Source organism: Hydrococcus rivularis NIES-593 (genome assembly GCF_001904635.1).
Lineage (GTDB): Bacteria > Cyanobacteriota > Cyanobacteriia > Cyanobacteriales > Microcystaceae > Hydrococcus > Hydrococcus rivularis.
Map to the genome: position 1 here is coordinate 56173 of NZ_MRCB01000007.1, position 57671 is coordinate 113843.

At 45.5% G+C, this 57671-nt stretch carries 51 protein-coding genes and 4 pseudogenes (2 of these 55 only partly in view); 32 read left to right on the forward strand and 23 right to left on the reverse strand.

Annotated features, from left to right (window positions below):
• The 4 genes and pseudogenes from atpA to rppA all read left to right on the forward strand — a co-directional run.
• On the forward strand, window positions 1-1419 hold the 3' portion of the coding sequence (gene atpA / locus NIES593_RS08110; protein ID WP_073599098.1) for a F0F1 ATP synthase subunit alpha. 93 nt of this gene lie to the left of the window's left edge; 1419 of the gene's 1512 nt are visible here — the last part of the coding sequence; its start codon lies off the left edge, out of view; the stop codon is at window positions 1417-1419.
• 121 nt (window positions 1420-1540) lie between these two features.
• Window positions 1541-2488, forward strand: coding sequence for a F0F1 ATP synthase subunit gamma (locus NIES593_RS08115; protein ID WP_073599099.1), 948 nt, complete (start codon window positions 1541-1543; stop codon window positions 2486-2488).
• A 36-nt stretch (window positions 2489-2524) separates the two neighbouring features.
• Window positions 2525-2917: pseudogene (locus NIES593_RS08120) on the forward strand (amino acid permease); the annotation flags it as partial.
• A gap of 334 nt (window positions 2918-3251) precedes the next feature.
• Entirely contained in the window at window positions 3252-3929 is a 678-nt protein-coding gene (gene rppA, locus NIES593_RS08125; RefSeq protein ID WP_073599100.1) for a two-component system response regulator RppA, read from the forward strand.
• 318 nt (window positions 3930-4247) lie between these two features.
• Here the strand turns inward: rppA and NIES593_RS24535 are convergent, their stop codons facing one another.
• Window positions 4248-5072, reverse strand: coding sequence for a sensor histidine kinase (locus tag NIES593_RS24535; RefSeq protein ID WP_217651848.1), 825 nt, complete (start codon window positions 5070-5072; stop codon window positions 4248-4250).
• A 63-nt stretch (window positions 5073-5135) separates the two neighbouring features.
• On the reverse strand, window positions 5136-5621 hold the full coding sequence (locus tag NIES593_RS24540; RefSeq protein ID WP_217651849.1) for a CHASE3 domain-containing protein: 486 nt from the start codon (window positions 5619-5621) through the stop codon (window positions 5136-5138).
• Between the two features lie 90 nt (window positions 5622-5711).
• Between NIES593_RS24540 and NIES593_RS08135 the strand changes: the two are divergent.
• From NIES593_RS08135 to NIES593_RS08145, 3 genes and pseudogenes are all read left to right on the forward strand, one after another.
• Window positions 5712-6014, forward strand: a pseudogene (locus tag NIES593_RS08135) (response regulator); the annotation flags it as partial.
• Between the two features lie 193 nt (window positions 6015-6207).
• Window positions 6208-7461, forward strand: a complete 1254-nt coding sequence (locus NIES593_RS08140) for a glycosyltransferase (protein ID WP_073599101.1) — start codon at window positions 6208-6210, stop codon at window positions 7459-7461.
• Window positions 7462-7624: 163 nt separating this feature from the next.
• Entirely contained in the window at window positions 7625-10357 is a 2733-nt protein-coding gene (locus NIES593_RS08145) for a cation-transporting P-type ATPase (protein WP_073599102.1), read from the forward strand.
• 369 nt (window positions 10358-10726) lie between these two features.
• Here the strand turns inward: NIES593_RS08145 and NIES593_RS08150 are convergent, their stop codons facing one another.
• Window positions 10727-11515 (reverse strand): sulfite exporter TauE/SafE family protein, encoded by a 789-nt coding sequence (locus NIES593_RS08150; RefSeq protein ID WP_175561075.1) that lies wholly within the window; start codon window positions 11513-11515, stop codon window positions 10727-10729.
• A gap of 162 nt (window positions 11516-11677) precedes the next feature.
• Here NIES593_RS08150 and mgtE point away from each other — a divergent pair, with 162 nt between their 5' ends.
• The 5 genes and pseudogenes from mgtE (at window position 11678) to NIES593_RS08175 (ending at window position 17323) form a co-directional block, all read left to right on the forward strand.
• A complete protein-coding gene (gene mgtE / locus NIES593_RS08155; protein ID WP_073599104.1) occupies window positions 11678-13072 on the forward strand; it encodes a magnesium transporter in 1395 nt (464 codons plus the stop codon).
• A 26-nt stretch (window positions 13073-13098) separates the two neighbouring features.
• A pseudogene (locus tag NIES593_RS08160) lies at window positions 13099-13617 on the forward strand (cation:proton antiporter domain-containing protein); the annotation flags it as partial.
• Between the two features lie 294 nt (window positions 13618-13911).
• On the forward strand, window positions 13912-14928 hold the full coding sequence (locus NIES593_RS08165) for a DUF389 domain-containing protein (protein WP_073599105.1): 1017 nt from the start codon (window positions 13912-13914) through the stop codon (window positions 14926-14928).
• Window positions 14929-15112: 184 nt separating this feature from the next.
• Entirely contained in the window at window positions 15113-16456 is a 1344-nt protein-coding gene (locus NIES593_RS08170; protein ID WP_175561076.1) for a ferric reductase-like transmembrane domain-containing protein, read from the forward strand.
• Between the two features lie 99 nt (window positions 16457-16555).
• On the forward strand, window positions 16556-17323 hold the full coding sequence (locus NIES593_RS08175; protein ID WP_073599107.1) for a sulfite exporter TauE/SafE family protein: 768 nt from the start codon (window positions 16556-16558) through the stop codon (window positions 17321-17323).
• Window positions 17324-17338: 15 nt separating this feature from the next.
• Here NIES593_RS08175 and NIES593_RS25140 read toward each other — a convergent pair whose 3' ends face one another.
• A complete protein-coding gene (locus NIES593_RS25140; protein ID WP_281250712.1) occupies window positions 17339-17473 on the reverse strand; it encodes a hypothetical protein in 135 nt (44 codons plus the stop codon).
• Window positions 17474-17847: 374 nt separating this feature from the next.
• Between NIES593_RS25140 and NIES593_RS08180 the strand changes: the two genes are divergently transcribed.
• From NIES593_RS08180 to NIES593_RS08205, 6 genes are all read left to right on the forward strand, one after another.
• The gene (locus tag NIES593_RS08180) at window positions 17848-20370 is read left to right on the forward strand and encodes a hybrid sensor histidine kinase/response regulator (RefSeq protein ID WP_073599108.1); all 2523 of its coding nucleotides are present in this window, start codon (window positions 17848-17850) and stop codon (window positions 20368-20370) included.
• 196 nt (window positions 20371-20566) lie between these two features.
• Window positions 20567-20764 carry a hypothetical protein gene (locus NIES593_RS08185; RefSeq protein WP_073599109.1) on the forward strand — a complete coding sequence of 66 codons (198 nt, stop codon included), beginning with the start codon at window positions 20567-20569 and terminating at the stop codon, window positions 20762-20764.
• Window positions 20761-21843 carry a DUF3326 domain-containing protein gene (locus NIES593_RS08190; RefSeq protein ID WP_073599110.1) on the forward strand — a complete coding sequence of 361 codons (1083 nt, stop codon included), beginning with the start codon at window positions 20761-20763 and terminating at the stop codon, window positions 21841-21843. The genes NIES593_RS08185 and NIES593_RS08190 overlap by 4 nt, the downstream gene beginning before the upstream one ends.
• A 46-nt stretch (window positions 21844-21889) precedes the next feature.
• Window positions 21890-22426, forward strand: coding sequence for a CPBP family intramembrane glutamic endopeptidase (locus tag NIES593_RS08195; protein WP_425432533.1), 537 nt, complete (start codon window positions 21890-21892; stop codon window positions 22424-22426).
• A 28-nt stretch (window positions 22427-22454) separates the two neighbouring features.
• On the forward strand, window positions 22455-22901 hold the full coding sequence (locus NIES593_RS08200; protein ID WP_073599112.1) for a DUF3531 family protein: 447 nt from the start codon (window positions 22455-22457) through the stop codon (window positions 22899-22901).
• Between the two features lie 21 nt (window positions 22902-22922).
• Complete coding sequence (locus NIES593_RS08205; RefSeq protein WP_073599113.1) at window positions 22923-23120, forward strand: hypothetical protein; 198 nt, start codon at window positions 22923-22925, stop codon at window positions 23118-23120.
• Window positions 23121-23291: 171 nt separating this feature from the next.
• Here the strand turns inward: NIES593_RS08205 and NIES593_RS08210 are convergent, their stop codons facing one another.
• A complete protein-coding gene (locus NIES593_RS08210; RefSeq protein ID WP_073599114.1) occupies window positions 23292-24290 on the reverse strand; it encodes a GntR family transcriptional regulator in 999 nt (332 codons plus the stop codon).
• Between the two features lie 51 nt (window positions 24291-24341).
• Here NIES593_RS08210 and fmt point away from each other — a divergent pair, with 51 nt between their 5' ends.
• Window positions 24342-25340: a methionyl-tRNA formyltransferase gene (gene fmt, locus NIES593_RS08215; protein WP_073599115.1), complete on the forward strand. Its 999-nt coding sequence runs from the start codon at window positions 24342-24344 to the stop codon at window positions 25338-25340.
• A gap of 31 nt (window positions 25341-25371) precedes the next feature.
• On the opposite strand, the gene NIES593_RS08220 is transcribed toward fmt, so the two are convergent.
• Together NIES593_RS08220 and tnpA are read right to left on the reverse strand one after the other, a co-directional pair.
• The gene (locus NIES593_RS08220) at window positions 25372-26547 is read right to left on the reverse strand and encodes an RNA-guided endonuclease InsQ/TnpB family protein (protein WP_073599116.1); all 1176 of its coding nucleotides are present in this window, start codon (window positions 26545-26547) and stop codon (window positions 25372-25374) included.
• A gap of 289 nt (window positions 26548-26836) precedes the next feature.
• The gene (tnpA, locus tag NIES593_RS08225; RefSeq protein ID WP_073599117.1) at window positions 26837-27235 is read right to left on the reverse strand and encodes an IS200/IS605 family transposase; all 399 of its coding nucleotides are present in this window, start codon (window positions 27233-27235) and stop codon (window positions 26837-26839) included.
• Between the two features lie 122 nt (window positions 27236-27357).
• Between tnpA and NIES593_RS08230 the strand changes: the two genes are divergently transcribed.
• Window positions 27358-27702, forward strand: coding sequence for a transposase (locus NIES593_RS08230; protein ID WP_073599118.1), 345 nt, complete (start codon window positions 27358-27360; stop codon window positions 27700-27702).
• 15 nt (window positions 27703-27717) lie between these two features.
• On the opposite strand, the gene NIES593_RS08235 is transcribed toward NIES593_RS08230, so the two are convergent.
• Window positions 27718-28170 carry an LpqB family beta-propeller domain-containing protein gene (locus NIES593_RS08235; RefSeq protein WP_175561080.1) on the reverse strand — a complete coding sequence of 151 codons (453 nt, stop codon included), beginning with the start codon at window positions 28168-28170 and terminating at the stop codon, window positions 27718-27720.
• A gap of 197 nt (window positions 28171-28367) precedes the next feature.
• On the opposite strand from NIES593_RS08235, the gene NIES593_RS08240 reads away from it, so the two are divergent.
• Window positions 28368-29081, forward strand: a complete 714-nt coding sequence (locus NIES593_RS08240) for an SDR family oxidoreductase (protein WP_073599120.1) — start codon at window positions 28368-28370, stop codon at window positions 29079-29081.
• A gap of 11 nt (window positions 29082-29092) precedes the next feature.
• On the opposite strand, the gene NIES593_RS08245 is transcribed toward NIES593_RS08240, so the two are convergent.
• The 3 genes from NIES593_RS08245 to NIES593_RS08255 form a co-directional block, all read right to left on the reverse strand.
• Window positions 29093-31339, reverse strand: coding sequence for a PBP1A family penicillin-binding protein (locus NIES593_RS08245; RefSeq protein ID WP_073599121.1), 2247 nt, complete (start codon window positions 31337-31339; stop codon window positions 29093-29095).
• A gap of 181 nt (window positions 31340-31520) precedes the next feature.
• Window positions 31521-31919: an adenosylmethionine decarboxylase gene (gene speD / locus NIES593_RS08250; protein ID WP_073599197.1), complete on the reverse strand. Its 399-nt coding sequence runs from the start codon at window positions 31917-31919 to the stop codon at window positions 31521-31523.
• Window positions 31920-32094: 175 nt separating this feature from the next.
• Window positions 32095-33099: a pentapeptide repeat-containing protein gene (locus NIES593_RS08255; protein ID WP_073599122.1), complete on the reverse strand. Its 1005-nt coding sequence runs from the start codon at window positions 33097-33099 to the stop codon at window positions 32095-32097.
• 938 nt (window positions 33100-34037) lie between these two features.
• Between NIES593_RS08255 and NIES593_RS25145 the strand changes: the two genes are divergently transcribed.
• Both NIES593_RS25145 and sds read left to right on the forward strand, forming a co-directional pair.
• Window positions 34038-36305, forward strand: coding sequence for a calcium-binding protein (locus NIES593_RS25145; RefSeq protein WP_073599123.1), 2268 nt, complete (start codon window positions 34038-34040; stop codon window positions 36303-36305).
• An 850-nt stretch (window positions 36306-37155) separates the two neighbouring features.
• A complete protein-coding gene (gene sds, locus NIES593_RS08270) occupies window positions 37156-38127 on the forward strand; it encodes a solanesyl diphosphate synthase (RefSeq protein WP_073599125.1) in 972 nt (323 codons plus the stop codon).
• Between the two features lie 79 nt (window positions 38128-38206).
• On the opposite strand, the gene NIES593_RS08275 is transcribed toward sds, so the two are convergent.
• Both NIES593_RS08275 and NIES593_RS08285 read right to left on the reverse strand, forming a co-directional pair.
• Entirely contained in the window at window positions 38207-39937 is a 1731-nt protein-coding gene (locus NIES593_RS08275; protein ID WP_073599126.1) for a diflavin flavoprotein, read from the reverse strand.
• Between the two features lie 524 nt (window positions 39938-40461).
• Window positions 40462-42189 (reverse strand): diflavin flavoprotein, encoded by a 1728-nt coding sequence (locus tag NIES593_RS08285; protein ID WP_073599128.1) that lies wholly within the window; start codon window positions 42187-42189, stop codon window positions 40462-40464.
• 297 nt (window positions 42190-42486) lie between these two features.
• Here NIES593_RS08285 and NIES593_RS08290 point away from each other — a divergent pair, with 297 nt between their 5' ends.
• Both NIES593_RS08290 and NIES593_RS08295 read left to right on the forward strand, forming a co-directional pair.
• Window positions 42487-42732 carry a hypothetical protein gene (locus NIES593_RS08290; RefSeq protein ID WP_073599129.1) on the forward strand — a complete coding sequence of 82 codons (246 nt, stop codon included), beginning with the start codon at window positions 42487-42489 and terminating at the stop codon, window positions 42730-42732.
• 168 nt (window positions 42733-42900) lie between these two features.
• Window positions 42901-43176: pseudogene (locus tag NIES593_RS08295) on the forward strand (DUF29 domain-containing protein); the annotation flags it as partial.
• Window positions 43177-43386: 210 nt separating this feature from the next.
• On the opposite strand, the gene NIES593_RS08300 reads toward NIES593_RS08295, so the two are convergent.
• The 7 genes from NIES593_RS08300 to NIES593_RS08325 all read right to left on the reverse strand — a co-directional run bounded on the left by NIES593_RS08300 (window position 43387) and on the right by NIES593_RS08325 (window position 48118).
• A complete protein-coding gene (locus tag NIES593_RS08300) occupies window positions 43387-43734 on the reverse strand; it encodes a hypothetical protein (protein WP_073599130.1) in 348 nt (115 codons plus the stop codon).
• 10 nt (window positions 43735-43744) lie between these two features.
• On the reverse strand, window positions 43745-44356 hold the full coding sequence (locus NIES593_RS08305) for a hypothetical protein (protein ID WP_073599131.1): 612 nt from the start codon (window positions 44354-44356) through the stop codon (window positions 43745-43747).
• Between the two features lie 6 nt (window positions 44357-44362).
• On the reverse strand, window positions 44363-44782 hold the full coding sequence (locus NIES593_RS08310) for a strawberry notch-like NTP hydrolase domain-containing protein (RefSeq protein ID WP_073599132.1): 420 nt from the start codon (window positions 44780-44782) through the stop codon (window positions 44363-44365).
• A 33-nt stretch (window positions 44783-44815) separates the two neighbouring features.
• The gene (locus tag NIES593_RS23490) at window positions 44816-45061 is read right to left on the reverse strand and encodes a hypothetical protein (protein WP_139253656.1); all 246 of its coding nucleotides are present in this window, start codon (window positions 45059-45061) and stop codon (window positions 44816-44818) included.
• Entirely contained in the window at window positions 45045-45968 is a 924-nt protein-coding gene (locus NIES593_RS08315) for a hypothetical protein (RefSeq protein ID WP_073599133.1), read from the reverse strand. Before NIES593_RS08315 ends, NIES593_RS23490 begins: the two co-directional genes overlap by 17 nt.
• A 128-nt stretch (window positions 45969-46096) precedes the next feature.
• Entirely contained in the window at window positions 46097-46783 is a 687-nt protein-coding gene (locus NIES593_RS08320) for a response regulator transcription factor (RefSeq protein WP_073599134.1), read from the reverse strand.
• A 126-nt stretch (window positions 46784-46909) separates the two neighbouring features.
• The gene (locus tag NIES593_RS08325; protein ID WP_073599135.1) at window positions 46910-48118 is read right to left on the reverse strand and encodes a sensor histidine kinase; all 1209 of its coding nucleotides are present in this window, start codon (window positions 48116-48118) and stop codon (window positions 46910-46912) included.
• A gap of 180 nt (window positions 48119-48298) precedes the next feature.
• On the opposite strand from NIES593_RS08325, the gene NIES593_RS08330 reads away from it, so the two are divergent.
• Window positions 48299-49600 (forward strand): serine hydrolase domain-containing protein, encoded by a 1302-nt coding sequence (locus NIES593_RS08330; protein WP_073599136.1) that lies wholly within the window; start codon window positions 48299-48301, stop codon window positions 49598-49600.
• A gap of 284 nt (window positions 49601-49884) precedes the next feature.
• Here the strand turns inward: NIES593_RS08330 and trpB are convergent, their stop codons facing one another.
• Both trpB and NIES593_RS08340 read right to left on the reverse strand, forming a co-directional pair.
• Window positions 49885-51138 (reverse strand): tryptophan synthase subunit beta, encoded by a 1254-nt coding sequence (trpB, locus tag NIES593_RS08335; RefSeq protein ID WP_073599137.1) that lies wholly within the window; start codon window positions 51136-51138, stop codon window positions 49885-49887.
• A 182-nt stretch (window positions 51139-51320) separates the two neighbouring features.
• Entirely contained in the window at window positions 51321-52706 is a 1386-nt protein-coding gene (locus tag NIES593_RS08340) for a DUF3747 domain-containing protein (RefSeq protein WP_073599138.1), read from the reverse strand.
• A gap of 161 nt (window positions 52707-52867) precedes the next feature.
• On the opposite strand from NIES593_RS08340, the gene NIES593_RS08345 reads away from it, so the two are divergent.
• The 4 genes from NIES593_RS08345 (at window position 52868) to NIES593_RS08360 (ending at window position 55305) form a co-directional block, all read left to right on the forward strand.
• Complete coding sequence (locus NIES593_RS08345) at window positions 52868-53596, forward strand: 2-phosphosulfolactate phosphatase family protein (RefSeq protein WP_073599139.1); 729 nt, start codon at window positions 52868-52870, stop codon at window positions 53594-53596.
• A gap of 67 nt (window positions 53597-53663) precedes the next feature.
• Window positions 53664-54179, forward strand: a complete 516-nt coding sequence (locus tag NIES593_RS08350) for a hypothetical protein (RefSeq protein ID WP_073599140.1) — start codon at window positions 53664-53666, stop codon at window positions 54177-54179.
• 57 nt (window positions 54180-54236) lie between these two features.
• Entirely contained in the window at window positions 54237-54662 is a 426-nt protein-coding gene (locus NIES593_RS08355) for an EVE domain-containing protein (protein ID WP_073599141.1), read from the forward strand.
• Between the two features lie 112 nt (window positions 54663-54774).
• A complete protein-coding gene (locus NIES593_RS08360; RefSeq protein WP_073599142.1) occupies window positions 54775-55305 on the forward strand; it encodes an O-acetyl-ADP-ribose deacetylase in 531 nt (176 codons plus the stop codon).
• A gap of 83 nt (window positions 55306-55388) precedes the next feature.
• Here NIES593_RS08360 and NIES593_RS08365 read toward each other — a convergent pair whose 3' ends face one another.
• Complete coding sequence (locus NIES593_RS08365; RefSeq protein ID WP_015142556.1) at window positions 55389-55985, reverse strand: peroxiredoxin; 597 nt, start codon at window positions 55983-55985, stop codon at window positions 55389-55391.
• Window positions 55986-56136: 151 nt separating this feature from the next.
• On the opposite strand from NIES593_RS08365, the gene NIES593_RS08370 reads away from it, so the two are divergent.
• Window positions 56137-56598: a tRNA (cytidine(34)-2'-O)-methyltransferase gene (locus NIES593_RS08370; RefSeq protein WP_073599143.1), complete on the forward strand. Its 462-nt coding sequence runs from the start codon at window positions 56137-56139 to the stop codon at window positions 56596-56598.
• Window positions 56599-57017: 419 nt separating this feature from the next.
• On the forward strand, window positions 57018-57671 hold the 5' portion of the coding sequence (locus tag NIES593_RS23215) for a M23 family metallopeptidase (protein WP_217651850.1). It continues 924 nt past the right edge of the window; the window shows 654 of its 1578 coding nt (coding positions 1-654); its start codon is at window positions 57018-57020; its stop codon lies off the right edge, out of view.

Sequence of the window (57671 nt, forward strand, 5' to 3'; positions counted from 1 at the left end):
GTTCTTCAGGTAGGAGACGGTACGGCTCGCATTTACGGGCTAGAACAAGCAATGGCCGGAGAACTGTTAGAGTTTGAAGACGGGACGGTCGGCATCGCCCTCAACCTAGAAGAAGACAATGTAGGTGCGGTGTTGATGGGAGAAGGCTTCGGAATCCAAGAAGGTAGCACGGTAAAAGCGACTGGAAAAATCGCTCAGGTGCCCGTGGGCGAAGCCCTGATAGGACGAGTAGTAGACGCTTTAGGTCGTCCGATTGACGGCAAGGGCGCGATTAACACCAGCGAAACTCGGCTGATAGAATCGCCCGCTCCTGGGATCGTAGCTCGTAAATCCGTTTGCGAACCCTTACAGACGGGAATTACCGCCATTGACGCGATGATTCCCATCGGACGCGGACAGCGCGAATTAATCATCGGCGATCGCCAGACTGGAAAAACATCTGTAGCCGTAGATACCATCATTAACCAGAAGAGCGAAGATGTCATTTGCGTCTACGTCGCGATCGGACAAAAAGCTTCTACTGTTGCCCAGGTCGTCGATACCCTAGCATCTAAAGGCGCAATGGACTATACCATCGTCGTTGCTGCTAACGCCAACGACCCCGCCACCTTACAATATCTCGCGCCTTACACGGGGGCTTCGATGGCAGAATACTTCATGTACAAGGGCAAGCATACCCTAGTGATTTATGACGACCTCACCAAGCAAGCACAAGCCTATCGTCAGTTGTCACTGCTGCTGCGTCGTCCACCCGGACGGGAAGCTTATCCTGGAGACGTATTCTACCTCCACTCTCGATTACTAGAACGTGCTGCTAAGCTAAGTGACAAACTGGGTGGCGGTAGTATGACCGCGCTGCCAATTATCGAAACTCAAGCAGGCGACGTATCTGCTTACATTCCTACTAACGTTATTTCTATTACCGACGGACAGATCTTCCTCTCTTCTGACTTGTTTAACGCTGGTTTCCGCCCCGCCATTAACGCAGGAATCTCGGTATCGCGCGTGGGGTCTGCCGCTCAAACCAAAGCAATGAAACAGGTTGCAGGTAAGCTGAAGCTAGAATTAGCTCAATTTGCCGAACTCGAAGCCTTCTCTCAGTTTGCTTCCGATTTGGATGCGGCAACTCAGGCACAATTGGCACGGGGTCAGCGCCTGCGCGAGATCCTCAAACAGCCTCAAAACTCCCCCCTAGCAGTATGGGAGCAAGTAGCGACTGTATACGCGGGTCTGAACGGCTATCTCGACGATCTGCCAATCGATAAAGTGGTTGACTTTGCCAAAGGATTGCGGGAGTATCTCAAAACCAACAAGCCCAAATACTCCGAAATTATCGGCGAGAAAAAAGCTCTGACCGAAGACGCAGAAGCCCTGCTTAAAGAAGCAATTACTGAATACAAGCAGGCTTTTGCAGCATAGTTCGGCGATTAGTTAGAAGTTATTAGTTAGTGGTTAGTGGGAATGAACGAGCAACTACTAACTAATAACCATTAACCCTTGATAACTGATTACTAATAACTAATAACTGTTTACTGAATTTATGGCTAATTTAAAAGCTATCCGCGATCGCATTCAGTCGGTCAAAAGTACGAAAAAAATTACAGAAGCGATGCGCCTCGTAGCAGCCGCTAAAGTCCGACGCGCCCAGGAGCAAGTCATCGCCACCCGTCCCTTTGCCGATGCCCTGACACAGGTTCTGTTTAACCTACAAAATCGACTTCGCTTTGGAGAAGTCAGTTTGCCCCTGCTGACGCAACGGGAAGTCCGTACAGTTGCCCTGCTCGTCGTTTCGGGCGATCGCGGTTTGTGCGGCGGCTACAACACCAACGTCATTCGTCGCGCCGAACAACGCGCTCAAGAACTGAAAGCGCAGGGCGTTAACTATAAATACGTTTTGGTCGGACGCAAAGCCATTCAATACTTCCAGCGTCGCAATCAACCGATTCACGAGAAAACCTACATGGGGCTAGAGCAGATTCCCTCTGCTGCCGAAGCTTCTCAGATTGCCGACGAACTGCTATCGCTGTTTCTTTCGGAAACCGTCGATCGCGTCGAGTTAATCTATACTCGGTTCGTTTCTCTGATCAGTTCTCGCCCCATCGTCCAGACTTTACTTCCCCTGACTCCCCAAGGGTTAGAAGTTCAAGACGATGAAATTTTCCGCCTGATCACCCGTGAGGGCAGATTCCAAGTAGAACGAGAAAAAGTTTCTACGCCGAAGGTGGCTTTTTCTCAGGACATGATTTTTGAGCAAGACCCGGTGCAAATTCTGGACTCGCTCTTGCCTCTCTATTTAAATAACCAATTGCTCAGAGCGTTGCAGGAATCAGCCGCTAGCGAACTCGCAGCCCGCATGACTGCCATGAATAACGCTAGCGACAACGCCAGCGAGTTGATTAACACCTTGACTCTGTCATACAACAAAGCTCGTCAAGCAGCAATTACCCAAGAACTTCTAGAAGTTGTTGCGGGTGCAAATGCTTTGTAATTACAGTGGTTTTCAGTAACATGCCGCTGTAAATTCATGGCACAGTCGCTAAAACGAGAGTTGGGGGTACCAGGCGCGATCGCCCTGGGACTGGGTTCGATTGTCGGGGCTGGCGTGTTCGTCAGTACGGGCATTGCCGCAGGGATTGCAGGTCCGGCCGCGATCGTTTCTGTTGCGATCGCGGTTGGGGTTGCTATCTGTAATGGCTTAAACAGCGCTCAATTAGCAGCCAGCTATCCCGTTAGTGGTGGAGCTTACGAGTATGGTCTTAACCCCTGGCTCGGTTTTACGGCTGGCTGGATGTTCTTGATTGCTAAGTCTGCTTCTGCCGCTACAGCTGCTTTAGGATGTGCGGGTTACTTGCTCAATGTTTTAAGTCTCGGCGATCGCATCAAGATTAAAGACGCGATCGCGTCTTCGGTTTTAATTCCTATAAATTAAATATGAAAGTGTGAAAGCTGCAAAGCATATCTCGTCTCTTTTGTACGTTTAGGATAGCAAAAATCATATTAAATCCGGTTAAACAACCGCAATACCTAGTAGTGCGTTCGCGTAGCGGGTGCGGAGCACCTTACATCCTGCTCGCGAGCGGGACGTATGCGCTTACTAATTAAACGGATTTGATATCACTCAAACTTCAATGCTTCTAGAGATAGAACAATCATTTTCATCAATCGCAACCAAATCTGACTGGAGAAAGAAGATAAGATCGCTTTGTCTGGCGTACCCTAAATCATAAAAATAAAAGAGGCAAAAATATTGAATGCGTATCTTACTGGTTGAAGACGATCCAGAACAACTCGAACCACTGCACGAAGCTTTATCAAAAGTCGGGCATATCGTCGATGGCGTACGGAACGGCGAAACAGCTCGATGGCTTTTAGGCGAGAAAGACTATGACTTACTAATTCTCGATTGGATGTTACCCGATCTTAGCGGACTAAACCTATGTCAGCAGTACCGATATTTTGGGAAAACGTCGCCCGTGCTGATTTTGACCGCTAAAGACACAATTGCAGATAAAATTAGCGGATTAGATGCCGGTGCTGACGATTATATCGTTAAACCTGTAGACTTACTCGAACTCCTAGCGCGAGTGCGAGCATTAGGAAGGCGATCGCCGAATTGGCAAGGAGATTGTCTCGGCGTTGCCGACTTGCAACTAGACGCAACCTGCCTGACAGTAGAACGCGGTCAGGCATCAGTGCGACTATCGCCCCGCGAATTTCAGTTACTAGAATACTTTGTCCGTCACCCCCGTCAAGTATTAAGCCGCAACCAAATCGAACAAGCTTTGTGGGAATGGGGAACTGAGCCGGAAAGTAATGCTGTATCGGCTTCGATCCGGCGTTTGCGGCAGCGATTGCAGCTAGTGGATGCGGCAGAATGGATAAAAACTATTTACGGAATGGGTTATCGTTTTGACCCTTGCAATAGCTAATCTCTATCTAATTAATGGCAGCGATCGCCGCCATATATCTTAGGATTGGTTAACTTGACTAAAATTTTATTTGATGGAAGGGTGTAAATAATTAACTTTAATGAGGCTATATCGACTTTTTTTACTGGGCAGTCACTGTTATTGTGCTTACGTCCTGTACTTCACAGGAGAATCAATTACAGCCGCCAGCCGATCGCGATCGGTCAAGTCAAGCTCAACAAGTGATAACTTTAGATGAAAATTTCAAACGATCGTCAAACTCATCCGAACGGCGATTAGTCTCGTCCTGGTAGAGTGAGAGAAAAAAGAATGCATAATTTACGGACAAACAAACTCCTGTGGAATCTTAACAGTAAACGTCGTTCCAACTCCTTCTTTGCTTTCTACAAAAATCTCTCCTTGATGAAGTTCCAGACACTTTTTTACCACTGCCAATCCCAATCCAGTACCGGCGATATCTTTAACATTTTTGCTGCGATGGAATGGCTCATAAAGAGCTTGAAGGTCTTCTGAGGGTATTCCTATTCCTTCATCTTGGATCTGAAAAACTACTGCACCTGGTTCGTTCCTCAGCACAAAGCGAATTTTACCACCGCTAGGCGAATACTTGATGGCGTTGGAAAGCAAATTGCTCAGAATCGAATAGAGCAACTTTTCATCCAGATAGGCGTGGGTGAGCGATCCTTGACCGATCACCTCGATTGAGTGAGAAGACTCATCAAAAACCTGCATATCCTCCACTAGATTGAGACAGAAGGATTGAAGTTCGAGCAAATATGGCTTGCACTCCAACTTTCCCGCTTCAGCCCTAGTTAGGGTCAACAGATCGGCAAGCAATTTCGTCATCACCCTAGCTGAAGACTGAATGCGATCGAGATTTTTGCGCTCTTTGGGATCTAGCCCTTGTTGATGACTTGCTAGTAGCAGTTGCGCCGAACCGAGAATCAAGCTCAAGGGCGTGCGAAATTCATGGGAAACCATAGAAAAGAAATTGAGTTTCAGTTCGCTCAGTTCTTTTTCTTGAGCCAGAATTCGTTGTCGTATCTCTGCCTGCTGACGCTTTACCATTTGCTGGTAAAGCAGCGCATACACGGCTAAAAGTATGACAAACGTTAGAATAGTTCCCAGAATCTCGATCGACATTCTGCTATGAAAGCCGGACTGAGTTTGACTGACCTGTATCTGGAGTAATTGTTCTTCTTCAGTTTAGATTTGGGCAACGATTTGAAGAATTTCACGCTGATTTTGCTTGGTTTGGGCAATTAGTGAGTCTTGAGCCGCTCGCGATTTCTTGTTCTCGTATAGGTCACTAAGCTGCTGGAAAAAAGCTAACCTTTGCTCAATTAATGCGTCCAGTTTTGCTAGTCGCTTCTGTTGGTTGGGATCGTTGTCGAGCAATTGCTGAAGTTGAGTAATTTTAGAATCAATGTCTTGAATAGCGAGATTATAGCGCTCTAACTCTTCCTCGTCCTCAAACAAAATATAGCCTCGCCGTCCGGCTTCTGCATTAGTCAGGGTAGCGACGACATCTGTCAGGGTTTTCAGGACTTGATGAGTCTGTTTCATTTGGTTAGCACTAGCAATTAATCGAGTGGCATTTTGGTAAGAAACCAAGCTGACAAAACCCATCAACAGCAATGCCAGACTTAACCCGCCTGCGATCCACTTGCCTTCAAGCGACTTTTTTATCACGATTGGAAATGTCAATTGTGGATTTATCTTGGTAATTAGCAGCTCACACTGCAATCGAGCCAGTCAATTATTTATACTCTAAGCTACCAAATGCGTATTTTAGTCGTTGAAGATGATGTCCGGCTAGCAGAAATGCTGACAGAAGCGCTCACAGACTTTCAATACGTGGTCGATCTTGCCCAAGACGGGGAAACGGCATGGGATTGGGTTAGGGGACAAGAATACGATCTGATCGTGCTGGATTTAACTCTGCCCAAGCTAGATGGGGTCAGCTTTTGTCAGCGACTTCGCCAACACCGCCTTGCTCTTCCGATTTTAATGTTAACTGCCCGCGATACCATTGCCGACAAAATTACTGGTTTGGATGCGGGGGCAGATGACTACATGGTGAAAAAATTAAGCTAACTTTAACCAAAGCAGTTGGTTAGGGAACCCAGATGAATATGATTTCAGCTTGGTAAAAATTTTCCTGTTTGGAATGATATTCATCTTTCTTCTCAATTTTGCTCGAACTTAGCGATTTCTCAACCGTCACTTATCTACAGTGCCTTCGCTTGTATTATGTCCGTCACTTGATTGAGAGATTATGAAGCAAACGATCGGTTGCGTTAATCAGATAAAAACGATTCAATTATTGCCGCAAAATCAGACTGCTAAATCGACCTACGCTTTGATATCGGTGGATGACGACCGATGCGAGCAACATGTCTACGTGCGATCGCTAGGACTGGCGCTAGCGCAACGAGGATGCCAAGTCGATATATTTACCCGCCGCCAAGACCCCGACCAGCCTGCCATTACCAATCGCGCGTCGGGATGTCGAATCATTCGCCTGACAGCGGGTCCCACTCGGTTTATTCCCCAAGATGAATTGTTCGAGCATTTACCAGCTTTTCTAGAAGCTTGGTTAGCCTTTCAAGGCTGCTGCGATCGCCATTACAGTCTGATTCATACCAATTATTGGCTTTCTGGTTGGGTGGGTTTACAACTCAAATCTCGGCTGAAATTACCTCTGGTTCATACCTATCACTCCATCGGTTCTGTCAAATATGAAGATACAGAACCCATGCCTAGGATCGCTAGTGCCCGATTGGTAGTCGAATGGGCATGTTTACAAGAAGCCGATTGCGTGGTGGCAACTAGTCCCCAAGAAAAGATCGATCTGCGCTGGTTAGTCTCTAGACGGGGACGAATTCGAGTCATTCCCTATGGGATTGACATACAACCTTTTTCCTCGCTGGTTAAAGCCACTGCTCGCCAACAGTTAGGTATTTCGCCAAAAACTAAAACCATTTTGTACGTGGGGAGTTTTGAGAGGCGCAAGGGGATTGAAACTCTTATCAAAGCCTGCGCTCAGTTACCTCGGCGATTTCAGCTGTATTTGGTAGACAGAAGCGAGCAGAGTAGCAGTGACGAGCAAGAGCGTATTAGAGCGTTGATTTGGGAATGGGGATTGGAAGGGATTACAACCTTTGCTAAGCCAATCCCGCCGCAACAGTTACCCGCTTACTACGCCGCCGCCGATGTTTGCGTGGTTCCCAGTGACTACGAATCCCTCGGACTGGTTGCGATTGAAGCAATGGCTGCGGGAATCCCTGTCATTGCTAGCCATGTGGGAGGACTGCGGCACGCCGTCATCCATGGCGAAACCGGACTGCTGGTTCCTCCTAGTAATCCTGAAGCTTTGGCATACGCGCTCTGGGCAGTGTTGAGCAATTCAAAATTAGCGCGGTCTTGGGGAGAAGCTGGCTCAAAACGAGTCCAGTTGCATTTCAATAGTGCTACAGTCGCCGCTCGAATCCATCAACTCTATCGATCGCTTACCCAAATCTACCAATAGGAAGATGAAAATTATTATTGAACAAATATGAAATAAATAATGGCATAACTGTCATTTTTCCATCACATTTACTTGGTAAGTTAACCGTTATGCAATCTGGCGCGCTCGCTTAATAACAAGCTTAGAAACTTTATCTGCCAGGATAAATCTTGGAGTAAAAAATATGACAGCAACTACTCAAAAACCCTTGCCGTCGTACCAGTGGCATCATCTATCAATACGGGAAGTTGCCGGACATTTAGATAGTAATTTAGAAGCGGGTTTAACATCGGCTGAGGTAGCCAAGCGACGAGAGCGTTTTGGTGCTAACGAACTGGTGGGAAAACCGGGGAAAAGTCCCATCGTGCGCTTTCTTCTTCAATTTAACCAACCCCTGCTATATATTTTGCTCGTCGCGGGGACAATTAAGGCTATTTTGGGTGAGTGGGTCAACGCTTGGGTCATTTGGGGCGTAACTCTGATTAACGCCATTGTTGGATTCGTGCAAGAATCCAAAGCCGAAAGCGCGATCGCAGCCTTAGCCTCCTCAGTACAAACCGAAGCAACGGTCATTCGCGACGGACAAAAAGTCAGAATCCCTTCATCTGAGATCGTGCCAGGAGATTTGGTATTACTGACTTCTGGGGACAAAGTACCAGCCGATTTGCGACTCATTGAAATCCGAAACCTACAAGTCAATGAATCTGCTCTCACTGGCGAATCCGTTGCCGTCGAAAAAAATCTTCAACCCCTCGATGCCGATGCACCTTTAGCAGAGCGAACCAATATGGCTTATGCCGGCAGCTTTGTTACGTTTGGGCAAGGAAAGGGAATTGTTGTCGCGATCGCCCAGGAAACGGAAACTGGACGAATTTCCCAGTTGATGGAGCAGCAAACTCTTCTTAAAACGCCATTAACCCGCAAATTCGATAAATTTAGCCGTGTTTTACTCTATATCATTTTGGCAGTAGCAGCACTGACATTTGCCGTCGGTTTGGGATACGGTTATTCCTGGGTAGAAATGTTTGAGGCAGCCGTCGCCTTGGCAGTGAGTGCAATTCCCGAAGGCTTACCTGCGGTTGTAACCATTACCCTAGCGATCGGCGTTTCCCGGATGGCTCGTCGTCATGCGATTATCCGCAAATTACCCGCTGTAGAAACCCTCGGCAGTGCCACAGTCATCTGTTCGGATAAAACGGGTACGCTCACCGAAAATCAGATGACCGTGCAAGCTATCTACGCAGGAGGACAACGGTATCGCGTTAGTGGTGAAGGTTATGCTCCAAAAGGAGCAATCTTTCTCGATGAAGCACCAGTCAATCTAGATGAGTCTCCCGTACTTGGGGAGTGTCTAATCGCGGGATTGTTATGCAATGATTCTTGCCTAGAATTCAAAGATGGTAGGTGGAATGTTGTTGGCGATCCGACGGAAGGTGCTCTGATTGTCGTAGCCAACAAAGCAGGATGCATTCGCGACGAGTTAGAACAAAAAATGCCCAGGCTCGATGTAATTCCCTTCGAGTCCGAGTTTCAGTACATGGCAACTTTGCATGAGAACGGGGAAGCAAGCACGAAATCCAAAATTATCTACGTGAAAGGATCGGTAGAGGTAATTCTCTCTCGCTCCACGCAGAAGCTCGATGCCCAAGGTAATTTAACTCCCCTCGACCCAAATATAATTTATCAAGAAGCCGATGCGATGGCAGCGCAAGGGTTACGGGTACTGGCGTTCGCTAAAAAACTCGTCTCTAACGAGCAAAACTCTCTAGACCATGAAGACATCGAAGAAGGTCTAATCTTTATCGGGTTGCAGGGGATGATCGATCCGCCCCGACAGGAGGCAATTAGAGCGGTAGCCGCTTGTAAAACAGCAGGGATCCAAGTGAAGATGATTACTGGAGATCATGCCGTTACTGCGCGAGCGATCGCGGCTCGCATGGGATTGGAAAAGCATGGGGAAGTTCTCGCCTTTACCGGACAGGAACTGAGTCGCATGGATAACCAAGCACTGGCAAATGCGATCGAAGAAGGGGTAGTGTTTGCCCGCGTCGCACCCGAACAGAAATTGCGGTTGGTTGAAGCCCTACAATCCAAGGGCGAAGTCGTTGCCATGACGGGAGATGGGGTTAATGATGCCCCTGCGCTCAAGCAAGCTGATATTGGCATCGCAATGGGCAAGGCTGGTACGGAAGTCGCCAAGGAAGCGGCTGACGCGATTTTGACCGACGATAACTTCGCTTCGATTGAAGCGGCGGTTGAGGAAGGACGTACTGTCTATCGAAATTTGCTCAAAGCGATCGCTTTTATCCTACCCGTCAATGGTGGGGAATCAATGACGATTTTGATTAGCGTATTGCTTGCTAGGGATTTGCCGATTTTAGCGCTACAAGTTCTTTGGCTCAATATGGTCAATTCCATCGCCATGACGGTTCCTCTTGCCTTCGAGCCAAAATCCGAACAGATCATGCAACAGACTCCGCGCAGCCCCAAAGAACCTTTGCTTTCTAGAAGTTTATTAAAACGCATCTTAGCAATTTCTGTATTTAATTGGATTCTCATTTTTGGCGTATTTGAATGGATCGAAGCGACGACGGGAAATATTGCTCTCGCCCGCACGATGGCAATTCAAGCCTTAGTATCGGGGCGTATTTTTTATCTATTGAGCATCAGTCAATTAGGAACTACTATTTTTAATAGAATTCGAGGCAGAAACGAACGAATAACAGATGCCTGGGCCATTATTATCGGGATTGTTGGCGCGATAATGTTGCAGGTAATTTTCAGTCAATGGAATCTGATGAACGAGCTATTTTCGACAGCACCATTGAACTTAGATCGATGGCTAATTTGCTTGTTATTAGGTTTACCGATGATTTTAGTTGCGGCTTGGGTCAATCGTTTCGATCCCCTCGATTGATTTCATTAAATAAATCATCATGTAGTGCCAGTAGTGCGAACATCTTGCTCGCGTGTAATACCAATTTTCATGTTTTCACGATATACATTCTTCTCCCCTCTCCCAAATAGGGAGAAGGGTTGGGGGTGAGGGCAAGCAACCCTCTCTACTATGACTTTTGAAAATTGGTATAAGCCAGAATGATTTTCGGGTGAGCGAGACGCTCACACTACGAGCTAGGAAATAGTTATGTTTATACCATTTCTAAAAAAGAACGCTACAGATGCTTAATGAAAAAGCCTTACACCCAGAGCTGTTGACTAATTTATAATTCGTAATTCTCAATTAAAATATAAAAACATTGAATTTTTAGCAAATTAACCATCGAAACTAGGTTACTGGCTTGTGATGGGCTAACTTTAGGGCTGATAACAAGAGAATTGTACCCAGAATTATATATAAAAGAGAACTTGATACATATTTCAGAAGATTACTACCAATTAACGCCCCTAAGATAGAACCAAATGCCATCGCAACGAGAAATTCTCGCTCTAATTTAATCTCCTTAAATCTTGGCTGATTTCTGTATTTGAATAGCCCCATCATAATCGTAGGAATACTAATCGCAAGACTCAAACTTCCCGCTAATTTGATATCAATTGCAAAAATCAGAACGATCGTTGGTATTATTAATTCTCCTCCTGCTACACCGAGCATACTACTAAAGATCCCGATCGCAATTCCCGCCACAAAACCCATTCCCATTCTCAGTAAGTCTGGAAGTTGCCGACTCTCCACACTGAAGATAACATTATGTCCAATCAGTAAGATGCTTATAAAAACTAAAAAAACGACAACAATTCGATTTAATTGTCGTTCGTTAATTCGAGTTGCATGGCTAACACCAAGATAAGAACCGATGAGAGAGCCTGCCAGAATATTAAGGATTGTCGCTAGATGAGCAACAACATCTTCCAAACCCACAATACCACTACGAAAAATAAAGGAAAAAATGACAGTAACGAGGCTAATAATAAGATTAATAATAATCGCTTGTAGGGTATGATATTTAAAAATGCCGACTAGAACTGGTAGGCGAAACTCAGCGCCGCCTAAGCCAATAAGACCTCCGAGAATTCCTACTAACCCTCCCCAAGCAAATGCCCAACTATTCCGCATCGAAATCTCCACACTTTCAACAGCGGTATTATGAACGATTTACTGTTTGGATGAAGCGATCGATTTAACATTAATTTAACTTGCTCGTGCGATTGTCATTTTTTCGTCATTTTTATTGTTCAAACTTATAAAGGTTTTAAAACCCAACTGGAGTCAACTGTCGTGATTGAGGATCAACCTTCTCCTTCACCTTACCAAACGAGGGAAGAACTAAGGGAGTTAGTTCGATCGCAACTACAGGCATTGCTAGAGCGAGAGAACTTTGAAGGTGCTAAAGCTCTACTGGTTCCCGTACAGCCTGTAGACATTGCGGCAGTTATCGCCGAGTTGCCAATACAAATGCAAGCGATCGCATTTCGCTTGCTTTCTAAAGACGAGGCGATCGAAGTATACGAATATCTAGACTCTAGCGTACAGCAAGAACTCATCAAGGAATTTAAACACCAAGATGTCCTCGATATCGTTGACAAAATGTCGCCCGACGATCGAGCGCGATTGTTTGATGAGTTGCCAGCCAAAGTCGTTCGTCGTCTGCTCAATCAACTCAGTCCCACAGAACGAGAAGCTACTACCCTGCTTTTGGGCTACCAACCCAGCACGGCTGGGAGAATTATGACCACAGAGTATATTGCTCTTAAGGAGAGTTCTACAGTTGCTCAAGCCCTAGAGCGAGTTCGCAGTCTAGCCAATGTCAAAGAAACGATCTACTACTTATACATTATCGATGCTTCTCGTCACTTGACTGGCGTTCTCACGCTGCGCGGTTTATTAACTGCTGATTCAGAACAAATTGTAAGCGCGATCGCAAAACGAGAGGTTATCTTCGTCCACACGAATACCGACCAAGAAGAAGTCGCCAGGATCGTTCGCGATTATGACTTTGGAGCAGTCCCCGTGGTAGATAGCGAACAGCGTCTCGTCGGAATTATCACCATTGACGATGTCCTCGATGTCATCGAACAAGAAACGACAGAGGATATTTATACCCTTGGTGGGGTGCAATCCGGAGGCGATAAATACTTCCAAACAAACAACTTATTTCAAATTGCTCGCAAGCGAGTTGTTTGGTTGTTCGTTCTCCTCATTGCCAATACTGCTACCAGTGCCGTTATTGCTGGTCAAGAAGAGATAATCGAACAGGTTGTTGCTTTGGCTGCCTTTATTCCTTTACTCATTGATACTGGTGGGAATGTGGGGGCGCAGTCTTCTACTGTAGTCATTCGAGGTCTAAATCTCAAAGAAGTTCACCTCAAAAGAGCGTTGGCAACGATTTCACGAGAAACAATTGTTGGCATATTGCTCGGCGCGATGTTGGGGCTAGTGGTAATTTTGTGGGCTTATTTTCTCGAAGGAAGTTGGGGTGTGTCGCTAGTAGTGGGAATTAGCTTGCTAGCGATCTCTTTCTTAGCTGCTGTAGCAGGTACGGCGTTACCTTTTTTGTTTAGCAAACTCGGTCTAGATCCAGCCTTGATGTCGGCACCCTTTATTACTTCCGTCGTTGATGTTTTAGGGGTCTTAATTTATCTGTGGCTGGCACGGCTGATTTTGCAACTGTAGCATTTGCCATCCCAGGGAGAACGGGAATGTTAGAGAGTGCGATCTGGATTTTGTGGATGGGCTTTTTTGTCGGTCAGATTGCCCGTCGCCTGGGAGCGCCAGCCTTAATCGGTATGATTTTAGTGGGAATCGTTCTCGGCCCGCAAGTTAGAAATGCGATCGCACCCAATGTCCTTGCTGCTGCCGACGACCTGCGAACCATTGCTGTCACGATTATTCTCATGAAAGCTGGCTTGGGGTTAGACAGAGAAAAGCTACAACAGCAGGGTACGGTAGCGCTGCACCTGGGATTTCTTCCGGCAACAATTGAAGCCGTAGCGATCGCGATTGCTGCTACAATCCTGTTCGACTTCGATTTTCTGAGTGGGTTACTGTTTGGTTGTGTTATTGGTGCCGAATCTCCAGCCGTTATCGTGCCGGGGATGTTGCGACTCAAAAGTACTGGATGGGGAGTCACCAAAGGCATTCCCGATGCCATTTTGACTGAAAGTGCGCTCTCCGATGTATTGCTGCTTTTGCTCTTTAGACTTATACAAATATTTATTATTGTCATTTAATCTGGAATAGAAAAAACACTGCTACCAATCTACCTATTGAATTAAGATTTTTAAATCTCGATCTGTAGCAGGTACTTTTCTAATTGATATGAGGAGTTTGAGATTGAATAGCTTCTCTGCTCAAAAAAGATGCGACGATCGCGGTACGGGGTCGGAAGCACTTCTGACTCCGTACCAAAATCCTCCTACAGATATTCAGTAGCGAAAAAGAAATCTTGTAAAATTTTCACGAGGGTGGTCAATGTATACCTTGGGCTATATTGCTGATGGAGGAAGTGAATTTTGCAAGATCTCAATAAGATTCGCAATCGTTTTAATCGTTTCAAAAACAAAAAGATTCCCCCACAGCAACTTGAAGAAATTCGCAGCGGACTACTAGAAGAATCAAGCACTGATATGAATTATCTGACCCTGATTGTTGGGTCTTGTATTATTGCCACGTTGGGATTGCTTTCTAATAGCGCTGCTGTAATTATCGGCGCGATGATTATTGCACCGCTAATGTTACCGATTCGCGGGTTAGCATTTGGCGCTTTAGAAGGCAATATTCTTCTTTTTCGTAAAGCTTTAATTGCGATTACCATCGGGACAGTTCTATCAATTCTCTTAGCTTTATCTATAGGTTATTTAGTCGGATTACCCGAATTTGGTAGCGAAATTCTCAGTCGCTCTCGTCCTACTTTACTCGACTTAGGAATTGCTGTTGCTGCGGGAGGAATTAGCGGTTTTGCGAAAGTTAAACCGGAAATTTCTGGTAGTTTAGCCGGAACTGCGATCGCAGTTGCTCTAATGCCACCAATATGCGTGATTGGCTTAGGTTTATCGCAAGCCAATTGGTCGCTCAGTATCGGTGCAACTCTACTTTATCTAACTAATTTGTTAGGAATTATTCTGGCTTGTATGCTAACGTTTTCGCTCGCGGGGTTTACGTCACTCAAACGTGCCAGGAAAGCACTTGTTCTTACGCTCGCTTTTACAGCAATAATTCTGATTCCCCTAAGCGCGAGCTTTTTTCAGTTGATAAGGCAAGCTCGACTGGAAGCTAGTTTAAGACAAGCACTACAGAATCGAACGATTACCTTTCAGCGAATGGTACTACTTAATAGCAATGTCAATTGGTTAACCAATCCCCCTGAAGTTCATCTCAACGTTCGCACTAAAGAACCCGTAACGGCAAGACAAGTTATGTTCTTAGAAGAATTTTTAAAACAAGAAATGGGTCAACCATTTACCTTGATTTTTGAAGTCGGGAAAATTGAAGAAGTGAGACGAGAAAATTTGAATAATTCTAACCAATAGTAGATGTCTTTATTTTTGAAACCCCAAAATCGATCGAGAATTGAGTTAAAGGGAGCGATCGCTATGTCATTAGCCAGATGCAATTGTTTTGACGAAGAATTAATCTGAATATCAAACATTTTTTTGAGCGATCGCAACTATGACTTCTTGAGGCTTGTTGGCAGAAGTTAGGAGGGAAGCTTAGATGAGAAGTCTGTTAATGAAAAATCCCTTAACTATCGGATTGTCTTGGATCGGTTTGTATTTGGCGATTATTCTGTTTCCATTGTTGATTTTACTTTTTTATCCGCCCACGCCAAGCGAAGAACGAAGTTTTTGGCTAGAATTCTCCGTTGCGCTTGGTTTTATCGGTTTGGCAATGATGGCAATGCAATTTGCCCTAACTGCTCGAATCAATCGCATTGAAGCTTCTTACGGCATCGATTTGATCCTTCAGTTTCATCGCTACACCTCGATAGTTGCATTCTTTTTTATCCTCGTTCATCCAATCGTCCTATTCATCGATAACCCAGAAACCCTACAACTGCTAAATTTTCTCGAAGCTCCGTGGCGAGCGAGATTGGCAGTCATTGCCACCTTGGTACTCATAGCGCTTATTGTTACCTCTATCTGGCGCAAACAGCTTAATATTCCTTACGAACCTTGGCGCATCGCCCATGGAATTTTAGCCGTTGTTGCCATTGGTTTTGGTTTGGGACACGCCTTGGGTGTCAGTTACTACCTCAGTTTGTTCTGGAAGGGAGTTATCTGGACTGGGATTGCACTAGCTGCACTGTGGCTATTGATTTATGTTCGTTTAGTCAAGCCTTGGTTTATGGTCAAAAAACCTTACTTGGTAGAAGCCATCTTACCCCAACGCGGCAATGTCTGGAATTTAGTGTTACGTCCGAGAGGACATCAAGGAATGCATTTTCAACCCGGTCAATTTGCTTGGCTAACGCTAGAAATCTCGCCTTGGCGGATGCGAGAACATCCTTTTTCTATGGCTTCGAGTGCCGAACATCCCGAATATATTGAGTTTGGCATCAAGGCGGTCGGCGACTTCACTAATACGATTAAAGACCTGAAATCGGGGACTAAAGCTTATCTCGACGGCCCCTATGGGGTTTTCACCACCGACCGCTATGAGAATACGGCGGGATTTGTCTTCATTGCTGGAGGGATCGGCATCACGCCAATTATGAGTATGCTTGTCACCTTAGCCGAACGAGCCGACGAACGTCCATTACTGTTGATTTATGCAAGTAAAACTTGGGAAGATGTAACTTACCGCGAAGAAATCGAAGAACTAAAAGAGAAATTAGATCTCACCGTCGTCCACGTTCTCAGAGAACCTCCCTCCGATTGGTTGGGAGAGACGGGTTACGTCGATAAAGAACTCCTACAACGCTATATCCCCAAGCGTCCTGCCACTCGCAATTACTTTATCTGTGCTACCCCCAAAATGATGGATGTGGTAGAGTCCGCTTTGCACGAGTTGGGAGTCCCCGTTACTAACGTCCATATGGAACATTTCAACCTTGTTTGATAGATTCAATTAATTTAAGCACCCCCCACAGTCGAAAGCGGACACAATTAAAATCCTCCTGCGATATAAAATGACATCAAGTGAGCTATTGGGCTTGACATGTCTATAAAAGCACTCGATGTTTTTTACCTGTTCGCAAGTGCGTTAGCTGCCGGAGCATTAAACGCTATTACAGGTGGTGGCAGCTTTGTTTCGTTCCCCGTGTTGGTCTTTGTTGGCGTACCAACCATCAGTGCCAACGCAACTAACAGTGCTGCCTTGTTTCCAGGAGTTCTTGCTAGTGTAACAGCCTATCGACGTACTATCTTTCCCATTAAAAAACGCCTGATAGGTTTATTGGTAGGTAGCATTATTGGTGGGATTGTTGGTGGATTGTTACTGATCCACACGAGAGAAACTACATTTCGCCAAGTTATCCCCTTCTTAATGTTGTTTGCTACGCTCTTATTCGCATTTAAAGATGAAGTGACTCGCAGGGTACGTTCTATTACAACCAATCGAATCACTATTAGTTATAGCTTGGGCATAGTTGTCTTAGTATCGCTTGTAGCGATATATGGCGGCTTTTTTGGCGGCGGCTTGGGCATCCTCTTACTGGCTACCCTAACCCTAGCCGGAATTGAGGATACAAAAGATGCTGTAGCTGCCGGACGATTACTCTCTGCTGCAATTAATGGAATTTCATTAATTCCATTACTGTTATCTGGACTCGTACGACCGCAGTTAGCACTGTTAATGGCATTGGGAGCCATTCTAGGAGGCTATTTTGGAGCGATACTCGTGCGTTATCTGCCAACGCGAGTTATCCGGCAATTTGTGATTTTAGTTGGAGCAACTGTAACTTGTTATTTCTTCTTAAACTTATAAAACCTAAGAAGCATCCTAAAAGTCCATTTTGTCATTCTGGGTGCAGGAAAACGTAATACCAATTTTCAGGTTTTCGCGATCGACATTCTTCTCCCCTCTCCCAAATAGGGAGAGGGGTTGGGGGTGAGGGCGATCGACTATCTCTGTCATTAATGAATGAAAAATGATATAACCAAGAATCTATGTTTGGGTTTGGAGTTGGTATGTCAATACCATTTCTGGCGTTGCTGAATTTAGGGATGATTTGTCATTGTGAACGGAACCTTTCGCACTTATCGGGTAGGCTCCGTGCACTGAAGAATCCCGACAGATGCTTCGTTTGACGGAGTTTACCCTCTCTCGAAGTGAAGAGCTGCACTCAGCATGACCAAATAAAATTCATCGAAAAAGCCTGACACACAGAGCTGCTGACCAATTGCGAATTACTAAACTAAAAACTAATTAGTATGAGATGTTTTGCTTGGCGATCGCGACCTCAACATAACATTCTATACTTTTGGGACAACCTGTAAAATTATCCAGCAATGCAACCCGTTGCTAAAGTACTGAGCAGAGTGCCCTTGCGCACGATCTTGATCGTTCCATTTGTCGTACAAGTCGTTGGAACAGTTGGGATTGTAGGCTATCTTTCTTTCCGTAACGGACAGAAAGCCGTCAATGAAGTAGCCACGCAGTTACGTAGAGAGATTACCTCGCGAGTTGCTCAAAACCTCCACAATTATCTCGTTCCGCCACACCAAATCAATCAGATCAATCAAGATATCGTTCGGCGGGGTTGGTTGAGTTTCAACAACGTCGAGACATGGCAATCCTATCTTTGGCAGCAAATTCAGTTGTTTAATGTCAGCGATCGCATTAATTCTATCGGGATTGCCAACGTGCGCGGCGAATATATCCTGATGCGTTACCAGAAGGATAATGCGTCGGCTGTTAGCATTCGCAACCTCGCAGACGGAGCGATGTATCAGTATCGCTTGAACGAAAGGGGCGAGCCTACCGAACCAATCAGCGTTGTCAAAAATTTCGATCCAAAAACTCGTGTTTGGTACACAGCAGCCGTTGAGAAAAAACAAGCCACCTGGAGTCCGATTTATCAAGCGGGGATTCAAGCACCAAGCTTGCTGATTTCAGCCGTTCGACCATCTTACGATCGCAACGGTCGATTGCAAGGAGTTTTGAATTGCATCCTCAATCTTTCAGAAATTGGAGATTTTCTCAAAACGCTCAAAGTCGGAAAAACGGGAAAGGTATTTATTCTCGAACGGAGCGGTCAGTTAGTGGCAACCTCCGCAGACGAACAGCCCTTTTACAGCCAGAAAGACGAACCCAAACGATTAGCTGCCACTGAGAGCCGCGATCTGCTAACCCAAGCGACAGCCAACTATCTGCTGCAACAATTCGGCGATCTCGATCGAATTACTATCAGCCAACAGCTCGACTTCAACATCGACGGAAAGCTCCACTTCGCTCAAGTCGAGCCGTTTCGAGACGATAAAGGCTTGGACTGGCTTTTGGTCGTTACCATTCCCGAAGCAGATTTCATGGAGCAAATCCAGGCTAATAACCGCATGACTCTGGCTTTGTCTCTCCTAGCCCTGGTAATTTCTTTGGTTATTGGCATTCTTCTCGTTCGCTGGATTACTCAGCCCATTCTTAGCCTCAAAGCTGCTGCAACGGCTTTTGCAGACGGGCAGTTCGATCGCAAAGTGGAGCTAGAACGACAAGATGAACTTGGCATTTTAGCGCAATCATTTAATAGCATGGCAACTCAGTTGCAGGAGGCTTTTATTGCGCTCCAGAAAACCAATGAAGAATTAGAACAACGGGTAGAAAAACGCACGCTCGAACTAAAAGAAGCTAAAGAAACGGCTGATGCAGCCAATAATGCCAAGAGCGAGTTTTTGGCAAACATGAGTCACGAGCTGCGAACGCCCCTTAACGGCATCTTGGGATACGCGCAAATCCTGCAACGATCGAAATCCTTGACTGACAATGAACGCAAAGCTGCCAGCACTATTTATCAGTGTGGGTCTCATCTGCTAACGTTAATCAACGATATCTTAGACCTCTCGAAAATCGAAGCTGGTAAGATGGATTTATTTCCTGGCGATCTGTATTTACCCGGCTTCCTACAGGGAGTGGCTGAATTTTTCCAAATTCGTGCCGATCAAAAAGGAATTGCCTTCCACTACCATCCCGCCGTCGATCTTCCCCAACGCATCCAGGCAGATGAAAAACGGCTGCGCCAGGTTTTGATGAATCTGCTAGGAAATGCGATTAAGTTCACCGATAAAGGTAGCGTCACATTTGCGATCGCAGTTGAGAAACATCAGCTCCAGCCAAATATTTACAAGCTGCGGTTTGAGATTGAGGATACGGGAAGTGGAATATCCACAAAACAGCTTGAGAAAATCTTTCTCCCTTTCGAGCAGGTTGGAGAGGCAAGCAAGCAAATCGAAGGCACGGGCTTAGGATTGGCTATCAGTCAAAAAATTCTTGCTCTAATGAACAGTAGGTTACAAGTGCAAAGCGAACTTGGCAGAGGTAGCAAGTTTTGGTTTGATGTCGAACTTCTCGAAGCAGGAAGTAGCGAGAAAACCGCTAGTCCTCCCCAGCAGGAAACCATTATTGGATATCGAAGTCACAGAAAAAAAATCCTCGTGGTAGACGATCGCTCGGAAAATCGTTCGATAATTGCGAATATGCTCCAGCCGCTTGGGTTTGAAGTTTACCAAGCACAGAGCGGTCAATCGGGGTTAGAAAAAGCGGTGGAGATCGAACCCGATTTGATTATTATCGATCTGGCGATGCCTGGAATGGATGGCTTTGAATTTTTGCAAAAGTTACGACAGGATCCCCAACTCGCCGAGACGATCGCGATTGCTTCCTCTGCTAATGTATTTGAATCCGAACAACAGAAGAGTTTAGACTTTGGAGCCAATGCCTTTCTCCCCAAACCCGTAGACTCCGGTACGCTACTGGACTTACTCCAGAAACATCTCAGTTTGACCTGGGTTTATGCCGTGCGATCGCCAACCGAAATTTGAGGCTAGAAAAGGCGATCGCGAACCGATAAGATGGCTATAGCAATCCTAGATGAATTATGAGAATTTTGTTTTTAGGTAGTGCGATCATCTTGCTCGCTATTTCCTTAAAAGCAAGCAAGACGATCGCACTGCTCACACATCAATTAGGATTGCTACGTTAAGTCTAAAATAATTTACCAACAAGACGATCCCAACTATGACGACTCATTTCATTAGCGCCGAAATCGATCTCCAAGACAATCCCATCAAATTACAAAAAGCCGTTGAAGAAGAACTCAAAAAGCGTGGGGAACCCCTACGTTGGGCGATTACTCGCGTGGACGGCGAGAAGCAAAAAGCACAAGTCGAAGCAATTGTTACAGTTCAAAGTGCCGAGTTGAAAGTTCAAAATTGATTCGTCCTTATACAGTCGTTTTAATCGTCCCGACGGGGATTGGTGCGTCGATTGGCGGTTATGCGGGAGATGCTTTGCCCGTAGCTAGAGCGATCGCGCAAACCTGCGATCGCCTGATTACCCATCCCAACGTTCTCAATGGCGCCCAACTCTATTGGTCTCTACCCAATGCGCTTTATGTAGAAGGCTACGGACTAGATAAATTTGCCTGTCTAGAATGGGGTTTGCAACCCGTTCGTCAAAACCGCATCGGGTTAATCCTCGATCGCGCGATCGAGTCAGAGTTGCGCCTGCGTCACCTACAAGTTACCGATGCCGCTAGAGCAACGCTAGGACTGGATCTAACCGATTATGTTATTACCGACGCTCCCCTAGAAGTCGAACTTCGCACTGCTGCATCGGGGGCTAGTTGGGGAACCATCGGCAATCCCGACAGTTTGCTGAGGGCGGCTGAAACTTTAATTCATCAAGCGAGGGCAGACGCGATCGCGATCGTCGCCCGCTTTCCCGACGATCCCGGCAGTCTTGCCCTACAAAATTATCGATCCGGTTCGGGAGTCGATCCCCTCGCAGGGGCAGAAGCCGTCATTTCCCATCTTGTCGTCCGCCAGTTTCAGATCCCTGCCGCCCACGCACCCGCATTAATGCCGTTACCTCTCGATCCCAATTTATCTCCCCGCGCTGCTGCCGAAGAATTGGGCTATACTTTTCTTCCCTGCGTTTTAGTCGGACTCAGCCGCGCTCCACAATTCGTTACAAAAGGGCGAAATTCTTTTTCTTCTCCACCAAAGACGATTTGGGCAGATGAAGTCGATGCCGCAGTCATTCCAGCAACTGCCTGCGGTGGCGGTGCCCTTCTCGGTTTGAGCAGTCAAAAAGCGCTAATTATAGCGGTTGAAGAAAATCGCACTCAGATGCAAGTCCCTCCAGAACCCCTAGGGATCGAAGCGATTAAGGTAAACTCGTATTTAGAGGCGCTAGGCGTGTTAGTCGCCCATCGTGCCGGGATTAGTCCTGACTCCCTGCGCCCCAATCTATCCTCTTTATATCGCTTAACTCAAACCCGTGACAGATCCTAATCATCTCGAAACCGAACCCCTAACGCGCACGCAGATTTTAGTGGTGATGGGAGTGACCGCAGTACTTTTGCTAATTGTGGCTAAGATCTGGCAAAAGTTGGGTTCTATCGCTCTTCTCGACATTGAATTTACTTCTGGTGCCTTTTTGTTAGGAATTGGAGTGGCTGGGGGCATTATTGTTGCGAGTAGTATTATCTACCGCCTATGGCCCGCCTATCGTCGCAGTGCCGATGCTTACCTAGAATTGGTCATCAAGCCTTTAATTTGGCCCGATCTAATTTGGTTGGGATTGCTACCCGGTTTGAGCGAAGAATTGTTGTTTCGAGGCGTTATGTTACCTGCCTTGGGCTTGGATTTGACCGCTGTTATTTTTTCTAGTTTGTTGTTTGGCATTCTTCATCTAAGCGGTCGCCAGCAGTGGCCCTATGTCGTTTGGGCAACTGTGGTAGGATTTGCTCTCGGTTATAGTGCTTGGATGACAGGAAACCTATTAGTTCCCATTGTGGCGCATATTTTGACTAACTTAGTTTCGAGCAGTTTGTGGAAGGCAGGAAAAGCCGTAGAAATTTCTTCGTCTAGATAAATTTGATATTTGATAACTGGTAACTGAAATGGAAGTACAGTTCCGAGAATTTAATCCCTTCGATCTCTGGATTTGGATAGAGTTTGAAACCGTTCCCTCGTCAATGGAAAAACAATACGTGGAAGAATTGTTTAACTCTTGGTTTTATTTAGGGAAATTAGGCGCTTTTAACGCAGAGAATCTCCAGGTTCAAGAGATGGGGATCGATCTTAGCTATATGGACTACGATATAGAAGCAGCCGAGAATGTCATGATGGCACCGATGCATAATATGGCGGATTTTCAGTATTTAGGAACCTGGGGACGCTGTTGGTTCGACCTAGGAACCAGCGATCCGATCGCGCTTGATATATTGATCAATGCACTGACTCGATTGAGTCAAGAATATGTTGATATTAAGAGACTAATCATTGGCGGACAGAATGAAGATTGGTCTGTAGAGGATAAAAGTCAGTCGCTGTTTTCTGCCAATTAATCATAGATTCAGAAAAAAATCATGCAAAAAGGAAAAATCGTCGCCATTATTACCGGAGCTATTTCTATCTTTCTTGCAGTTGCCTATCTGATTCTAGTTCAATTACTAGATTTTCGAGGCGAGATGGTTCCAGCACCAATCGGTCAGTTGTCATTGGTCATCAGTCATTGGTCATGTGATGAAAGGATTTTAGATTTTGGATTTTGGATTGGTTGGTAGTTATTTGGATTGGTTGGTAGTTAATGGTTAGTAGGGGCGGGTTTTTTGCAGTAAGTGTGGGTAAATCTCTCGCTTTTTTGAGATAAACTCGCCCGTACAGTGGTTATTCGTTAATTATCTCCCCATCTCCCCACACCTCCCACACTTCCCACACACACTCTCTCAAAGAAATCACCCATTTCCTTCGATTCCGATACCAAGTTCCCGTTTGAGTAAGTTAATCGATTTTTCGCCGATATAGTTTTCGCTGCAAATGAGTTCTGGGAGACGAATGAGGTCGTCTCTAGCAGCAGTAATTGCCTGTTTGACAATTGGATAGCTAGCGCGATCGCAGATAATAGTTCGAGAGGTGCGAATTACAGCATTCAATTTCTCGCTATCGCCAGCTTGGGCACTCATGACTAAAAGATCGTCTCCTCGCAAACTGTGAACTAGAATCTCTGCGATGTTCAAAATGCCACCGCTGAGGCTGACGATTCCCAAGCGGCTGTCTTTAGGCAGTTTTTTGACAATTTCCAACTCTTTGCTGTAGTCGTAAATATCGACTGGGATCGCGCGAATAGAATAGGGAGCAGCGAGCGCTTCTACATCGCCGATAAAATAACGGCTAGTGACGACTGTCCCCGACTTGGTTTGAGCCAGCACTTGGGACAGTTCTTCCATCGGCACCAGTTGCACGGGAATATTGAGCGATTGTTCCAATTCTAGAACGATCAATTTCCCGGCCCCAATATCGTTAGCGGGTACCGTTACCAAAACTTGGGCGCTAGAACGCAAGCGCCAGTCGATTTCTTCTAATAAGAGTTCCTGAATTTGGGAAAGAGTCAAACCCTGCGATAACAGATTGTCGAGACTCTTGCGAATTAGTTGGCTCGCTTCGGGGTATTGTTGAAAAAGCGGCGAATTCAGTTGCGATCGCCTTTCGTGACTTGTCGCTTTAACATAAATACCCGACCCTGCCAGAGATTCTACCAGTCCGGATTCTTCCAATTGTTGATAAACTTTGCTGATAGTATTGCGATGCAGTCCCGTCATCATAGCAAGTTGTCGCGTACTGGGCAGCCGATGACCGGGCGGATACTGACGAGAGGCGATCGCGAAGCGAATTTGGTCAAATAGTTGCTTAGAGGCAGGAATATCGCTATCTGGTCGGATCTGGAACTGCAACATGTCACTGAGGCTTGTTTATACGATTTAACATTTTATTGTGCTACAAAGACTATGCGAGTTATTTTTTTTGGAACGCCACAATTTGCCATCCCCACTCTGGAAAGTTTGCTCAACCATCCAGATTTTGAGGTGATTGCTGCCGTCACTCAACCCGATAAACCGCGCGGTCGGGGAAATCAACTCACGCCCTCACCCGTGAAAAAAGTAGCGCTTGCCCATCAAATCCCCGTTTGGCAACCCAAGCGCATCAAAAAAGATCCGGAAACCCTGACAAATCTCAGACAAGCCTCAGCGGATGCATTTGTCGTCGCCGCCTACGGACAAATCCTCTCCCCAGAAATTCTCGCCATGCCCAGACTGGGATGCATTAACGTTCACGGTTCGATTCTGCCCAAATATCGAGGGGCTGCCCCAATTCAGTGGAGTCTCTATCACGGGGATACTGAAACGGGGATTACTACGATGCTGATGGACGAGGGTATGGATACTGGAGCCATGTTGCTGAAAGCTTATACTCCTGTTGGTTTGCTAGACAATGCCTATCAAATCGCAGAAATTCTCGCTCGTCAAGGGGCAGATCTCCTCATCGAAACTCTTTTAAAACTAGACAGAGGAGAAATTCAACCCGTTCCTCAAGACCCTTCCGAGGCAACTTATGCTCCTCTAATAAAAAAATCAGATTATGTTATCGATTGGACTCGTCCCGCGATCGCCATTCACAATCAAATCAGAGGTTTCTATCCCAATTGCGTTACTTCCTTCCGAGAGCAACCCCTAAAAGTCATCGCTACTGCCCCCTTGGGAGAAGATTACCGATCGCAACTCCCGCCAGATTTGCAAAAATTACAACAGCAATGGGATGCTTTGTCTTCTGTGACGGGATCTCCTGGCGAAATCGTTAGCATCGTTAAAAATTTGGGTCCCATCGTTCAAACCGGCGACGGACTCCTGCTGCTACGGGAGGTTCAGCTAGCAGGTAAGCCCCCTCGATCTGGCTGGGATTTTGTTAATGGTACGCGCTTGACTGTAGGGGAAGTATTGGTTTCTTGACGACTCCCGACGCATGGAATGCGCGGGATTCTTAAACACCATTACTGATATTTAAGCGACACTGGAGATGAGGGACAAATCTCACACCAGAGGGACTCGCCATTAGTCCTACTAAGGGGGAACCAAAGTTCCCCATATACTTGGCTCGGATATTGTACGAACCAACTCCGTCGCGGTCGAATTGAAAACCGCATTTGCATTTATAAGTACGCCCAGATGGTTGGTGTCGCTTGCCGCAAGCCGGACACGTCTGGCTGCTGTAAGCCTCGTCTTGAAGTACAACCTTCATTCCGAACTTTTCGGCTTTGTACTCCACCATCCACCGATATTTTCCAAAACTCCAAGAATGTAGTTTTTGGTTAGCTTTTGCACCGTACTTAATTGAATTTCTGATATCCCGAATATCGCCAATCACAACCGTTTGCACCCCTGCTTTAAATAGGGTGGAAACAAGGTGGGTGGATTGCTTGTGCAGAATATCGTTGATTTGATTATCAAGTTGGCGGATTATTCTGTGTTTAGTAGCAACAAGACGTTTTCTCCTTTTACTTCCTCGTTTGGTTTTTGAAATTTTCGCATCAAGGTGAGCTATAGTTTTTGCTCTATACCTAACCTTGGAGCGTATTAACCTGCCACTGTAGATTGTGGTTTTTTCGCCATCATATACAGTTGCCGTTCTAACCTCGCCCCGATCGATAGCAGCTACTTTTTGTCCCGTAGGACTAGCTATAGTCGTAGTTGAATAAACAGCCCTAAGTTGATAACCCTTGCCTTTTTTCCAACCGATTTCTACTTGTTTTGGTTTGTCCCATTGCCAAGGTATAACTATGGCTGAATTACCTTTACCGTTAGATAAATGGAGTAGTCCATCTTTGACTTTGATTGCAGAAGACTTCCAAGTAATTTTGTAGAAATACTTGCGACGACGAGGATATTTGGCTTCGGTTGAACCCGCTCTCTTTCTAGCATTAGCCGACTTAATACTACTGTAAAAGTTACCAACTATTGCATCGGAAGTATGGGCGTGTAGTTGACTGGACCTACAGAGTTTTTCCATCCCATACTGAGATAGGAATACACCTTTCTTTCTGACTATTCGCCAGTAAGTAACAAGGGTACGACTATACAATTCACCCGCAGCTCTTGCTAGAATATCTAGCTGTTCTGTTTTTTCTAGGTTAATTCTTCTTACTGTGTAGCTACTCATGATTCGATCGTTGCCTTAAACCAGCGCCGAGAATTTCTTTTGCTCTTAACACGCTATCCCGTTCTTCTTGATTAGCTGGTCGAATTTGATGTCCAGTAAAACCTCCTGCCGCACATGGCACGTAAACGTGGATAAATCCCTCTGGGGTTAAAGGGGGCTGAAAATTAGGATTTAGCTTGCAATTAAAGAGCAGGTGTATTAATCACATTCGGTAATTTTCGATTTGCGGATTTCTTGTGTTCGACTGCAACCAGCGCAGACAACGCTGATTTTAGATTCTGACTTTTTCTTAGACATTTTTTTGATTTTCTATGTACTGTTTAACCGCTGTTAATGGAGCGCCACCTACGGTACTAACAAAATACGAGTTAGTCCATAAAGTAGGAAGGCGCGATTTGAGCCAGGGGAATTCTTGTCTCAATAGCCTTGAAGAACGACCTTTCATGTAGCGCACAAGTTTAGCTATACCGAATTGCGGGTCTACTTCTACAAGTAGGTGAACGTGGTCGTCCATTATCTCCATTTCGATAATCTCAGACTGAAATTCATTTGCTACTTGCTGCAAGATTTCCTTCAACTTGGCATCCACGCCATGAATCAAAACTTTTCTCCGGTACTTTGGACACCAGACGACGTGATACTTGCAAGAGTAAACTATGTTTCGGTTTGACTTAAATTTTCGCTCCATGAAAGTAGTATATAACACGGAGCTGTATATCTATCGTGAAGATTCAATGAAGGCGGCTAAAGCCGCGCAGGTCGGCTGATCCCGATGTCTAGAAGACACGGGCTTGCGCCGACGCTTTATCGGTGACGGTTTTTGACGGAGAATCGACAAACAAAGTAGCTAATCCTCGTCACTTTAACCGAATCAAACGCAATCTTCGTAGAAAACAGCAGCAGCTTTCAAGGAAGCAGAAGGGTTCAAATAAAAGAGCCAAAGCCAGGAAAAAAGTAGCTTCGGTCTACGAGTATTTGACCAAGGATCGGGCTGATTTCTACCATAAACTTTCACGCAAGTTAGTAGACGACAATCAAGTCTTAGTTTTTGAAAACCTTAACATTAAGGGGTTGAAGAGAACAAGTAGGAGCAATTCTAGGAGGCGCGGGTCGGCGAACGGAGAATCCCCCGCTACAGCAGCGATAGCTGTTTAGCGACGGGAGGTTCAATTAATCGATATTGCGCTCCACGATCGCGATATTCCACTGACCGAATTGACTGGTTTGAAACGCCACTTTTCGTCCGTCGCCGCTAATGGTTGGGTTGCTGACCGTTCCCCGCACGTTAGCGCTAAGCAGTTCCGATCGTTGGGTTTTGCGATCGTAGACCATAATATCCGTCTTGCCTCGCTCGTTGGAAACGTAAGCAATGTAGCGTCCGTCAACACTTAGCGCCGGACTATCTTGACTCGAATCGCCACGATTTAAATTGGGCAAGGAAACGAGGCGGCGCTGTTGCAAGTCGTACAGAAAGATATCGCGATTGCCGTTGCGATCCGATGAAAATGCCAAATATCGTCCATCGCTGCTATAAGCAGGCGATTCGTCGGGCGCTTGACTATTTAATCCTCCAGTAGGAATTTGAGGCGAAATAAAAAGGGCATTGCTACAGCCACCAACCATCAAGGTCAGCAATATAAGTAAAATTTTCAAGATGTTGGACGGTAGGCGATTATGAGAACAGCAAATGGAGATCATAAGCTAATTTCAGGGTTCTAGGAACTTCAGCATATTGGCAGATTAGCCTATACTTTTACTACTGCTACTACTGCAATGAGAACGATATTGGAAAAAAACTTTATCAACTCAGGAAAGCGGCTATGAGGACAAAAAAAGTTGCGATCGTTACGGCGGCAAGTCGCGGAATTGGAGCGGGTTGTGCGCGAGAATTAGCAGCGCGGGGCTACGCCGTTTCGCTCATGGCGCGATCGCCCGATATTTTAAATCTAGCCAATGAGTTGGGCGGCATCGCCACTCAAGGCTCGATCGCCAACCCTCAAGATTTGCAACGATTAGTTGAGACAACGCTGGCTCGATTTGGTCGCATTGATGCCGCGATTAATAGTTTTGGCGATCCGCCGCGACCGGATTTACTCTCGATTTCCGATGAAATGTGGCAGGAAAATTTTGAAATGCTATTTCTGAGCGTCGTTCGCATAGCAAGGCTGGTAACAGAACCCATGCGACAGGCAGGAGGCGGCGCGATCGTCAATATTTCAGCTTCTGACTCCCACGAACCAGCACTGGGAACCCCTTTTAGCGGAACTCTCCGCGCTGCCATGGAAGGATTTACCAAACTCTATGCCAAGCGCTATAAATCCGACAAAATTCGCATGATTTCTGTAGCGCCTTTTTTCGTAGCCGATTCGATGGAAGAGTTGGAAGGATGGAATGTTCCGACCGATCTCATGTTTGGTCGCCCAGCTACCTATGCCGAGTTTGCCAAAACGGTGGCTTTTCTGCTTTCTGATGATGCCAAGTTCGTCACTGGCACAACTCTTAAGGTTGACGAAGCCTATTCCGCCGCAATTTAATCGGGCATTATTTACTGCGCCACCTCTCGCATATAGTCGCCCCACACGGCAGCAGCTTGAGCGCTACCGCCCCGCGTCGGAGAATTATCGTCATTGCCCAGCCAAACTCCTGTCACCAGATCGCGCCTGGGAATGTAACCGATAAACCAGAGATCGACGGAATCGTTCGTCGTGCCTGTTTTCCCAACTTCCCCCAATCCAATGTGGGCTGCTTTACCCGTTCCACCTCGAACGACTCCTCGTAAGAGATCGGTCATCCTATCGGCGACAGTAGGCGCGATCGCTTGCCTGCTGGCGGTATTATCCTTCTCAAAAGAATAAATCTCGCGGCAAGTATCGAGATCGTCGGCATCCTCGCAATCGCTTCCATCGAGAATTCGTTTGATGGCATGGGGACGATTCCAGACTCCTCGATTGGCAAAGGTGGCGTAAGCGCCAGTCATTTCTAAAACGTTGACTTCGCTCTGCCCCAAGACCAACCCCGGCACTGGATTGAGTTTGGACTTAATGCCCAGGCGACGCGCCATCTCTGCTACCCGATCCAAACCGACCTCCCTAGCCACTCGTAGGGCAACGGCATTTTCTGACTGTGCTAGGGCGCGATACATGTCGATATCGCCGCTACTGCGTTCGCAGGGCTTAAACCGTTGTCCTTGCCAACTGACGGCATCGCACGAGTAGGTTTTCTGGGGAAAGATGCCTTGTTCTAGGGCGGCTGCATAGGCAAATACTTTAAAGGTCGAGCCGGGTTGCCGCTGTGCCTGAGTCGCTCGATTGAACTGGCTTTCCTTGTAATTTACGCCGCCTGCGAGGGCGAGAACGGCTCCGGTACGGGTATCGATGGTAACGATCGCGCCTTGAGAATAATTCAATCTTGCCCCATTCGCGTTTACGGCATTGCGCAAGGCTTTTTCAGCATCCGCTTGCATGTCTAAATCCAGGGCGGTTTCGACAATAAAATTCCCTTCTTTGGCTAATTCTTCTCCCAGCAGCATACGAAGTTCTTCAAAGACGTAGCTGTAGTAATAGGGAGCAATGATACTGGAGAGCGCTTCTGTCGCTTTAGGACTGACTTCGATGCGCGATCGCCTTGCTCTATCCGCCTCCTCTGCACTCACCATTCCCAAGCTTGCCATGCGGCTAATCACTCGGTTGCGCAGTTGTAAAGCCGTGTCGTAATTCTGCACCGGATTGTAACTATTCGGGGCAGGTAACATCGCTACCAAGGCTGCCGCTTCCGCCAGGGTCAAATCTTTGGCAGATTTCTCAAAGTAAAACCGCGCCGCATCTTCAAATCCATAGCTTCCCGCCCCAAGATAAACTCGATTGAGATAGGTTTTCAACAACTCGTCTTTGCTGTAAACAGCTTCCAGTTTCAAGGCAACTACCATCTCTCGCAACTTCCGTCCCGCTGTATTCTCCCGCCCAACCTCGGAAAATAGGCTTCGCGCCAATTGTTGCGTGAGCGTACTAGCCCCTTGACGAATTCCCTGTCCGCGCAAATTAACGATCGCTGCTCGCAAAATTCCGTAGGGGTCGATGCCAATGTGCCAGTAGTAGCGGCTGTCTTCTGAGGCAATGACTGCCTTGGGCAAATAGGGCGAAAAGTCAGATAAATTTTCCAGTTCCCGGTGAGTATCCTTTTGAACGGGACTTAGGGGCGTTTGTTCGTCTCCGGCATAGATGACCACCGGACCCGTTATTCCCAATGGCAGGGGACGGACGGGAATTTTTGTCCACTCATATCCGATCCATAGGGCTAATATCGCGCAAATTCCCCCAGTTCCGTAAAGAAAGTAGCGAAATCCTTTCACCCAAATTGGCGGCGGATTGTAGTATTTAATTTGAACGGCGGCGGCGAGTTCTGGCGGACCGAGACTAATCGTATCGCCGTGATAAAGAGAGTGCGATCGCAGTTTGCGCCTGCCGAGATAGATGCCGTTGGTAGACTGCTCGTCTTTAAGGATAAAAGAGCGGGGATTTTTGCGATCGCGATGCAGCGAGCAATGAACGTGGCTGACAATTGGGTTGCGCACTACGATATCGCTAGCTCTCGAACTTCGTCCCAAGGTATAGCGATCGCCCACTAACGGGAATCTTTCGGGTTTATCTGTATTCTCATCCCAAATCCACAATTCCGGTACTTTGGCTCCTTTTTTGAGAACGCCCGTTCTTACTCTTGCCTGGATTTTTTGTACTGCCTGAGTCAACATTCGACTCAGTTGGGTTGGTGACTGTGGCGGCGGATTCTTGGTCATCGGCGATCGCTCGGACTGGCACACTTACATCTCTACATTAAACTAACCATCAAATCCTTGAAGGGGTTCCATAAATAATTGACAAATAACAAACCCGCCCCTCTAGCAATAAGGATTTCGGGCGGGCTAGATTTTTTTTAATTAACAGCAAGCAGAGATAACTCCTCTGGCTATCTACAAATTAGGCAACACCTTGAAGAACTACTTCTTCTGAGTGTTGCATCCTACTAGGCGAAATAGGAAACCCTCGTTCAATTTCTTGAACCTTAATTTGCTTAGCTTGAAGCGCTGTTTGCAAAATTTTCATTGCTTCTATCGGCTTACCTCGTCCGCAGAAAAAGAAATCCGCTGCGAAGTAGCCGTGCTCTGGCCAGGTATGGATAGCAATGTGCGATTCTGCAAGCGTTGCAGTTGCCGTGACACCATGAGGACTAAACTGATGCACGCACATATCGATCAATGTTGCTTCTCCTGCGGCAATCCCGTCCATCAGAGCTTGACGAATTCGTTCGGCATCGTTGAGAAGGTCCGCTGGTGCTTGCCAAGCTTCCAGAATCAGATGGGTTCCCAATTTTTTCATTCTTTCTATGTTTACTCCTGCTAAAACCTTCCAAGATATATAGGTATAGCATAGCAAGGTTACAATCTCAATGGCTATCCGTATTTTTGTTGAAAAAATTACAATTAGGGAAATTACTGAGGTAATCTCCCCAATACTTGCAGTTACTAATAATCGATTTAATTTGTTCCCAAAATCAATCCCAACACAATTCGCTTCGACTTCCATTGGGTAGGATTGTTTCTTCTAGAGAAGCCGCCATCAAATTGGCTTCGGAGAGTTGAGCGCCAATCAAATTAGCTTGATGCAAATTTGCCCGACTTAAATTTGCGCCTGTTAGATGAGTCAATAACAAACCCGCATTGGATAAGTTTGCGCCACAGAGATCGGCATTGCCTAGGTTGGCATGGAGTAAGTTACATCCATTGAGATCGGCACGGCTTAGATTGGCTTGTTGAAGATCGGCACGGCTTAAGTCGGCTCCTTGCAAATAAGCTCGATTCAAATTCGCTTCAGCGAGATTTGCCCCCGTTAGAATCGCGCCCTCTAAATTTGCACCTTGCAGCTTGGCTCCCCTCAAGTCAGCCGATCGCAGATCGGCAAAACTCAAATCGGCTTTCTCTAGATTAGCGTCTCTGAGATTGGCTCGATGCAAATAAGCCCGGATCAACGTTGCTTTTCTTAAATTGGCTTCGCTGAGGTTGGCTTCAGTCAAAATAGCACGGGTTAAAATAGCCTCGCGTAGGTTTGCCTGACGCAGCATCGCGCTAGTAAGACTAGCCCCGGTGAAATTGGTTGATTTCAGCTTTGCCCTAAACAGTTGCGCCTGAACTAAACTGCTACCGACTAAGCATGCTTTACTCAAATCGACTTTTCTTAGAATCGTGCCGCTCAATATCGCTCCGCTTAAATCTGCTTGAATCAGGAGTGCTTCTGTCAAATTTGCTCCTGACAAATTCGCCTCTATCAGTTTAGCTCGGCATAAATTAGCTTGCTGTAAATCTGCATTGCTGAAATTCGAGCTAATGAATTGTCCGCCTTTTAAATTGCCTTGTTGGAAATCTGCCTGTCTAAAATTGGTGCGATTGAGATGGGCAGTTTTTAAGTTGGCTTGGCAGATTTGTACGCCTTGAAAATTGCGTTCGCCTTTTTGATATTGACTCAAAAGTTGCTTGACATCTAGCAGTTGCTTGGTACTCATAAAAAATTGCTAAGTTTTCTGGAATAGGAACTTCCAGGCTTTCCATTGCTTTTTTCTAGTTAAATTTCAATGGAATTGCGAGGACAGTTGAATCTATTTGCCCTAATGAAAAATAGGTTCGGTTTCGATCGTCCTAACTTTCTAGTTAGAAACAATCTGTTCCGAAAAATTTGTCTGCTACTTCTTCTAATGCTAAAGAGACAGAGTGGCGTTAAAATAACCAAAAACTGGCTGTGTCTAAACCTATAAATCTGGTACTTTTCCCCAACCAGGTCTAGGCATCAGACTAGAAAAATCTTGCTTATCGCCTCTTTCAATATAATCTACAGATCTTCCGAAGACGTTGTTCGGTAACATACATTTATATAGCGCTTACATACTGCTATAACATAAATTCTAGTCAAAGTAAAGTTTCTAATGACAGCAGGAATTTTGTCGGTTACGCTTGCTACAGAAAGGTTTTGCTGGCTGAGATTGCCGATGAGTTTGGACGGTTGCGATCGCAAGCCGTGCAACTCTAGATACTCTAAAATAATTATTAACGATTAAAGCAGCGATCGCGAAGCTTATTTTTTGTCTTCTATATAGCAATTAGATCCCGGACTTTCCCAAATAACTTTTTAGCTATTTAACGTCAAGATTTCCAAAATAATTTTATATTGATAAATCTGCTCTTGTATTATAATGCTTGCGATCGCCTTCCAATTTCCAAGCTCTGGCGTTCGTAACTTTGATTTTCATTTTGTATTGCTGCAAACGCTTTTCATTTTGACCTCAATATCGTAAGCTTTTAGAAGTTTACACTTCTCGGTCAGTTATGCTTACATAACGAAATTCTTCGAGAAGTACTGATAACAATTAAATCGAACATTACTTAAGACAAGCTCGAAAGATGACTTCATCTTTCTACTGTTGTTCTGTTTGTAATTTGATATATCATGTCTAATAACAATCGCCTCTCACGCTCGCTTTCCTTAGAAGACAATCAAGAGACAACTATACTTTTGAAACGTCGTTCCGATGGGATTGAATCTGAGAAAGATACAGGAACGAAGGTTCAACAAAAGCCAGAAAATAACTCCGATGTTCTCACCAATTCGGGAAACACTTCCAGTTCCGAACCCAATAACTCTGCTCGCGATCCAAAACCAGCAACCAGTGAAACCCCAGCAGGGGAAAATTCATCGCCACAAGAAACTCAACCCATATCTGTCGCTTCTACTGAGAAGGGAGCGAATCCTTTAGTCGTTACAAACACTAATGATAGTGGTGCCGGGTCTTTAAGAGAAGCACTCGAAAATGCAAAATCGGGAGATACGATTAGATTTGCTGCCGAGCTAGCGAATAAAACAATTACCCTTAATAGCGAACTTTCGATACCCGCAGGCAAAAACTTAATCATAGATGGGCAAGGCGCCTCTAATTTGACGATAAGTGGGAATAACCAAACTCGCCTATTCTATCTCAATTCCACTGCTGCAACGCCAACCGACTTGACCATCAAAAACCTTACACTTGCAAATGGATCTACCAGCGATCGCGGTGGAGCAATTAGTACCACTCACCAAGGAAGCGTAACCGTAGAAAATGTTGACTTCATCAACAATAATGCCAACCTTGGAGGAGGAGCGATTTTTATCGCTTATGAAGGCAATCTAACGGTCAAAGGCAGTCGATTTGAAGGCAATAAAGCGACAGCAGGCAACGATGAAAGGGGCGCGGGAGCAATCGCCTTCTGGGGTCCCAATAACTTGACCGTCACCGATAGTGCCTTTATTGGTAATGAAGGCATTAATGGCGGCGCTATTAATAGTTTGAACGGTAATATGACTATTCAAAATAGTCAATTTGTCAATAACAAAACAACGGCAGCTTCTTACGATTCAGGCAATCCCAATCCATTTTTGAGAGGCTATGGTGGAGCTATTTTTGCCGATCGCGCCAGTGCTAGAGACGGCGCAGGCGGTGCGATTGAGATTAGCAACAGCACCTTTGAAAATAATCAAGGCAGAGGCGAAGGCGGTGCCGCATATTTATATACAGGCGGACAAGATCGAGTCAGCATCACCAGAAGCGTCTTTGAGAACAACCAAGTCCTAGCCCTACCCAATGGGGGAAATGGGGGCAATGGCGGCGGTGTCGTGGTGATGAGTAATGAGGTCAATCGCGGATTGACAATTACTGATAGCAGTTTTGCTGGTAATAAAGCTGCTGGTCAAGGGGGGGGATTGTGGATGATGAACTCCCCGACGCAAATCAATAACGTTACTTTTTCTGGCAACCGAGCCGAATCCCTCGAAAAGAGCGGTAATGGTGGGGCAATGGCGTTGTATGGCAAGACAGATATTGTCAATAGCACGATTGCTTACAATTATGCCGGATGGGTAGGTGGCGGAGTGTCGGCAGACAATTCGCCCGTAAGCGTCAAAAATACGATTTTTTACAAAAACACTGCCTCTAACGGTACGGAGGGCTGGGGGATTCAACAGCACACCAATCGGGCGCTAACCGACAATGGCAATAATATTCAATATCCTCCCAAACAAACGAAGAATTTCAACGATACCAACGCTACTGCGAATATTACCATTGCCGATCCAAAATTAGGACCTTTGCAAGAAAGTAATGGTTTATTAGTACATTCAGTGCCGTCAGATAGTCCGGCAGCCGGACTAGGTGCGAGTAGTGGAGCGTCTACTGCCAGTGCAACGCCTGCGCCTAGCTCTACTGATGGAGATGGGAGTAACGCGACGATTGGTGGTAATGAGTCTACTATCGCTTCCAATTCAGATCCCTTACAAGGCACTGCCAATAACGACAGTCTCTCTGGTGGAGCGGACAATGACATATTAGTCGGCGGCATGGGGAGCGACACTCTTACTGGCGGTGCGGGCGCGGATCGTTTCGTCTTCCAGTCTGCCAAGGAAGGGATCGATCGCATTACCGATTTTTCTACTGCTGACGATACGATTCTCATCTCTGCTGCTGGTTTCGGTGGCGGACTGACGGCTGATGCTACGCTAGCAGCATCTCAGTTTACTGTAGGGACGGCAGCGACTGATGCAGACGACCGATTTATTTACAACAATGCTGACGGCTCGCTATTTTTTGATAGCGATGGAACGGGATCTTCTGCCGAAGTCCAGATAGCAACCCTAAACGGCTTACCGTCTCTAACCAATACTGACATTACAGTTACGAGTTAATCGAGTTGGGTTTGGTCAAACTCCTATTCGCCATTGCCAATTGGCAATGGCGAATTGTTAGGGTCATTTGTCGTTAGCAACAAATGACTAATGACTCATATCTCGCGAGGAGCTGGGCATCACTTTATTAATTCGCTTTGCCAGCGCGAGTAAGATATAAATTGTCAACAAATAAGCGGCGGCGAGAAGCAAGACGATCGCAGGCATTTTTCCAGAATTAAAGACAAAAAATACTAAAAGTTTTTTTGACTCCCTAGAGAGTCGAGGCAAAGAAACCCTGGCGCGGCTTTTTGACTTTATCAAACGTTTGCTCGACAATAAGGAAAGAAAGTCTGTCTCTCCTCACTGTTTTGGATTAGACTTCTTGCTTTAGAGCGGGTAAGGGGAAATGGGTAAGAGGGAAAGGGATATTTTTCCCTTTAACCTTTCCAAGAAGTATATTGTCGTGCCTAGTTTAAGATTGGGCAAACTCTTAATAGGAGATGTTTGCCTTCCTTTTATAACTAATGAGAGCAACACAGCACTCTTTTTTCGCTCACCAAAATAGCTATAGAAAAGATAGAAAAGCATCTACCCAATCTAAGCATTTCCAAAGCTTTACAACAAATCTTGTGTCTAGCTTTGGAGCGAATAAGTTTTTTAAATTCTGAAATCTCTTAGTAACTAGACTAACATACAAAGCCCAATTTGAAAGAATTTTTTTGGCGGCGATCGAGCCAGCCAAGAACGCTTGCACGCGATCGCGACAAATTGAGAATCAAACAAAATTTCCTTGTCTGGGAAGCTTAGCTTAAAATAAATACAAGGATATGTAAACTTTCGTAACTATCTCGCCAAAACTGGCTAACCAATGATCTCAACAACTTCTTTATTTGCTCCCGTAGATAACGATCTGCGCCTTTTAACAGAAAATCTTAAAAAACTCGTGGGTGCTCGTCACGAACTTTTAGAAGCGGCTGCCGAACATTTGTTTGAAGCTGGGGGAAAGCGAATTAGACCGGCGATTGTCTTGCTGGTTGCGCGAGCTACCATGCTAGATCGAGATATCACGCTACGACATCGACGGTTGGCAGAGATTACGGAGATGATTCACACTGCCAGCCTAGTCCATGACGACGTAATCGATGAAGCAGAACTCCGTCGTAACGTTCCCACGGTCAACAGTTTATTTGGCGATCGCGTTGCCGTCCTCGCCGGAGATTTCTTATTTGCTCAGTCTTCTTGGTATCTGGCTAATTTGGATAACTTGGCAGTGGTGAAACTTTTGTCGGAAGTGATTCGAGACTACGCAGAAGGAGAGATTCAGCAAGCGATGAATCGGTTTAATCCGAGTTTATCGATCGAAGCCTACTTAGAAAAAACTTATTATAAAACCGCCTCGTTAATGGCCAACAGCGCCAAGGCGGCGGGATTATTGAGCGAAGTTCCAGAAGCGGTAGCAGAACGTTTATATTCATACGGTCGTTACATTGGTCTGGCTTTTCAAATCGTCGATGACATTTTAGACTTTACGACTGAGACGGAAATATTGGGAAAACCCGCCGGTTCGGATCTCATTAGCGGAAACCTGACGGCGCCAGCGCTGTATGCAATGGAAGCCAAACCTTATTTAGAAGTCCTCATCAAACGAGAATTTAGCCAGGAGGGAGACATAGAACAAGCCCTCGCTTTAATCAAAGAAAGCAATGGAATCGAACGGTCGAGAGAGTTAGCTGCTGATTATGCTAAGCTTGCCGTACAACAGCTCGATTGTCTCAAACCCTCTGAAGCTTCGCAAGCACTAGCAGACTTGGCAGATTATGTTCTGAGTCGTTTGTATTGAGCGATCGAAGCGCATCTTCGCTTGCGGAAGTTTTGCGACGTTTTAAGGCGGCGATCGATCGCTGCGTCTCCAACTCATCTTAATAATGAGTTCCCGATTTGCGATGGTGAACAGCTGTAACTCCTTGGTGTAGAACTTTGCCTTTCTCTGCCACTGCGTAGACAACCCAGTGATCGCCGCATTCCATTCGGTTCTCAACGCGACATTCTAGGTAGGCAAGAGCATCTTTTAGGATAGGCGAACCATTGTCTGCTGCTTCTATTTGCAATCCGGCAAAGCGATCTTCGCCAGGAGTAAAAGGTTTGAGAAAGTGTTTCATCAACCCCAAATGATTGCCTTCCTGCAAAATATTGAGGACGAATCGATTACCGCTATGCAATAAAGATTCGATCGCGCGTTCCTTTGCCACTGCAATGGTTAATCCCGGTGGATTAAAAGTTGCTTGAGATACCCAAGAAGCTAGCATTGCCCCGCTTAAATCTCCTTGCTGGCAAGTCACCACGCACAGAGAACCGACAATTCTTCCTAAAGCTTGTTCGGTTCTTGCCGATTCGGACTCGCTAACCGATGGTTTGGGTTTGCGGGATTTTGCGGCTTTTTTCACCGCTTGGGCAAAATCCGTTCCCGCTTCTTCACAGAATTTGAGGGTGACATCGGTGGGTTTAAATTTCACGCGAATGGTTTCAAATCCGAATCGATAGCCCGCATCGCGGAATTTACTTTCTAATAGATCGATCGCTTCTCCACTCCAACCATAAGACCCAAATACGCCAGCGAGTTTCGTTTTATCGGCATTGGCTAAAGTAATTCCCAGTGCGGTTTGGATTTGGGTAGGCGCATGACCGCCTAGAGTGGGAGAACCAAAAATAAATCCGGCGCATTTTTGGATGGCTGCTTTGATTTCTTCGGGTTCGGCGACTTCTGCGTTAATCGATTCTACTCCGACTCCTGCTTTAATGATGCCTTGCGCGATCGCTTGCCCCAGAGTAGCCGTATTTCCATAGGCAGAAGCATAAATTAAGGCTACCGCGAGTTCTTGAGATTTTTGGGCACTCGTCCACTCTTTGTAAGCTGCTGTCAATTCGGTCAAACCGTAGCGCACCAATGGTCCGTGACCCGTGGCGTAGATTTTAGCAGGTTTGTCGCTGAGTTTTTCTAATGCCGTTGCGATGTGTTTGGCATAGGGTGCCATCAAGCAATCAAAGTAATAGCGTCGGTCTTCGTCATAGACCTTCCATCCTTCATCAAGTACCTGATCGCCGCAAACGTGCGCCCCAAAAAGTTTATCGGTAAAAAGGACTTGGGTTTTGGGGTCGTAGGTACATAATTGACCGGGGGAACGAGGATTGGGAGTGGGCATAAATTCCAGTTGATGCCCTTGTCCTAAATCGAGAATTTCCTCTCCCTTGACTACCTTAACGTTGTATTGTTGGATATTAAATTCGGGTTCCGAGAAAATATTTTTAAGATTAATTGCAGCAGGATTAGAACAAATAAAGGTTATTTGTGGCGCAATTTCTAATAAGGCTTTTAAGGTAACGCAGCGATTAGGATTGACATGACCCAAAATGACGTAATCGATTGTTTTCGGATCGATCCGTTGCTGTAAGGCTTTGAGAAAAATATCTCTAAAAGATTCTCCCGGCGGATCGAATAGGGCAATTTTATCGACTTGAATGAGATAGGAATTGGCGGTCGTTCCGCGTTGTAAACCGTATTCTATTTCAAATTTAAGCCTATCCCAAGTGCGCGATCGCAATACGGTTGTTTGGGCAGCAATAGGGAATACTTGAACATCTCTTGGTTTCATATCTAGTTATTAGTATTATTTGTCAGTTTTTATAGGTATTTTTTGACTTTAATCATGAATATTGATTAGCTTTTTTTGGACAATTTATTTAAGGCTTGTTCGTATTTCTCTAACCTCAAATCTTGATGAAATGTCTTGTAAAATTCAAATTTCGATTCTCGATTGAAATTTGTTTCAGCCTCTGAAAGAATTGCTCGATCTTTTCGATATTGTTTAAACGCTGATAGCGCAGCAATGGTAGTCATTCCTACAATAATAAGCAATCTATCGGTTCAACAATCAAACTCCGATAATCCGATTTCTGAAAAGTTTTAGCTGTCTTCATTTTCTCCGAATCTACTTTTTTTGAAAGACTATTTTGCAAATATTCTGGTGCAAGTTCATAAAAGATCGCATCTAATATTAACGGAAGTGTCAGAGGGAGAAAATAACTTTGAAGGCAAAGTTTTGTCTAATTCTCCCTTGTGTTCTGACATTTTTATAATCTTCTGCTTTAGGCAAAAACTACTCAATACACATTAATTTTAGTAGTAATTGCCCACCTTGCGATGGTGAACCGCAGTCAGCGCATCGGAATTAGAAACGCGCCCGTTGGTTACTTTGCTGTAGACAATCCAATGATCGCTACACTCCATACGACTGATGACTTCACATTCTAGATAAGCTAAAGCATTGGTTAGAATGGGAGAACCATTGGCAGCAGATTGGGTTTTAACTCCAGCAAAGCGATCGGCGCCTGGCGGAAATCGCTTTAGGAAATGCTTCATCAACGCTTGGTAATTGCCTTCTTCGAGGATGTTCAAGACAAATTTGTCCCCAACTTGCATTAATGACTCGATCGCGCGATCTTTCGCCACCGCAACCGTAAATCCTGGGGGTTCAAAACTCGCTTGTGCTACCCAAGAAGCCAACATCGCCCCGGAAAGGTTGCCTTTTTTAGCGGTGATGATATACAGTCCGCCGCTAATGCGTCCAATTGCTTTCTCTAATTCATTATCGATCGCTTTGAGTTGCTTGACTTTGCGATCGATCGATAGCGCCTGCCCTAAGTCGGTTCCCGATTCTTCGCACAATTGATAGATAGCTTCGCTAGGCGTATCTTTGATCCGAATTGAGGGAAAGGCTTTTGTCAAACCAGCCTCTCGAAACTTGGTTAAAAGCGGGTCGATGGGTTCGTCATCGCCGCCGTAGGATTCAAACATGCCGATGAATTGCTTGGGTTTGGCAGCTGCTAAAATTGTGCCGATACTCGTCGCGGTTTCTTTTAGATGGCTGCCTGAAAGAGGTGGCATGCCGATAACGATGCCAGCACAACGACCGACCAATTCTTGTACGTCTTGGGGGTCGGCAGATTTTAAATCCACCATTTCTACGGCGACACCCGTCTTAGTAATCCCCCTGGCAATCGCTTGCGAAATGCGATCGCTATAGCCATAGTCGGAGACATAAAAGACGGCGACTGTCTTCTCGGCTTTACTTTGCCCTTCACTCCAGGTGCGATAGCGTCTGATTAACTCGTCTACGTTATAGCGCAATAGAGGGCCGTGACCGTTGGCTACCATTGTAACTCCTGCTAAAGACTCCATCCGTTTTAGGGCAGATAGGACGGATCTGGCATTGGGAGCCATTAGACATTCATAATAAAAACGATAATCCGGTTCTATTGCTTTTAAGTCCTCATCGAAGAGACTGTCGGAACAATAGTGCATTCCAAAGACATCGCAGGTAAATAATAACTGCGTGGCGCGATCGTAGGTCAAAATGGTATCGGGCCAGTGCAGGTTGGGCGCGCTGACAAATTCGAGGACGTGACCTTTTCCTAAGTCGAGGGTGTCGCCGCTTTTTACCAATTGCCGTTGGAAAGGCTGATGAACGAAATCTTCTAGAAATTGAATGGCCACTTTCGATCCGACAACCGTCACTTGAGGGGCGAGTTGCAAGATATCTTTGACTAAGCCACTATGATCGGGTTCGGTGTGGCTGATAACTAGGTAATCAATCTCTTTAGGATCGATTAATCCTCTCAGTACGTCTAGATAAAGCTGGCGGAATTTTTCGTGGGAGGTATCGACTAAGGCGGTCTTTTCGCCGCGAATAATATAGGAGTTGTATGTCGTACCGTTTTGTAAACCGAATTCGATATCGAAGCGATCGCGATCCCAATCCAGGGAACGAATGGCTGTGGTATCTGCCGCAATCTCGGCGGTTTGCATCGTCAGCCGCTTTTCAGCTTTTACGGGCGTTGCGACCATCAACCTTCTCCTTTACGCTTTTTTATATTGTTTTTATTTTGACATAGTCACTTTGTAACGGTTTATTAAGAAACTTATCTAAAATTGACCATAAGCTAAGAATTACTTAAGGAAAAATCGATAAATTTTGTTATTATCAAAATTCTAAAACAGCGATCGCGCTCACAAGACTTTGTTGGCTACATCAAACTTCGGAGTGGATAGTATCACGCGCTGCGATTATTTATCTCACAGGCGAGCTTTAGAAAAACCCGGACGATAGAAAATGTTAAGTTCGCTGTTGTGGAATAAATAAAGATGTTACCTACATTCAATGCCGACAAAAATCTAGAAACCGCTCTCTTAAAATTGCTGGAACGCTATAGCCTAGAAGATATCGTCGAGACGCTCTACGGTTATACCGATCTGCAAGCAGAATTAGCGAAAATCTTACAGCAAGACCAAGCGGCAGCTAATTGGGATCGTCAAGCCGACGCACTGAACATTGCTTGTGAAATGCTCCATGAAATATACGACGACGAGCTTGACTATCTAATTGACTAAAATTTGATATGCGATCGCTTTGCTTATATTCTTCCATTCTAGACTAAGGTGTAAGCATCTGATTGAAAAGTCTATTTGCTAGCGTTGTCCAGAAGCATTTTAGAGACAAAAGAAGTCGATCCGTTTCTCTACAACAATGTTGTGCTTTGAGCGAAAAAGGAGAGAAAGATGACTCATCCTCAGACAACAGATGAAACCGCTAAATCTTTGTACGATCGAGATTTTTTGATGTGGCTAGAAACCACGGCTCAACTCTTACGGCAGAAGAAGTTTGAACAATTAGATTTAGACAACTTAATTGAAGAAATAGAAAGCATGGCAAGGAGCGAGAAACGAGAGCTATACAATCGTTTGACTCTTTTGCTGACGCATTTACTTAAATGGAAGTATCAGCCCGATAAACGCTCCAATAGCTGGATTTCTACGATTAGAGAGCAAACCAAATTTTTTGCCCGATTAGAACAATTAAAAAGAAGGAGTTTTTCTAACGCCCGCGATCGCCTCAAGTCTTGTTACTGGGATAAAAAGTATTAACAATAGTATGAATCGTGCCGTACCAATTAGCTTTATAAGCTACTTGTCGCTTAAATTCATAAAACCCGCTGTTAGCTAGAGCTAAAGCTAAATTCTGATTCTTCATCAAGTTAGATACTTTCAACTAATTTCTCTAATAAATAGAGACTTCAAAGATTCCCGAGGTTGTTCGAGGGGTTTATTTTTTAAACTCACTGCTCGAACGATAATGCCGATATGATAGCGAACTTTTTCTTCTCCTTGCTGTTGTGCAATTTTTTTTGTATGAGGATCGCAAGCCAGAATTCGATCTAATCGGTCGCCAAATCCATCTTGAATAGCTTTTTCGGCAACGGCTACCTGACGCTGGAGGGGAGTTTTAGCGACGACTTGCTCCAAAGGACGATCGATTTTGGCTAAAATGCCACTGGCGGTGGCAAATTCCTTTACCCATCGTTCGGCTGCTTTTCCTTGTCCCGACGAAGTCATAGATTATAAGCTAATGAGCTAAATCTATGACGGCGCATTCTGTTTCCAAATCGAGAAAATCTAGATGCTCTTCGTAGAGATCGCTCAGCGTAAACATAAACTCGGAACTGATTAGCAAAATCCAGTGCCAATCAATTCCAAGCGCTTTTCTAAAAAAACTATAAGCCTCTGTATTGTATCGCTCCCGACGAAGATACTGACCCGCGTCGGTTAGCATGGTTGCCAAAGCCTGCTGCATGGGAATTCCACCTTTCTGCACCATCCAGGTCAAGCTGGAGAGGTTTCTAACGGCTAGGCGCATATCCGTCTTGGCATGGAGATCCATTACGTCAGGACGCTTGGCATAGGTGGCGCTGGAACAAAAGACCCCATCGGCTAGTTCGACTAATTCTCTGACAAATAAGGCGCGGGCTGAGGTATTATTGGCTCGTCCATCGTCATCGACGCTAATCGAACCTCCGGCTTCGTGGGATTCGTCGAGGATGAGTAAGGCATTTGGCGCAAAAGCCCTCAAAAACTCGTGTCTTTGGGTTTCTTTGCCCTGCACGGTCTGAAGTTGGCTGTAGGTGGTAAAAATCGCATCGTAGTCTCCTAAATTTCGCGATCGCTGCAAGTCTGCCATTTCTCGTTAGTGAAACTGGGGCGACGTTTGCAGGACTCTGCCATCGGGCAAGGGAAGGCTGAGGGTTGAATTCGTCACGAAGGGGCGAAACCGACGCAGATTGATGTCCCGCAAGTCGCGAATCATGTCTCCGTAGAGAGGCGTATCTTTGGTGACAAAGATAGGAACGCGCCCCGTTAGTTTGGCGTAGCGGATTGTCGCGGCAACGACGCGACCTTTGCCAATTCCAGTTTGGTCGCCAATAATAAAGCCAGAACGTTTTTCTAAATTGGCGATCGCCAGGGCGCAAGCATCGACTTGTTCGGCGCTAAAATATTTGTGTAACTCTTGTGGCGTACCGTATCCCAAGCGATCGCAGACGTATTCATCTAAAGAACCAACCCGACGCTCCAATTTAGCAAGCGCGTTTGCTGTCGTCGCCTGCATATTGACGGGAACGAGCGTGTTAACCGATCGCGCTTAACTTTTAGGAATATAGGGAACTTGTTTCGCCGTTTCTGTCATTTCTAATCCTCCCTCGGTGTATAAATGAGTTCGTCGAGCCATTCTTCGAGATGGGGTTGTACTTCCCCTTCTATCTCCTCGAACAGCCCCAGCAGTCATTGCACTTGCTCCCTGTCGGTCTTCACCGCGACGGGAAAGCTGACCCCTTGAAGAGATAGTTTGGTCTTGACGATTTCGTTGTCTGCTAGGGCTTTGCCCCATTTGTGTCTCCAAGCTTCCATCGGCAATGGCTCGCTCCAGGACAGCCCCCAACTAGATCGATTGGGAATCCTGCTCCTTGCTTGCGATAAAGATTGCCCCAAATAGAAATATGCTCGATAACGTTATATTGCTCGTAGAGGCTATAGTAAAAAGCTCTCGTCTCTTTGGTGTTGTAACGGTTGGAGCGCTGCCCTTCGTCGCTGCCCAGCTTGCTTCCTAGAATCAGCACTGCCCGACCGTCGGATTTCATGGCTTTTAGAGCATGGAGCGCGATCGCGCGGTCGATTTGCGTCGTGCTATACTGTCCGGCGTTAAATCGTCGATTGCCAATCGCACCGAAAGGCGGATTCATGATGACGACATCGTGCTGGCTGTCTGGCAGATAAACCGAAGCATCTTGTTCGGTGACGGTATAGCCCTGCGATCGCAGGTCTGAGGCTCTATCCCGATTTAATTCGTTAACCGTTGCACGAGCGGGATTGGAAGCAATTAGCAGCGCTCCATGTCCTGCGGTTGGTTCGTAGACGGTTTTTTGGGGCGTAATCTCCGCCAACATTGCGGCTAAATAGGCAATGGGAATGGGAGTGCTATAGGCTTGTTGCAGGACGCTAGTCGAGGAGCGAGTGCCTAGCGTGGGTTGGCGTTGATAGAGATCGACCAGTCGGGCGTATGCTTGTTTTGGAGATTGAGAGTCATCGACGATGGTACGCGCCGCTCGAACTAAGCCTGCTTCAAGAGATTCTTCAATTTGCTTGGCGAGAAATGTCCCCGAATTGACTTTTTCGCCCAAAATAGACTCAGCATAAATCCTAGCCTCTATAATCGTCGAAAATGCTTCGCCTTCATTAAAATAACGGGTGAAGGCATCGATTAGCATGATGCGATCGCTCATGGCTTTGAAAATCAAACTTTAGATTAGTGCGGTATTTTCTCGCCGCTTTGGAAACGTTATTTTGCAGAGATAACAAACGTTTCCTTAAAAATAAGGATATTTCTTTTCATTTTATAATAACTGGTACGCTCCGCTCGAATTAATTAAATTAATTTGTCGATGAATTGGGTTTTAACAATATTTTTTGGGAGAAGAGAAAGGAGATTGTTTTGCGCCCAAAGCGCTGCCTGAGTGCGATCGCGTACCCCCAATTGACAGAAAATATTAGTTAAATGATTTTTCACCGTTCCTTCGGTTAGGTGAAGTAAAGAGGCTATTTCCTGATTATTTTTTCCTTGAGCGAGTAGCGTTAAGATTTCGAGTTCGCGATCGCTAAAATGATTTTGAGGTGAAATTTTCTGCGTTGAAGGAATCGGATTTAACTGGGCAAATACTTTCGGGGCGATTGTCGGGCCGAGTTGACTGTATCCTCGATGTAGGTTGCGAATCGCTGTTGCTACTTCAGGAGACGGCGTAGTTTTAAGCAAATACCCTAAAGCGCCTGCTTGCAAAGAATGCAGTACGTATTCATCCTCGTCAAACGTCGTCAGCACTAAAATTCTCATCCAAGGGAAGCGTTGATGAATATCGCGAGTCGCTTGTACCCCATCGCAAATCGGCATCCGCACGTCCATAAGAATTACGTCGGGTTGTAGTTGCTCACAAAGCGCGATCGCTTCATTTCCGTCATTTGCCTCGCCTACTATCTCTAAATCTTCTTCTAGCGACAGCAGAGATGCTAAACCCTGGCGAAATAAAGGTTGGTCGTCTGCTAGCAAAAGTCGAATCATAGTGGAATTTTTTGACCTAGCTTGTCTTCAATCTTAATGCGATCGCCGAACAAGTAAACCATGACAAAAGTCATTCATCTCAATGTCTCGAACTCGTGCATTATGTCTTTGGATAGCCAACTAGAATTACTCTTGATAAGGAATTTTCACTTGGATTTGGGTTCCAAAACCGGGAGTACTAGCAATCTGAATTTCTCCTTCGAGCATTTGAACTCTCTCTTGCATTCCTCGCAACCCATACCCAGAAGTCACGGTTTTAAAATCGAAACCAATCCCATCGTCTATAATTTTTAAAACGATCTCTGTTGGTGTGAGTTGAGCGCAAAGCTCGATATTAGAAGCTCTACTATGTCTTTGAATATTCGTTAATCCTTCTTGCACGATACAGTAAAGTTGATGGCTAGTTTGCAGGGAAAGTTGAGGTAAATTCCAATTAATTTTTATTTTCATAAATTGATTTTGTTGAAACGGCTTGATTAGACTTGCGATCGCGTCTTTAAGTTCAAAATCTTTTTCCCTGATGGTATATACGGCTCGACGCGCTTCTTGAAAGGCTTGATCGGCAATATTTTTAGCAGTAGCAAGCACTTGAGTTACGCGACTTGGATCTTGAGAATGTAATCTCTGAGCTAATTCTAATTGAACGTTGAGGGCAGTAAGCGTATGTCCGAGAGAATCGTGAATGTCGCGAGCAATGCGAGTTCTTTCTAGTTTAGCTGCTAAAGTTTCCATTTCTTTCATCAAAGCTTCTGCTTGCTGTCGGCTTTTTTGTTCTGCAAGCGAGACATAGCTAAACAAAATCACAAAAATACTTGCTGCCAAATAAATCCCCCCATTATTAATAATAATGCCAGAAATAATTAATTGGGGTTCGTAAATCTGAGTAGCTTTTAAACGTAAAAACTCTATTGTTTGAGGGGCCCTATAAAGAGAGTCATAAATCTCAAAAAAATGCCAAACAATGCCAGTAATAATAACAGTTAATATAACATCCTTTTGCTTCAATAAAAAACAACTTTTAGCAAAAACAAGATAGAGCAACAACTGAAGACCCCAACCCATCAAAATAGCTGGAGTTAATAAAAGTATTTCCAAGTAAATATAAAATCGTCTTTGCCAAAGCGGACGGTTGATAGGAAAGAAGAAACTCAACCAAGTACAACCAGCAAGTAAAAAAAAGACCAACCAACACGGAATTAGCGGTTTAGGATAAGCAACATGACGATTTAGAAACAGAAGACAAGGAATTAGTAAAAAATATACGGCTAAAATCATCCATTCTACCCGACGCAAGGTTCGAGGGATAGATGAAGAAACGATAACGCGCTCATTCATTATTCTCTATGAGATCGAGTTTTTAGATAAGTATCTTACGACAAATTCTTTCTAGAGCGATATGACTAAAGTCATGAATTTGACATGACTTGATGCTATTTATTGTGCCAATGCGATCGATTACTGTACGAGAAGTGCGATTGCTTTCCTAACTCAACATTTCCCAAAAAAGAGGTGTTTATGAAATTAAACCAAGAAAGTAAAGGCAAAGTTAATTTTAAACTTGTTTATCAAACCACTGCCACAATCGCTGCTGCTGTAGCAATAAGTCTGAGTCTGCCTAAAAATGTTTCGGCAGCAAATTTAACTGACACTTCTAATATTTTATCCGCCGACCCTGGATCGGATAACCTCGCTCGTCAATTCCAGATAACGCTCGACCAAGCTGTCACCGATAAAATCCCCCCTGGTACAACCGTCGGAATCATCACTCCTCAAGGAACCTGGTTCGGTACAAGCGGTGTCTCGAATCTAGCAACTCGAACTCCTGTTACTCCAGGCGATCGCTTTCCTATTGGCAGCATTACTAAAACCTTCACTGCGATCGCATTACTAAAATTGGCTCAAGAAGGAAAACTCAGTCTCGACGATTCCTTAAGTCAATGGTTGCCTGAAATTGCTGCTAATCTTTCTGATGGCGAAAACGTGACAATTCGACAAATTCTGAATGGAACTAGCGGCATTTACAATTTCCTAGACGATGACAGTCCAATTAACCAAGAAATCCTCAACAATCCGTTGAGAGATTGGCAGCCAGAAGAGATAGTGCAATACGCTTATGATAAGCCGCGCTCCTCAAGCTGGGTTTACCCTAATACGGGTTTTATCTTAGCGGGAATGGTTATCGAAAAAGCCACAGGCTCGAATCTGGCTGAGGAAATTCGCGATCGCATTATCGCACCATTAGGGCTAAATAATACTTTTTTTGCCCAAGAAGAAAAGATTCCTGGTGGATTCGTCAACGGTTACAGAGATATCGATGGTAATGGTAGCCTTGATGATGTCTCTGCCGTTAATCTGTCGTGGGCATGGGCGGCTGGTGCAATGGTATCGAACACTCAAGACCTAAGTCAGTTTTCTAAGGCACTGTTTGGCGGCGAATTGCTCTCCCAAGATAGCCTCAACCAAATGCTAACTTTCAACAGCACTGGAGATGATGGCATTGATTATGGATTAGGGCTATATAGTGTTGATTTCGATCCTCTTATTCCTGGTTTGGGAAGAGGATTTGGGCACGGTGGCGATGCACCAGGACATAATGCTTTTATGTTTTATTTTCCCGAACGAGATATAACGGTTGTAAGCTTGCAAAACAGCCAGCCACCAAACGACGTTAATCCTGCTATTCCTATTCTGGAAACCTTGCTCGAAGAGGGACACAGAGGCAATCCCAAGTCAGTACCAGAGCCAAGCATTGTAATAGGTTTGACGATCGTTGGTGCGGGAAAATTGTTAGGGTATGTGCGATCGCGTCAAAAATAACCTTTTATTAATTGCTCTGATGGAAGTGGGTTTTGAGTAGCAATCGTACAGAAACTTACGCCCTTGGCTGCAAAAGGTTAATTTTTGACTCCAAAACCTAAGTTTGGTCAAGATAACTTCTCGTCAAAAGCCTGGGGTTCTATACGGTTTTTCCTTAGCTCGACTTTATCCAATTAAGTTAAGCTGCATAAACAGCGATATCCCTTAATTGCTCAAATAAAGATTGACGCTGAGTTTCTATCCGCATTTCTCACAAAATGCCAAAAATGGGGTCATGAAATCGGCTAAATATCCACAGAATTGCTGAGATACTTCGCCACGGTTTGTACGTCCTTGTCCCCTCGTCCCGAACAGTTAATAACAATTCGAGGACTGCCTTCGAGTTGCGGACAGAGTGTTTCTAAATAGGCAAAAGCATGAGCAGTTTCTAGGGCAGGAATAATTCCTTCTAACTGAGATACTCGCTGGAATGCCTCTATTGCTTCTTCGTCAGTGACGCTGTAATATTCAGCGCGATCGCTATCTTTTAGATAACTATGTTCGGGTCCGACTCCGGGATAATCCAATCCCGCGCTGATAGAATGCGCTTCTAAGACCTGACCTTCATTATCCTGCAACAGATAACTCATCGCCCCGTGCAAAACTCCAGGACGACCGTGAGTTAAGGTTGCTGCATGTTTTCCCGACGCGATACCTTCTCCTGCTGCTTCCACACCAATCAATCGCACTGAAGGTTCCTTAATAAATTCATAAAACAATCCCATTGCATTGGAACCGCCACCCACGCAAGCAATCAGAATATCTGGCAAACCGCCCCATTTCTCTTGTGCTTGGATGCGAGTTTCTTGACCGATGACAGCGTGGAAATCCCGCACCATCATCGGATAGGGATGCGGTCCGGCGACAGAACCGAGGATGTAATGAGTGGTTTCTACATTGGTCACCCAGTCTCTGATCGCTTCAGAAGTCGCATCTTTGAGGGTTCCGGTTCCCGCTTCGACTGGTGCCACTTTTGCCCCTAGCAAGTTCATCCGAAAGACATTTAATTTCTGTCTCTCCATGTCGCGAACGCCCATGTAGATGATGCATTCAAGACCAAAACGGGCGCACACCGTAGCTGTAGCAACTCCATGTTGACCCGCACCCGTTTCGGCAATGATACGCTTTTTGCCCATGCGTTTGGCTAGTAAGACTTGAGCGAGGGCATTATTGATTTTATGAGCGCCCGTATGGTTTAAATCTTCTCGTTTGAGATAAATTTGCGCTCCACTGCCATCGGGTTTAGCATAATGGGCAGTAAGGCGTTCGGCGAAATACAAAGGGCTGGGCCTTCCTACATAATCTCGCAGGAGTTGTTGCAGTTCCTGCTGAAAATCGGGGTCATCTTTGTAGCGAGCGTAAGCAGTTTCTAGTTCGCTCAGGGCAGGCATTAAAGTTTCGGGAACGTATTTACCGCCATAGCAACCGAACCGTCCAAATGGATCTGGATATTGAATTTCGATATTTGCTTGGGATGAAGAGATAGGAGTAGTAGTCACGATAAGGGCAGAATAACCAATATAGAGGTTATTATAAAACGTTCTCTGTGGTATATGGTTTAGCCGATGAAACGCGGTGACATTTTTGCAATCCGACGAGGAGTTGCCGCCACCTGCGGAGGCAAGTCCTGAGACAAGCGCGAAGCTAGTCAGCGATGTTTATCGCTGCCTCATACCATTTTTCAATCTAGAATTAATCCATCTAGCCCTACATTTTTCACGCTTTGCAATACTCTATCGGCACTGTCCCAGGTTTTAAAAACGCCTACTTGCCACATAGCTCGTCCCTGATAAACAGTCCGAAAAGCATCGGGATAAAGCGATCGCAGTTGCTTTTGTTGGCTGCTTTCGGATGCCTCCACTAGCACCCGATAGTTGCTAGAACTCGGAACCTCGGATCTGGCAGCAACATTGGCGTTACTCGCCCCAGGAAGGGGGCGCGGAGTAACTGCGATCGCGTCGGAAAGGGTTTTTTCTGAATTGGCTCTCGCATTGGCAGTCGGTTGCGGCACGACTTGAGAGCTATTTATCTGTGGGGGAACTGGAAGGGGCGAAGACTCTTCGGAGGACGGAGAAGCAGCGTTGGCTGCGGAAGGATTTGGCGTCCGTCCCGAAGGAATAGAAGGAGGCGGGGGGAGAGAAGAGGAAGAACGAGAAGATGGAGAAGAAGGAGGGATGGAATTTCCGGCTGTAAATCGGATTTCTTTACCCGTGTTGGTAGCAGGCGCATTCGTGTCGGTGCGATCGCGGTTGATGGCAGTAGGTGGAACGGGTAAAGAACGGTTATTGTCTATGCTAGAACGACTAGGAGGATTCTGATTAGTGCGATCGCGACTTATCGTACTAGGTGGAACGGGTAAAGAACGGTTATTGTCTATGCTAGAACGACTAGGAGGATTCTGATTAGTGCGATCGCGGTTGATAGCATTGGGCTGAGATCGCGAAACTGTTCGATTTTCTGCGGGGGGGAGAGTAGCCGTAGCGGTCGCGGAACTAGCGGGAGAATTCATGGCAGTGCGATCGCCGCTAAAATAGACGTGACCGAGTACTTTGCCCTGATAGGCGCGTTTGCTGAATCGCCAACCTGCATTGAGGTGGATTTTGAGAAAACCCCGTTGCAGTCCATAGGTTCTACCGATAACAATATCTCGCTGACTGGGATTGGTTCGCGAAGTTCCCACTAGAAAGAGTTCTCCGTTGCGCTCCACGATTCTGAGCAGATAATCTAAGCCAAAATCTCGACCGTCAACGCGAATTGAGTAGCCGTTGCTATCGGTGCTGCGGTTGCAATGTCCGGTAAAGTCAAACTTAAGCAACAATGGCTCTACAATTGTCGGTCTGGAGCCACTTTCACTCCAACAGGTTTTTTTCCCTGGGATCTGTTCGATGACTAGGAGATCGTATTTATTCGTGCCATAAGGTCTGGCTATAGCAATAATTCGATTTTGATCGATTTCTTGTTCGTCGAAAGTAACCGCTGCTTTAACGGGATTGTCGATCGCGACGCTAGCCAAGGTTGCTGTGGCTAAAACTGCCAATATTTTAGTAAAAGCAAGTGAGAGTCTCATAGGGTCTGACGATAATACTGACGTTTATTTAAGTTAGATGGAAAGTTCCGTTAATTAGACGAGAGTTATGGTTTTTTGTTTACCGCATTTTGCACTTTATAATTTATTAGTCATGATAAGATCGCGACAGCATATCCATTTATCTATTCATTACTCTCTAAGTGAAGATATTTGTCTATCATACTCCCGAACTGACTTCACCGGACGGCTTTCCCGATTGTGCCGTCGTAATCGACGTTTTGCGAGCCACTACCACGATCGCAACTGCTTTAAATGCCGGAGCAGAAGCCGTACAAGCTTTTAGCGATCTCGATCGCCTAATGCAAGCGAGCGAAGCTTGGTCTCCAGAAAAACGACTCCGCGCTGGAGAAAGAGGCGGCGCTAAGGTAGAAGGCTGCGATTTGGGCAATTCTCCCCTCGACTATACGCCAGAGCGAGTGCGAGGAAAGCGGCTGTTTATCAGCACGACAAATGGTACTCGCGCCTTGCAACGAGTCGAGCAATCTCCACTCGTTACTGCTGGAACGATTATCAATCGTCATGCAATCGTCCGCTATTTACTGGAAAAACAGCCAGAAACAGTTTGGTTGCTCGGTTCTGGATGGGAAGGCGGCTATTCTTTAGAAGATACTGTTTGCGCGGGAGCGATCGCTCAATCTCTCATGTCGCAGGAATGCGAAGGAGTCGAGATTGGCAATGATGAAGCGATCGCGGCGATCGCACTTTATCACCAGTGGAAAGACAACTTGCTAGAACTGTTTCGTCTTGCCAGTCACGGTCAACGCCTGTTGCGTCTGGGGTGCGATGAAGATTTACAATACTGCGCTCAAATCGATTCCCTCGACATCGTGCCAATTCAGAAAGAACCCGGTCTGTTAGTGAAATTATAGCGAGATTCGCGATCGTATCTGAATCCTGCCATCAAGCTTTATCCTGAATATTAGACTCAGAGTTAATGTGGTTTCAGATAAACAAGAACAATTTCAAATCGAATATCAGAAGGGCAAATATACCTTTGAACGGGGTCAATATCGGCTCAGCGTACAACACTTAGAAAAGGCAAGCCAACTGGTCGCTTTGGGATCGCGTTTGGGAGGAGAGGTGCAAATTTGGTTGGTCACAGCTTATCAAGCAGCCAGTCAGCTACAAGAGGCAATCTCTCTGTGCCGACAACTCACCAAACACCCCCACCCAGAAATTCGCAAACAAAGTAAGCGTCTGCTCTATATTATCGAAGCGCCTCAGTTGAAAAGACCGCGCGAGTGGATGAGCGAAATTCCTGACTTGAGCAAGGCTTCGGAAAGTAACGCTCGTTCTCTAAGCGGTAGCGGTAACAGCACGACCAAAAAAGCTCCTTCGTCTACAATAGAACCAATCGATCTCAGCCAGGTCAATACGAAGGATAATCATTTTATTTGGGTTGCCTTAGTTCTCATTCTCCTGATCTTAGGCGGAGTAATTTGGCTCGGTTGACCCAATCAATTGTCAGCTATCAGCTTTTTGGTTGCTGATAACCGCTCGCTGTTAAAAATGGCTTATTGGCTTTTCCAAGCAAATCCCAAATACTATCGTTTTCTAGATGCTATCCGAGAGTTAGATGAGATTCCGTGGCTAGTCACTCGTTACGCCAAGGAGATGGCAATAGGAGATGGGGTATTGATGTGGATGGCTGGAGAGAAAGCCGGAATTTACGCGATCGCAGAAATTATCGATTTCCCGCAAGTACTCGATGAGATTATCGATGCCCATTTTTGGCTCGATCCCGACAGCCTTAAAAGAGACAAACCTCGCGTCAAACTTCGCATTCTCCGCAAACTTCTCGGACAACCCTTGCGTCGCAACGAAATCAAACACGATCGCATCCTCAAAGATTTACTGGTAATTCGCGCTCCCAACAGCACCAATTTCAAAGTTACGCCGCAACAGTGGGAAAGAGTTTATCAGTTAAAGGGATGATGTAGTTAGTAGTTAGTGGCAATTTTTGACAATCAACTATTAACCATTAACCCCTAACAAATAACCAATAACAAAAGACTCCAATAACAAAAGACTAAGGACAAAATGACTAATGACCAGTTCAAAAAAAATTCTAGCGATTCAAGGCGATATCACTCAACAAGCTGTCGATGCTATTGTCAATGCCGCCAACAATTCGCTTCTCGGTGGCGGTGGCGTTGATAGAGCTATTCATCGCGCGGCGGGAGGGCAATTACTCGAAGAATGCCGTCGTCTGGGGGGGTGCGCGACGGGAGATGCCAAAATGACCAAGGGCTATAGACTCCTTGCTAAATGGGTAATTCACGCCGTCGGTCCCGTTTGGAGAGGGGGAAACCAAGGAGAAGATGAGTTATTAGCGCGTTGTTACCGTCGCAGTCTCGAATTAGCAGCAGAAAATGACATTAAGTCTATCGCTTTTCCAGCCATCAGCACGGGGATTTATGGATTTCCTTTGGAGCGTGCAACGAGAATAGCCGTAACTGAAGTAAAACAGTTTTTACAGCATTCGAGCTGTATCGAACAGGTCATTTTTGTTTGTTTCGATACTCGAACCTATGAGTGTTACAAGCAAGTGCTGTTAGAACTCTTGCCAGAATTGTAGAGCGATCGCTTTCTCTTCACCATAAAACTTTGAAAGGAGCCAGAGTTAAAATTTTTCTGACTCCTAATCGTTCAAAATTGAGTTTATACGGCAGAGAAGTAGACTTTCGACTTCACGGGGTCGGGGATCATGGTCTTGTCTCCCTCTTGCCAACCCGCGGGACAAACTTCATCAGGGTGCGTTTGTACGTACTGAATGGCTTTCAGGGTACGGAGGGTTTCGTCAACGCTGCGACCAAAGGAGAGGTTGTTGATGGTTGCGTGTTGAATAATTCCTTCTTTGTCGATAATGAACAGTCCGCGCAGTGCGACTCCAGCGTCTGGATCTAGCACGTTGTAAGCGGCGCTAATTTCTTTCTTGATGTCGGAGACGAGAGGATAGGCGATATCGCCAACGCCACCTGATTTGCGATCGGTTTGAATCCAAGCTAAGTGAGAGAATTCACTATCTACAGAAACTCCCAAAACTTCGGTATTGAGTTGGGCGAACTCTTGGTAGCGATCGCTAAAGGCGACAATCTCGGTCGGGCAAACAAAGGTGAAGTCTAGTGGATAGAAGAATAGGACAACATATTTGCCGCGATAGTCAGATAATTTAACGGTTTTAAATTCTTGATCGACAACAGCAGTCGCCGTAAAATCGGGAGCTGGTTGACCAACTCGCAAACATCCTTCAGACATGTCTCGATTCTCCTTGACTGTATAATCTCTAGAGTTATTTAATCTTTACGAACTGTTACAACTATATCATAGTCATAACGATTTTGAGTAAAAGATAAAATAGTCTAGCGCCAGTTTAAAATAAATAAAACTTATACTAAGATAGGGTTAAATGCCGAGGCTCGTTTTAGTTTCTCCACAAATCCCCCCCAACACAGGAAACATTGCTCGAACTTGTGCCGCAACGGGAACGGAATTGCATTTGGTCGGCCCTTTAGGATTTGAACTAAGCGATCGCTACCTCAAACGAGCTGGTTTAGATTATTGGCCCTGGGTAAATTTGCATTATCATATCGACCTAAAAGCCTTCGAGACAGTACATCGGCAACTTGGGGGAAGGTTAATCGGTTTTAGCGTCTCCGGTCGTTTTAACTACATTCACTACCAATTTCAAGATGACGATTGGTTGCTATTTGGTAGCGAAACTGAAGGGTTGCCGCCAGCAGTTCTTGAAGCTTGCGATGCCACGGTTTATATCCCGATGGAACAACCAAAAGTTCGCAGTTTAAATCTCTCTGTCAGTGCCGCCGTAGGGTTATTTGAAGCTCGTCGCCAGCTTGGTTATCTCGGCTAGATAATTTTTAAATACGGATTTAGATATAAAGTTTATCTTGAATTTTTGATAAGAAAATTCTATAAAAAAAAAGAACTTTAGTATTACCTACACTTAACCGGGAACATAAGCGTTTCTGGCGGAAACCTTATAAAAATTAATTCGTCTAACCAAACAAATTCATCTAAGTACAGCAACAACTTTGATTTCGCGTCGCAAATTTATGTTTGCTAGACCAGCTTAGATGGGCTTGTCTAAATTGTCAAACCAAGTTAATCTTTCTTAGATAAAATAACACATCCCCATGCATATCGACTTAGTATCAGATCCCAATGCGCTAAGTTGAATTGACTTTTTTTTAATTAACAAGTCACCCTAATAAATTCCCAAGGTCAAATTCACAACATAATTTAGCGCTTGTTATAGATGAGGAGGTTTTTTTGAAAGACTCACCGATCCAGAAAGTTCAATCCACTCCCTCATGCCTAGCATACTCCTCTGAAGTAGGGGTCGAACTGTCGGCAAAAGCATCTATAGGTGTAATGCCAATTAGCGAGGGAGATCGCAAAGTTCGTCGTTCTTCGGCTGCCACCATCGGTTTAGCCATTTCAATGGGTGCTGCCAGTCTATTACTGCTCAACCAAAACGATGCGGCAGTAGCAGCTGATTCCTTTACTGCGGAAACTACGGTTGCCAGCCCGTCGTCGAGCGCCATCCAATCTCAATCCGATGAAGTGGGCAATTCGTCTTCTTTAACAACCGTCAAACCAGCTCCGCTAGCGATCGAGCATCGGGTAGCGAAGAGCAAATCTTTGTGGCAGCTATCAGAAGAATATCGCCTCGCAGCAAAAATTATAGCCGCTAACAATGAAATTTCTTCTCAAGCCAATCTTCTAGCCAGACAGAAATTAAAAATCTCTTCGCGACAAGAGCCAGAAAAATCTACAAATAAACGCGAACCTGCTAAAAAAGTCGCTTCTCGCTCTTTAGAGCTTGTCGATCCACAGCAGCTCGCCAGCTCTTTGGATAAATTGAAAGAAACACAAAAGCGCTTACAAGAAAGTCTAGCGCAATTAAAATTAACCGAAGTTTCT

What these genes read in the sequence shown, in the direction of transcription:
- NIES593_RS08205 (WP_073599113.1), top strand. Translation starts at nt 22,923, where the DNA reads ATGCAAAAAGGAAAAATCGTCGCCATTATTACCGGAGCTATTTCTATC.
- NIES593_RS08145 (WP_073599102.1), top strand. Translation starts at nt 7,625, where the DNA reads ATGACAGCAACTACTCAAAAACCCTTGCCGTCGTACCAGTGGCATCAT.
- NIES593_RS23490 (WP_139253656.1), bottom strand. Translation starts at nt 45,061, where the DNA reads ATGGGGCAAAGCCCTAGCAGACAACGAAATCGTCAAGACCAAACTATC.
- NIES593_RS08360 (WP_073599142.1), top strand. Translation starts at nt 54,775, where the DNA reads ATGACCAGTTCAAAAAAAATTCTAGCGATTCAAGGCGATATCACTCAA.
- NIES593_RS08170 (WP_175561076.1), top strand. Translation starts at nt 15,113, where the DNA reads ATGAGAAGTCTGTTAATGAAAAATCCCTTAACTATCGGATTGTCTTGG.
- NIES593_RS08305 (WP_073599131.1), bottom strand. Translation starts at nt 44,356, where the DNA reads ATGGCAGACTTGCAGCGATCGCGAAATTTAGGAGACTACGATGCGATT.
- NIES593_RS08115 (WP_073599099.1), top strand. Translation starts at nt 1,541, where the DNA reads ATGGCTAATTTAAAAGCTATCCGCGATCGCATTCAGTCGGTCAAAAGT.
- NIES593_RS08340 (WP_073599138.1), bottom strand. Translation starts at nt 52,706, where the DNA reads ATGAGACTCTCACTTGCTTTTACTAAAATATTGGCAGTTTTAGCCACA.
- sds (WP_073599125.1), top strand. Translation starts at nt 37,156, where the DNA reads ATGATCTCAACAACTTCTTTATTTGCTCCCGTAGATAACGATCTGCGC.
- NIES593_RS08245 (WP_073599121.1), bottom strand. Translation starts at nt 31,339, where the DNA reads ATGACCAAGAATCCGCCGCCACAGTCACCAACCCAACTGAGTCGAATG.
- NIES593_RS08320 (WP_073599134.1), bottom strand. Translation starts at nt 46,783, where the DNA reads ATGATTCGACTTTTGCTAGCAGACGACCAACCTTTATTTCGCCAGGGT.
- NIES593_RS08210 (WP_073599114.1), bottom strand. Translation starts at nt 24,290, where the DNA reads ATGTTGCAGTTCCAGATCCGACCAGATAGCGATATTCCTGCCTCTAAG.
- NIES593_RS08240 (WP_073599120.1), top strand. Translation starts at nt 28,368, where the DNA reads ATGAGGACAAAAAAAGTTGCGATCGTTACGGCGGCAAGTCGCGGAATT.
- NIES593_RS25140 (WP_281250712.1), bottom strand. Translation starts at nt 17,473, where the DNA reads ATGACAGAGATAGTCGATCGCCCTCACCCCCAACCCCTCTCCCTATTT.
- NIES593_RS08220 (WP_073599116.1), bottom strand. Translation starts at nt 26,547, where the DNA reads ATGAGTAGCTACACAGTAAGAAGAATTAACCTAGAAAAAACAGAACAG.
- NIES593_RS08365 (WP_015142556.1), bottom strand. Translation starts at nt 55,985, where the DNA reads ATGTCTGAAGGATGTTTGCGAGTTGGTCAACCAGCTCCCGATTTTACG.
- NIES593_RS08370 (WP_073599143.1), top strand. Translation starts at nt 56,137, where the DNA reads ATGCCGAGGCTCGTTTTAGTTTCTCCACAAATCCCCCCCAACACAGGA.
- rppA (WP_073599100.1), top strand. Translation starts at nt 3,252, where the DNA reads ATGCGTATCTTACTGGTTGAAGACGATCCAGAACAACTCGAACCACTG.
- NIES593_RS08200 (WP_073599112.1), top strand. Translation starts at nt 22,455, where the DNA reads ATGGAAGTACAGTTCCGAGAATTTAATCCCTTCGATCTCTGGATTTGG.
- NIES593_RS08150 (WP_175561075.1), bottom strand. Translation starts at nt 11,515, where the DNA reads ATGCGGAATAGTTGGGCATTTGCTTGGGGAGGGTTAGTAGGAATTCTC.
- NIES593_RS08290 (WP_073599129.1), top strand. Translation starts at nt 42,487, where the DNA reads ATGTTACCTACATTCAATGCCGACAAAAATCTAGAAACCGCTCTCTTA.
- tnpA (WP_073599117.1), bottom strand. Translation starts at nt 27,235, where the DNA reads ATGGAGCGAAAATTTAAGTCAAACCGAAACATAGTTTACTCTTGCAAG.
- NIES593_RS08275 (WP_073599126.1), bottom strand. Translation starts at nt 39,937, where the DNA reads ATGAAACCAAGAGATGTTCAAGTATTCCCTATTGCTGCCCAAACAACC.
- NIES593_RS08235 (WP_175561080.1), bottom strand. Translation starts at nt 28,170, where the DNA reads ATGGTTGGTGGCTGTAGCAATGCCCTTTTTATTTCGCCTCAAATTCCT.
- NIES593_RS08185 (WP_073599109.1), top strand. Translation starts at nt 20,567, where the DNA reads ATGACGACTCATTTCATTAGCGCCGAAATCGATCTCCAAGACAATCCC.
- speD (WP_073599197.1), bottom strand. Translation starts at nt 31,919, where the DNA reads ATGAAAAAATTGGGAACCCATCTGATTCTGGAAGCTTGGCAAGCACCA.
- NIES593_RS08180 (WP_073599108.1), top strand. Translation starts at nt 17,848, where the DNA reads ATGCAACCCGTTGCTAAAGTACTGAGCAGAGTGCCCTTGCGCACGATC.
- NIES593_RS25145 (WP_073599123.1), top strand. Translation starts at nt 34,038, where the DNA reads ATGTCTAATAACAATCGCCTCTCACGCTCGCTTTCCTTAGAAGACAAT.
- NIES593_RS08195 (WP_425432533.1), top strand. Translation starts at nt 21,890, where the DNA reads ATGGGAGTGACCGCAGTACTTTTGCTAATTGTGGCTAAGATCTGGCAA.
- NIES593_RS08355 (WP_073599141.1), top strand. Translation starts at nt 54,237, where the DNA reads ATGGCTTATTGGCTTTTCCAAGCAAATCCCAAATACTATCGTTTTCTA.
- NIES593_RS08255 (WP_073599122.1), bottom strand. Translation starts at nt 33,099, where the DNA reads ATGAGTACCAAGCAACTGCTAGATGTCAAGCAACTTTTGAGTCAATAT.
- NIES593_RS08330 (WP_073599136.1), top strand. Translation starts at nt 48,299, where the DNA reads ATGAAATTAAACCAAGAAAGTAAAGGCAAAGTTAATTTTAAACTTGTT.
- NIES593_RS08300 (WP_073599130.1), bottom strand. Translation starts at nt 43,734, where the DNA reads ATGACTTCGTCGGGACAAGGAAAAGCAGCCGAACGATGGGTAAAGGAA.
- NIES593_RS24535 (WP_217651848.1), bottom strand. Translation starts at nt 5,072, where the DNA reads ATGTCGATCGAGATTCTGGGAACTATTCTAACGTTTGTCATACTTTTA.
- NIES593_RS08285 (WP_073599128.1), bottom strand. Translation starts at nt 42,189, where the DNA reads ATGGTCGCAACGCCCGTAAAAGCTGAAAAGCGGCTGACGATGCAAACC.
- fmt (WP_073599115.1), top strand. Translation starts at nt 24,342, where the DNA reads ATGCGAGTTATTTTTTTTGGAACGCCACAATTTGCCATCCCCACTCTG.
- NIES593_RS08325 (WP_073599135.1), bottom strand. Translation starts at nt 48,118, where the DNA reads ATGAATGAGCGCGTTATCGTTTCTTCATCTATCCCTCGAACCTTGCGT.
- NIES593_RS08310 (WP_073599132.1), bottom strand. Translation starts at nt 44,782, where the DNA reads ATGCAGGCGACGACAGCAAACGCGCTTGCTAAATTGGAGCGTCGGGTT.
- NIES593_RS08140 (WP_073599101.1), top strand. Translation starts at nt 6,208, where the DNA reads ATGAAGCAAACGATCGGTTGCGTTAATCAGATAAAAACGATTCAATTA.
- NIES593_RS08175 (WP_073599107.1), top strand. Translation starts at nt 16,556, where the DNA reads ATGTCTATAAAAGCACTCGATGTTTTTTACCTGTTCGCAAGTGCGTTA.